Genomic DNA, 45,778 nt, shown 5'->3' with positions numbered 1-45,778 from the left:
CGACGGCGGGCGGGCCGACGGCAGGCGGGCCGACGGCGGGCGGGCCGACGGCAGGCGGGCCGACGGCAGGCGGGCCGACGGCAGGCGGGCCGACGGCAGGCGGGCCGACGGCAGGCGGGCCGACGGCAGGCGGGCCGACGGCAGGCGGGCCGACGGCGGGCCGGGGGGTCGCCGAAGGGGGGATCGCCGAGGGTGGGATCGCCGGGCTCACCGCCGAGCACGGCGCGGTCCACGCGGGCGGGGCGCACCGGCTGCTCGGCCTGATCGCGGAGGAGCGCGGCGACGCGCGGACCGCCGAGGGGCACTACCGCGCGGCGCTGGCCCTGCTGGAGCGGACGGGCGCGGCCGGGGACCTGGCCGACCTGTGCCGGCTGCTGGGCGATCTGCTGCGGCGCGGCGGCCGGGTCGAGGCCGCGATGGACGCGTACCGCCGGGGTCTGGGCCACCGCGCGGCCCCCGGCACGACCACCCTGGGGCCCGCCCCGGCGGAGCCGCCGGGGGTGTGAGACCGGCCGGAGCCGGGCGAGCCGGCCGCAGCAGACGGCAGAAGGCGGCAGCAGGCGGCGAAAAGAAGAGGGCCGCCGCGTGTGGGGGCCGCGGCGGCCTGGGCCGCGGGTGACGCGGCGTGGGACCACTGTGCCCCGGGGCGGGCGGCCGGGAAATCAGCCTCTGGTCTCCCGGTCACCCCCGCCGACCGGCGGGGGTGTTCCCCCCAACGGGCGGAGGTCGCTACTCCACTTTGATCCGCCGATACGGCAGGCTGTCCGGGGAAATGAGCATGACAGCCGACGAGGGGAGCGGCCGGTGATCCGGGTGGCGGTGGTGGACGACGAGGCACTCGTACGGTCGGGGCTGCGGCTGATCCTGGGCACGGCCCCGGACATCGAGGTGGTCGCGGAGTGCTCCGGCGCCGAGGCGGTGGAGTCGGTGCGCGGGAGCGCGGCCGACGTGGTCCTCCTGGACATCCGGATGCCCGACGTGGACGGGCTGACCGTGCTCAGACGGCTGCTGGAGGCGGAGCGCCCGCCCACCGTCGCCATGCTGACCACCTTCGACGCGCAGGAGTACGTCACGGCCGCGCTGCGCGCGGGCGCGGCGGGCTTTCTGCTCAAGGACACCGATCCGGAGCAGCTGGTGGGCGCCGTACGGACGCTCGCGCAGGGCGGCAGCGTCCTGGACCCGGGCGTCACCCGGGCCGTGATCGGCGGCTATCTGGCGGCCGAGGCGGAGGCCACGGCCTCGGCGGCCGTCGAGGCGCTCACCCCGCGCGAGCGGGAGGTGCTGGCGCTGCTCGGGGAGGGGCTGGCCAATCCGCAGATCGCGGAGCGGATGGGGCTGGCGCCCAGCACCGTCAAGGACCATGTGCGGGCGCTGCTCGGGAAGTTGGGCGGGGTCAACCGGGTGCAGGCGGCGATCGTGGCCGACCGCGCGGGGCTGCTGGCGGGCGGCCCCCGGGCGGGTGGGCCGCGATGAGTGTCCGGGCGCCGCGCTGGGCATCGCTGGTCGTCCCCGTGGCGCTCGCGGTGGCCGACGCGCTGCTGGTCAACGGCGTGACACCGGGCCTGGAGCTGAACGTGTCGCTGGTGGCCGCGGCCGCGCTGCTGCTGCGCCGGCGGCTGCCGCTGACCGTGTTCCTGGTCACGCTGCCGGGGATCCTCATCGGCTACGTCTGGTTCTCGCCGATGATCGCCCTCTACACCGTGGCCGTGCGCCGCCCCGACCGCCGGCTGCTGGCGTTCTCGGCCCTGCTGCTGGCGATCGCGCACTTCGTGCCGTGGCCGGTCTCGGACTTCGAGCCGACCGCGTACCGGGAGAACACCCTGACCCTGATCGACGCGAGCGTAACCTCCGTCGGCCCCATCGCGCTCGGCCTGCTGGTGCGCACCCGCGGCGAACTGGCCGCGCGGGTCGAGGAGCTGACGCGCAGCCGCCGCCACGCCGACGAGCTGCTGGCCCAGCAGGTGCTCAGCACCGAACGGGCCCGTCTCGCCCGGGAGATGCACGACGTCGTCGCCCACCAGGTCAGCCTCATCAGCCTCCAGGCCGGGGCGGTGCTGATCAGCGCGGAGGACGGCGGGGCCCGCGAGGGCGCCCGTACGATCCGCGAGCTGTCGGTGCGCACGCTGGACGAACTGCGCCACATGGTGGGCGTGCTGCGCGCGGCGGGCGGGGACCTGGAGGAACTCACCCCGCAGCCCTGCCTGGCCGATCTGCCGCGCCTGATCGAACTGAGCGCGCTGGACGTCGACTACGAGGCCGACTACGGCGAGGGGGTGCTGGAGGGCCTGGGGCAGTCGGAGGCCGTCGAGCGGGCGGTGTTCCGCATCGTGCAGGAAGCGCTGACCAATGTACGCAAGCACGCGCCGGGGGCGCGGGTGCGGGTCCGGGTCAGCGAGGCCGGCGCGGCGGGCGCGGGAAGCCCGGGAGACGCGGGAAGCCCGGCAGACGCGGGAAGCCCGGCAGACGCGGGAAGCCCGGCAGACGCGGGAAGCCCGGCAGACGCGGGAAGCCCGGCAGACGCGGGAAGCCCGGCAGACGCGGGAAGCCCGGCAGACGCGGGAAGCGCGGGAGAGGGCGTACGGGAGTTGCGCGTGGAGGTGCGCAACGGGGCGCCCGACGCCACGGCGGCAGCGCCCGAGCTGCCGGGCGGCGGCCACGGCCTGATCGGCCTGCGCGAGCGCGCCCAACTCCTCGGCGGCACCCTGGAGGCCCGCCCCCTCCCCGACGGCGGCTTCCTCGTCCGCGCGACCCTCCCCGGAGCCACACCCGCGCCCCGGACCGCCGAAGCGTAGGCGCAAGCGCCGGTTCCGGCTAGGCGGTCAGCGGGTCCGCGGCGCTGTCGGTGGCGGCGGCCAGGTCGGGGTAGACCTCGAAGAGGCGGCGGACGCCGAGGGCGGCCAGTACCCGGTGGACGTGGGAGCCGGGCGCGGCGCCCTGTGGGGGGAGGATCAGCCGGAGGCGTCCGGAGCAGGACCGCATGAGGCGGCGGGCCGCGATGAGCACGCCGACGCCGCTGGAGTCGCAGAAGCGGACCTCTTGCAGGTCGAGCACCAGCCGGTGGCGGCCCTCGGCGACCGCGTCGTGCACGTGCTGCCGGACCGCGGGGGAGGTCACCAGGTCCATCTCTCCCGAGACCTGGAGAACGACCCACTCCCCCCGTCGGTCCTCCATCACTTTCAACGTCACGCGCCCGAAGCCCTTCGCTCGCCCGCAAACCGGAATCGATTGTTCCCGGGCGGCTGCCCGCCCGGCGCCCCACCAAACACCCCCCGGCGGAAGCCGGAGATGACGACCTTATGCCGTGCGGAAGCGTTTCGTCGCGGGATTCCTGCGCAAAGTGACCGGCCCAATACCATCCGCAGCCCGGCCGCGCCGCACTTTGCCGCATGGGGGCGTGTGCTGCCGGCCCCCCGCACTACATTCGATAGGACGGTGACACCCGAACAACTCGAGCACGAGGGATGGGGGCCACATGGCGAACGACGCACCGCCCCGCTGGGACCGCAGGATGCAGCAACGCCTGGCGCGCGGAGAGGCCGCCGCGCTGGGCGAGTTGTACGACCGGTTCGCCTCCCTCGTCCACAATCTCGCCCATCGGGTCCTGGAGGACGAGGAGGCCGCCGACCGCGTCACCCGTGAGGTGTTCGGCTACGCCTGGGAGAACCCGGACGCGTACGACCCCCAGCAGGGCTCGCTGCGCTCGTGGATCGCCACGCTGGCCCACCGCCAGGCGGTGCACCGGCTGCGGGAGGCCGAGGCGCGCCGCGGCCGACCCGGCCGGGGACGGCACCGCCGGGGAAGGCGCCGTAGCGGCGCGGGGCGGGCGTACGGCGGAGGACATCGAGGAGCGGATCCGCGAGGCCTCCGTGGCCGCCCGCGCCGACTACATCGTCACGTCCATGCCCGCCCCGCTGCGCGCCGCGCTCGAACTGGCCTACTTCGACCGCCGCGACTACCGGCAGACCGCGGCCGAACTCGGCGTGACGGAGGACGAGGCCAGGCGCCGGCTGCGGCTGGGGCTGCAACTGCTGTCCACGGCCCGCGCGCCGCTCCCCGAGGCCGGTCCGCCTCCCGGGTACGGGCGGGCCCTGTGAGCAGACCCGACGACGGCACCGGCGGCACCGAGCCCGCCGAGGCGCCGCGCATACCCCCGCCGCGGCCGGCCGCCGAGGACAGCGGCCGCTGGCCCGCCCACTGGCACCCCACTCCCCCGGCGGACGGGGTGCCCCCGCCGCGCGGGCCCCAGGAGCCACACGGACCCCAGGAACCGCGCGGACCCCAGGAACCGCGCGAACCCCAGGAACCGCGCGAACCCCAGGAACCACAGGAGCCACACGGACCCCAGGAGCCACAGGAGCAGCAGGAGCCCGCTGCCGAAAGCCGTGGCCGGCTACCCGCCCCGCCTGTCCCGCCTGTCCCGCCTGTCCCGCCACCCGCGCCCCAGCTCTCCCACGCGGTGCTGAAGTCGCTGCTGGGCGCCTGGGCCCTGGCGGCCTGCCCGCCCGAGGAGACCGCCGCCGTGGAGGCGCACCTCAACCACTGCAATCCCTGCGCCGACGAGGCCCTGCGACTGCGTGAGGCGGTCGGCCTGCTCCACACCGAGCAGAGCCTCGACCTCGACCCGCTGCTGCGCTCCCGGGTGCTCGCGGGCTGCCTGGGCCGCCGCCCGGCCCGGATCCCGGTGCCCGACTGGGCGGGGGTGTACGACGCGGAGGCCGCCCGGCTGGACGCGCTGCTGCGCGACATGGGCGAGGCGGAGTGGCGGGCGCCGGTGCGGCTGCGGTGGTTCGACGGACGGCGGCAGGTGGGGCGGGACACCACCGTCGCCGGGGTGATCGGCCACCTGATGGTGGTCGACGGCATCCTCGCCGCCTCGCTCGGGCTGCCCGACCCGCTGGGCGCCGACGCCCCGGGCGACCCGGAGGCCCGTACCGAGGCCTACTGGCACGACGGCCCCGAGCTGAGCCCCGAGGCCGCGGCGGAGCCGGAGGCGGTGCGCGAGCCGTGGCGGGAGCAGGGCCACGCGCTGGTGCGCACGGTGTCCTTCGCCGGGCGCGGCGCCCGGATGCTCCCCGTGCCGTACGGGGGCTTCTCCCTGCCGCTGCGCGACTCGTTCGTCGACCGCGCGTTCGAGTGCTGGGTGCACGCCGGGGACATCGCGGAGGCGATCGACTACCCGTACGAGCCACCCGCCTCGGCCCATCTCAGACGGATGGTCGACCTGTACGCCCGGCTGCTGCCCGACGCGCTCGCGCAGCGCCGCCGGGCCGGGCTCGCGGGGCCGCCCCGGCGGCTGGGCACGGCGGGCGCGCCGGGCCGCACGCTCCATCTGGAGGTCGAGGGCAGCGGCCACTGGTACATCCCGCTGGACTCCCCCGCCGCGCTGCCCTCCGAGGCGGAGACGGTGGCCAGGATCGCCCTCGACCGCGAGGCCTTCTACCAGCTCGCGGCCGGTCATGTGCCGCCAGAGGAGGCGGCCGCGGGACAGATCGGCGACCCGGAGGCGATCCGCGACGTCCTCTTCGCGACGGCGTCCCTGTCGCGCCTGTGAGCGGCCGGGGGCGCCCCCGTCAGAGGGTTCCTCAGGCGAAGACGACCGTGCGGTGGCCGTTGAGGAGCACCCGCCGCTCGCTGTGCCACTTCACCGCCCGCGCCAGCGCCTGGCACTCCACGTCGCGCCCGACCGCGACCAGCTGCTCGGGGGTGAGCGCATGGCCGACCCGCTCGACCTCCTGCTCGATGATCGGCCCCTCGTCCAGGTCGGCCGTCACGTAGTGGGCCGTGGCACCGATCAGCTTCACGCCCCGGGCGTGCGCCTGGTGGTACGGCTTGGCGCCCTTGAAGCTCGGGAGGAAGGAGTGGTGGATGTTGATGATCCGCCCCGCCAGCCGCTTGCACAGGTCGTCCGAGAGCACCTGCATGTAGCGGGCCAGGACCACCAGCTCGACCTTCTCCTCCTCCACCAGCTCCAGCAGCTCCGCCTCCGCCTGGGCCTTGGTGTCCTTCGTCACCGGGATGTGCCGGAACGGCACCCCGTACGAGCCCACCAGCTCCTCGAAGTCGGTGTGGTTGGAGACCACCGCCGCGATCTCCACGGGCAGCGCCCCGATCCGCGAGCGGAAGAGCAGGTCGTTCAGGCAGTGGCCGAACTTGCTGACCATCAGCACGACCCGCATCTTCTCGCCGGCCGGGTGGATCTGCCAGTCCATGTGGAAGGACTCGCCCACCGCCGCGAAGCTCGCCCGCAGGTCCTCCACCCGCACCGGTGAGACCGCGCGGAAGTGCACCCGCATGAAGAAGAGCCCCGTGTCCCGGTCCCCGAACTGCTGGCTGTCCTCGATGTTGCAGCCGGTCATGAAGAGGTAACTGGACACGGCGTGCACGATGCCCTGCTTGTCGGGGCAGGACAGGGTGAGGACGTACTGGTCGGGGGCGGCGGAATGCGACTGGCTCATGACTCCATAGCGTCGCACACCCGGGAGGATCCCTAGACCGAGCGCGTCATGATCGCCAGCACTTCGAGGGTGTGCGGGGGCACGTCCGGGTCCTCGCCGTCGTTGGTCGCGAGCCGCACATGCGCCTCGCGCGCCGCCCGGACGGCCTCCGGCCAGGCGTGGTGCGCCAGATAGGCCGAGACCGGGGCGTCCGCGCCCACCTGGTGCATGATCCGCAGCACCCTCAGGACCGCGACATCGACGAGCGCCGCCTCCTGCGAGTCGCGGAAGATCGTGCCGACGTACTTCTCGGCCGACCAGTTGTCCAGCCAGGTGTCCTCCACCAGCCGGTACACGGCGTCGGTGACGTCCCCGTATCCGTCCCGGCCCGCCAGCCAGCACTCCTGCTGGAAGACGGGGTCGGAAAGCATGTGCAGCGCCGAGCGCACATTGCTGCGCCAGCGCCACCACGGCATGTCATTGACAGGCATGGCGCCCATGGTGGTCGAGCGACGGGCGCGACGGGAAGACTTCTCCGAACCTTGCACAGGAATCGATCGTACGTTCCTCACGGACGGACACGCATCGCCCCCCGTAATTCACCCTCCCGTCACTTTCCTGTCAATTGCGATAGTCGCCCCGTTACATACGGAACACCACGCTCGCATGTCATGACCGGATGGCGACGTTTCTCCCCTCGGCTCTCCCCGCGGCCGTGGCTGACGGCGATGCTCTGCGCGGCCGTCGGGGCGGGGGCGCTGACCGGCTGCGGCACCCTGGGCGGGGCGGGTTCCGAGCCTCCGATCACCGTCATGACCTGGGCGCCCGAGGACACCAAGGCGACCAACATGCCCGGCATGCCCGCCATGGCGCAGGCGTACGCCCGCTGGGTCAACGCCTCCGGCGGCATCCACGGCCGCAAGCTGAAGGTCATCACCTGCAACGAGCGCAACGACCCCTCCGAGGCCGCGCGCTGCGCCCGACGGGCGGCCTCCGAGAAGGTCGTCGCGGTCGTCGGCTCGTACAGCCAGTACGGCCGCTACTTCATCTCCGCCCTGGAGGGCGCGGGCATCCCGTACATCGGCGGATACGGGCTGACCCAGGAGGAGTTCGACAGCCCCTACTCCTACCCGGTCAACGGCGGCCAGGCCGCCCTGCTGGCCGGCAACGGCCGGCAGCTCGCCTCCGTCTGCCACCGCGTCGCCCTCGTCCGCCCCGACACCATCGCGGGCGACGCGTTCCCCGACCTCCTCGACGCGGGCCTGGCGGCCGGCGGGCGTCAGGCGGCCGAGGACGTCCGCGCCCCCGAGGACGCCGGGGACTACACCCGGCAGGCCGGCGCCGCCCTGAACGGCGTGGGCGCCGAGACCTCCCTCGGCGGCGCCGCGCAGGGCGCCGAGCTGTCCGGCTCCTGCGTGACCGCGGCGCTGGGGCAGCGCACCAGCACCTTCTTCGACTCCTTCCGGCGGCTCCAGGAGGACCACCCGAAGGTACGGATCGCCTCCGTGCTCGGCAGCGTCCGCCAGTCCCTCGTGGACAGCACCGGCGGCCGCGAGAGCCCGCTGGAGGGCGCGTACGCCACCGGCTGGTACCCGGCCGCGGACGATCCGCGCTGGGCGCCCATGAAGAAGGTCATCAAGCGGTACGCCTTCGACGACGACAACATCGACGCGGAGGACCCCGGCACCCAGACCACCTGGATCGCCTACACCGTGCTGCGCTCGGTCCTGAACGCCCTCCCCGCCGACGACATCAGCGCCCGCACCGTCCGGCGCGCCCTGGACAACGGCCACGCGGCCGACACGGGCGGCCTGACGCCGACCCTGCGCTGGGGCTTCAAGGACTCGCTGTCCGTCCACGGCTATCCGCGCCTCGTCAACGCGGACGTGACCTACCAGGTGGTGCGGGACGGGCGGCTGGTCGCGGTCCGCAAGGGGTCCGTCAACGTCGCGAAGACCCTCCAGCGGTACGCCCCGGCGGGCTAGCGGCCGAAGCCCGGGTTCGCGGCGAGTTTTGCGGTGAGTTTTGCGGTGAGTATGGGACAGCGACACGCCGTCGCGTCGGCGTGTCGCTGTCCCATACTCACCGCGAAGTCACCCGGCTACAGGTCCGTCGCCTGGTGCGAGGTCAGGCCGTACTTCGTGGCGATCGGGTTCCACAGCTCGGCCGCCCTCTTCTTGGCCGTGGTCGCCTCGCCGCTCGCCCGCTCCGCCGCGCCCACCCGGGGCGTCGTGCGGGCCTTGCCCTTGTGGCAGCCCTTCTTGCCGCCGACCTGGTCGGCCCACGCCGCGTACTGGTTGTCGGCCGTGGCGGAGGACCGCCACGCCTTGGTCAGGGAGGAGGTCAGCTCGGCGTGGTTGGGCAGCTTGTCGACGGAGATCTTGCCCAGCCGGGTGACCAGGTCGGTGCGCTGGCCGGCGGCGGTGCGCAGGTTGGTGGCGGCGGTGGACAGGTTCTTGCAGGACCTGATGTCCCCCACGGCCTTGATCACCGCCGCGCGGCTGTTGTTGCTGTCCGCGAGCAGCGCGTCGAGCGCCTTGGCCTGCGCCTCGACGGGGTCGGCCGCCTTGGTCGGCTCGTCGTCGGTCTTGGTGTCCGGCGTCTCGCTCTCCGAGGCCTTCGTGTCCTTCTTGTCGTCGTCGCCCCCGGCGCTGAGCGCCGCGCCGGCGGCGAGGCCGGCGAGGGCGCAGCCCGCGACGACGATGCCGATGAGGGCCGCGGGCGACATCTTCCGGCCGCCGCGCTTGCCCCGGCCGCCGCCGTCGGCGGGGGCGGGCGGCTGCGGGCCCTGGTCGCTGAACTGCGGCAGTTGCTGCGTCGAGTCCGCCGGTTCGGCGGGCCCGCCGTCGGCGCGGAACAGGCCGTCGAACTCCGACGGCGGCGGACGGTCCCCCGGCATGCCGGGGCGGATCGCGTACGGCGCGGAGCCGGGCTGCGCCGGGCCGCCCGGCTGGGCGGCGTGGGGGCCCTGCGGCTGCGGCGGCTGCCCGGCGGCCGGGATCGGCCCGGGCAGGACCTGCGTCTCCTCAGCGGCGCCGGGGGCGGGCTGACCGGGGGCGGGCTGGGGGGCCGCCTGCGGGGCACCATGGCGGGCGCGGCCGGGGCGGACGGCCCGCAGCATCGTGGTGGACTCGTTGTCCGATTCGGGGCGCGACTGGGGCTGCGGCTGGGAGTGTGACTGCTGGGAGTGCGACTGAGGCTGCGCCTGGGACTGCGCGGGCTGGTTCTCCGGCGGCAGCGGGGTGCCGGCAGGAGCCGCGTGGGCCGGCGGGGCGGTGTGGGCCGCGCCCTCGGGCGGCAGCGGCATCGCGCCGGGCATCTGCCCGGAAACGGGCGGTATGTACTGCGTCGGCTCGGAGTCGGCCGCGGGCGGCCCGGCGTAGCCGGACTGCGGCGGCAGCACCTGGGTCTGATCGGCGGGCCCGGAGGGCGCGCCGGGTCCGGCGGCGCCGGCGAAGGGCTGCGCCTGTCTCTCCGGAGGCTGCGGCTGCCCGTGCGGCGGCGGCTGCATGTGCGGCGGCTGGGCCTGCGCTTGCGGCTGGCCGTGCGCGGGCCAGCCCTGCTGGACGTACGGCTGCTGCCCCTGGGCGGGCGGCGGCGCGCCCTGCGGCCCGCCGTACGACGCGCCGGGGGGTTGCGGCGCGCCGGGGGGCGGGCCCTGCGGCGGCTGCTGCGGCCAGCCCTGCCGGGAGCCCGGCTGGGCGTGGGGCGCGCCTTCCGGCGGCAGCGGCTGGGCCAGCGGCGCGCCGGGCTGCCCGGCACCCTGCGGCCCGCCTTGCGGAGCACCCTGCGGGCCCCACGGCTGCCCCCATGCCTGGCCGCCGGCCGGGGCCGCCTGGTGCTGGTCCTGGGCCCGCTGATCGCCCTGAGCGGGCAGCACGACACCCTCGCGCACGGGCTGCGAAGGCTGCGCGGGCGGGACCGCAGGCAGCTGCGGCTCGTTCCCCTGTCCGCTCTGCGTCACCGGGACTCCTTGGCTATGCGAACTTACGGAATCAACGGCTCACGCTACCGGGTCCCCGGACGCGGCGGTGCCCGGTGGACCCGCGGGACGGAGAGACGCTGGTCACCGCGTCAGGCCGCCTGCACCTCCAGCCGCGCCCCGAATTCCCGCACCACCGGCTCGTCCCGATACGGCTCCAGCCGCTGCTGGAAGTCGTCCAGATACTCCACCCCCCGGTTGGAGCGCAGGGATCCGAGCAGCTCGACCGCCTGGGTGCCGGTATGGCAGGCCTGTTCCACCTCGCGCTGCTGCACCAGCGACGTGGCCAGCAGCAACAGCCCGATCGCCCGCCGCCGCACCCGGCCCTCCGGGTGGCCCGCCAGGGCCTCCTCCGCGCGGCGCCTGGCGGGCTCGGCCTGGCCGAGGTCGCGGTGGCAGTGGGCCAACTCGTCGGCCAGGTAGGCGTGGTCGAAGTGGCGGATCCACACCGGCTCGTCGCCGGACTCCCCGCCGCTGCCCACCGCCCGCTCCATCGCGTCCAGCGCGCGGCCCGCCGCGACCTGGCAGGCGCGCCCGTCGCCCAGCAGGGCGTGGCCGCGGGCCTCGGCGGCCAGGAACAGCGACTCGGCGCGCGGCGGCACCTGCCCGCGCGCGCCTTCCTGCGCGGCCTTCGCCAACTGGGCGATCTCCCGGGGGTTTCCGAGCTGGGCCGCGAGGTGGCTCATGCTCGCGGCCAGCACATACCCGCCGTAACCCCGGTCCCCGGCGGCCTGGGCCAGCCGCAGCGCCTGGATGTAGTAGCGCTGGGCGAGCCCGGACTGGCCCGTGTCGACCGCCATGTAGCCGGCCAGCTCGGTCAGCCTGGCGACCGCGGCGAACAACTCGCGCCCCACCGACTCCCGGTAGGAGCCGGCCAGCAGCCCGGAGACCACGCTGTTCAGATAGTGGACGACGACGGGGCGCACATGCCCGCTCCCGTACCGGTGGTCCAGCTCGATGAGCGCGTCGGTGGTCGCCCGCACCGCCGCCACGTCGGACCTGCCGACCTTCGCCCCGGCCGTCCGCGCGACCTGCGTGTCCGTGCCGGTGATCAGCCAGTCGCGGCTGGGCTCCACCAGCGCCGAGGCGGCGACCGTCGAACCGCTCAGGAAGTCGCGGCGCCCGACGTCGCTCCGCCACAGCTCGCAGACCTGCTCTATCGCGCCGAGGACGGTGGGCGAGAACTGCAGCCCCACCCCCGAGGCGAGGTTCTTGCCGTTGGCCATGCCGATCTCGTCGATCGTGACCGTACGGCCGAGCTTGCGGCCGAGCGCCTCGGCGATGATGCCCGGGGCCCGGCCCCTCGGCTGCTGGCCGCGCAGCCAGCGGGCGACCGAGGTCTTGTCGTAGCGCAGATCGAGACCGTGCTCGGCGCCGCACATGTTGACCCTGCGCGCCAAGCCGGCGTTGGAGCACCCGGCTTCCTGAATAAGCGCCTGCAGCCTCTCGTTCGGCTGCCGCGCCACAAGCGGCCTAGCGGCCATGGTTAACCCCCAGTGACTGCTGTGCGTTTACGGCGGATGCCGTCCCTGTTGATCACTGCCCCGCGAATAGCATGGATACGCCAGACATGCGGAGAATGAAGGACTTGCCCGAATTGACCGCGATCGTACGCGTACGGCGCCGACAGGAGTCCAGGGCCGTGCCCTGGAGCACGGCACGGCCCACCGGACACTCGTACGCCCGTCACGCATGGTGGCTACCCGCTCACACAGCCGCGTCCCCGTGCGCGCCCCCGACCGTGCTCCCATGCGCCCCGCATGCCGATATTTTTAAGGCCCGTATTTTTTACGGCCCGGTGCGCCTCCGGGCCGCCCCTCGGGGGGCGTAACCCCGGAACAGCGCGGAAGTTGTGCTGGTCGTGGACGAGACCATGGACGTGACAGACGACGTGACAGACGTGACAGGAGCACCACAGATCCCCCAGCAGCGCGGGGAGGGACTGCAGGACGCGGCGGTGCGCTACGCGGAGGAGCGGCACTGGGACGTGCTGCCCGGCGCCTGGCTCGAACCCGTGGCCGGCGTCGACCAGTGCAGCTGCGGCGCGGCGGACTGCCCCGCGCCCGGCGCCCATCCGACCGGCGCCGACTGGGCGGACCAGGCGACCGGCAGCCCCGTCGTGGCGCGCCGCATGTGGAGCAGCGCGCCGCGCGCCTCGATCCTGCTGCCGACCGGGCGTACCTTCGACGCGCTCGACGTGCCGGAGACAGCGGGCTGTCTGGCGCTGGCGCGCATGGAGCGCCTGGGGGTCGAGCTGGGCCCGGTCACCTCCACCCCGGGGCGCAGGATGCTCTTCTTCGTCCTGCCCGGCGCCGCCGCCAAGATCCCGCACCTGGTGCGGAACCAGGGCTGGTCGCCCGCCTCGATCGACCTCGTGGCGCACGGCGAGGGCGACTACGTGGTCGCGCCGCCCACCCGCGTGGGGCGGCACGGCGCGGTCCAGTGGGCGCGCCGGCCGACCGCCGCCAACCGCTGGCTCCCGGACGCCGAGGAACTGGTCAGCGTCCTCGCCTACGCCTGCGGCCGCGACGGGCGCTGAGGCGCACTGAAGGTCGCCGAGGCGCGCCGCGGGCGCCCGGGTCCGCGCGGCGCGCGCCGGCCGCGCACGTATCGTGGTTGCCCGACGGGGGCGTTGACCGGCCCCCGCATGCGCGAAAGGCGGGACCGGTGGAGAAGGAGCCAGGGGAGCACGAGACGTCGGCCGGACGCGCGGGCGCGCCGCCCGCCGTGCTCATACGGGGGCTGTGGAAGCGGTACGGGGAGCAGGTGGCGGTCGCCGGGATCGATCTCGAGCTGCCCGCCGGGCGGTTCATCGGACTGGTCGGACCCAACGGGGCGGGCAAGACGACCACCCTGTCGATGGTGACCGGGCTGCTGCGCCCCGACTCCGGCACGGTCGAGGTCGGCGGGCACGACGTATGGGGGGACCCGGTCGCAGTGAAGGCGCGGATCGGGGTGCTGCCCGAGGGGCTGCGGCTGTTCGAGCGACTGTCCGGCCGCGAACTCCTCGACTACACCGGGCGGCTGCGCGGCCTGGCCGCCGACGAGGTCGACAAGCGCGCCACGCAGCTGCTGGACGTGCTCGACCTCGCGGGGTCCCAGCACAAGCTGGTCGTCGACTACTCGACCGGCATGCGGAAGAAGATCGGCCTGGCCGCCGCGCTGCTCCACAACCCGGAAGTCCTCTTCCTGGACGAGCCCTTCGAGGGCGTGGACCCGGTCTCCGCGCAGACCATCCGCGGCGTGCTGGAGCGCTACACCCGCTCCGGCGCCACCGTCGTCTTCTCCAGCCACGTCATGGAGCTGGTGGAGTCGCTGTGCGACTGGGTCGCGGTGCTCGCCGCCGGGCGGATCCGGGCCCAGGGCCCGCTGGCGGAGGTGCGGGGCGCGGCGCCCTCGCTGCAGGACGCCTTCCTGGAGCTGGTCGGCGCGAACGACCGCGCGGCCGGCCACGACCTCGACTGGCTGGGCGGCGGCGCCCGATGACCGCCACCGGCTCCCTGACCACCCTGTTCGTCCGGCTCAAGCTGTCCCTGCTGCGCAACGGGCTGCGGCAGTCGGCGAAGCGGCGCGCCGCGTACATCGGCTCCGTCGTCTTCACCCTCCTCATCGCGGCGCTCCAACTGCTCGGCCTGATCGCGCTGCGCGGCCACGACCATGCCGCCGCGCTGGTCACCCTCCTCGCCGCGGTCTTCGCCCTCGGCTGGGCCGTGATGCCGCTGTTCTTCCCCAGCGGCGACGAGACCCTCGACCCCACCCGGCTGGTGATGCTCCCGCTGCGGCCCCGGCCGCTGGTCCTCGCCCTGCTGGTGTCCTCCCTGATCGGCATCGGCCCGCTGTTCACCCTCACCCTCGCGGTGGGCTCGGTGATCGCCGTGGCGCACGGCGCGGCGGCCGCGGTCGCGGGCGTGCTGGCCGTGGTCCTGACGATGCTGCTGTGCGCGGCGCTGGCGCGCGCCGTCGCCACCGCCAACACGCGGCTGCTCAGCAGCCGCCGGGGCCGCGATCTGGCGCTGCTCAGCGGCCTGTTCGTGGCGGTGGGCGCGCAGCTGCTCAACGTCGGGGTGGGGCAGCTGTCCGGCAAGAACGGGCTGGCATCCCTGGAGCCGGTGGCCGACGTGCTGCGCTGGGTGCCGCCGGCGGCGGCCTTCGACGCCGTCCAGGGCGTCAGCGACGGCTCGTACGGGCCCGCGGCCGCCCAGTTCGCCCTGTCGGCTGCCGCGCTGGCCCTGCTGCTGTGGTGGTGGCAGCGCGGTCTCACCCACCTGATGACCTCGCCTGACTCCTCGACGATCCAGGCCGCCGAGCCCCGCCGCGAGCGCCCCGCGGGCGCCCGCCCGGCCCTCCACCGCCTGCTGCCCGACGACCGCACCGGCACCGTCGTGGTGCGCACGCTGCGCTACGCGTGGCGGGATCCGAAGACCAAGTCGGCGTGGGTGACCTCGCTGGCCGTGGGCCTGCTGGTGCCCTTCGTCACCACCGTCCAGGGCGGCGGGAGCGTCTACACCGCCTGCTGGGCCGCGGGGCTGCTGGGCATGCAGATGTACAACCAGTTCGGGCAGGACTCCTCGGCGTTCTGGATGGTCGCGCAGACCATCTCCTCCCCGCGCGACGCCTACCTGGAGCTGCGCGGCCGCGCGCTGGCCCTCGCGCTGGTCGGCGTCCCGTACGTCACGCTGGCGGTCCTCGGCGCGGCCGCGCTCATGGACGAGTGGACGGCGGCCCCCGAAGCGCTCGGCCTCGCCCTGGCGCTGTTCGGCGCGCTCGTGGCGACCGGCGCCATGACCTCGGTCCTGTACCCGTACTCCATCCCGCAGGACAGCGGCTACAAGAACGTGGTCCCGGCCCAGGCGGGGCTCGCGTGGGCGGGCATCTTCGGCGGCATGCTCACCGGCGCGGCGCTGTGCGCGCCGCTGATCGGCGCGACGATCTGGATGCACACGGCGGGCGCGGACGACCGGCTGTGGCTGCTCCTCCCCCTGGGCGCGGCCTACGGCGCGGCGCTCGCCCTGGCCGGCCTCCGCCTGGCCGCCCCCCGGGTGGCGGCCCGCCTGCCGGAGATCCTGGCGGCGGTCACGAAGGGCTGACGCGCGGGCTGTCGGTCGCCCCGCGTACCGGTTGCCCCGCTTATCGGGTCGTCCCACCTATCCCTTGTCGGTCGACCCGCCTCTCGGTCACCCCGCTTACGCCCCGCCTGTCGCGAGCGAGAACCAGACGCCCTTGCCCGGCGCCCCGCCGATCCCCAGCGGGGCGCCGGGCGTCGTCCCCCACTTGTCCGCCAGCGCCTCGACGATCCGCAGCCCCCGGCCGCCTTCGGCGTCGAGGCTGGGCGGACGGAGGAGGGGTTCGGTCAGGTTGCCGTCGTAGACGGTGACGCAGACCTCGGCGGGCTCGACGGCGAGCCAGAGGACGGAGCCGTTGCCCGGGGCGTGGGCGTAGGCGTTGGCGGCGAGTTCGGCGGTGCACAGTGCCGCGGTGTCGACCGCGTCGTTGAGCTGTAAGCGGCGGAGTACGGAGGTGACGAAGTCGCGGGCGATGCAGGGGGAGGTTTCGAGGGGCGGGCAGTAGAGCGTGTACGAGTGGGGCCGGTGCGGCCTGGAGTTGCCCATGCGGTTGCTTCTCTCGTGCGCGATGCGTGAGAGGTACATCACAGACGGTAGAGGTCATGCATGTACCGGCGCAACTATGTCCGCGAAAGTCATCACACCGGGTGTGGACCGTGGCAGGGTGGAGCGGCACACTCATGAGCGAAGCGGGAGAAGGGCTCGATGCCGCCGAGGAGTAACCCCACAGCGCGCCAGGTGCGGCTGGGAGTTGAGCTACGCAAGATGCGTGAGGCGGTGGGCATGCCCGCCCGTGAAGCGGGCGCCCTACTCGGAGGCGGACAACCTCAGATCAGCCACATCGAGACGGGCCGCTACGGGATCAGCGAGGAGCGCCTGCGCCGCCTCGCGGCCTTCTACAAGTGCGCCGATACCGCGCTCGTCGACGCACTGGCGGCCATGACGTACGAACAGCGCGGCCAAGGATGGTGGGAGAACTACCGGGGCACCCTCCCCGCACCGTTCCTGGACCTCGCGGAATTAGAGCACTACGCCACCTACTTGTGCTCCATCGACATCACGCATATCCCCGGGATCCTGCAGACCGAGGACTACGCACACACCGTCTTCTCCCAGACGATTCCACCGCTCCCGCAGGCCGATCTGGACGCCCGGGTTGCCCATCGCATGGAGCGGAGGAAGATCTTCGAGCGCGAGGCGCCTACGACGCACAAGGCCATCATTCACGAAGCCGCACTGAGAATGCGATTCGGCGGCCGGAAGATCACGCGCGCTCAGCTCAAATACCTCCAAGAGCAGTGCGAGCGGCCGAGCATCACCGTGCGCGTAGTCCCCTTCGCATCAGAAGGATACGTAGGCGCCAGCCGAGCGATGCTCTACGCCGGAGGGCCCGTACCCAAGCTCGATACCGTGCAGGTCGAAACCGCACTCGGCGCCACTTTCTTGGACGCGCAATCGCACCTTGAGAGCTATCGCACTGTCTTCACCGCAGTCGAAGCCGCAGCGCTCAGCGAAACCGACTCCCGAGATCTCATTCACACCATCGCGCAGGAAGTATGAAGGGCAGATCCGTGACCGCACCCATCGCATGGCAGAAGTCGTCCTTCTCCGAGACACATGGTGCATGCGTGGAGCTGGCCGCCGTCGGCGGCGCGATACGGCTCCGTGAGAGCGACGACCCCGACACCGTCATAACCACCGCCCCCCACCCGCTCCGCACCCTCATACGCGGCATAAAGGCAGGCGAGTTCGACCACCTCGGCGCATAGCCGAAGCCCGGTCGGCGGGGCGCCGGCCGGGCGACGGGTGGTTCAGCGGATCACCGGGTTTCGAGCAGGCCTGCCGCGAGGACGCTTTGGTAGTAGAGGCCGGCCGCCCGGCGGCACAGCGCGCGCTCGACGGCGGTGTGGTCGACGGGCCAGTCCCGGCTCTCGCAGATGGTGTTCAGGTCCTGGTGGAAGACACGGTCGATGCGGTCCTTGTCGGAGTCTCCGTTCACGCTGTTGTGGAAGGACTCCTTGCCCAGCAGGGCCTTGGAGTTGCGGTACCCGAAGTCGTGCCGGTAGCAGGCGAATGTGAAGTCGAAGCCGCCGATGGAGTCGGGGGCAGGCGCGTTGCACCCGTTTGTGGACCAGTCGAACTCGTAGGGGTCGGGCGTGCCGCTCTGGTGTTCGTAGAGGGCCGCGTACCAGGCGCGGCGGGCGTCCTCTCCCTCCTGCGTCAGGCTCTTGAGTCGGGCGAGCTTGTCGTCCGAGACCGCGGGGGCGGTCGGCGCGTGGAGGTCGGTCCACTGGTCGTCCGCCCCGGTGCCGCTGTACATCTGGACGGACCGGTGGTCGGAGGCGAGGCGGTAGAGGCGGTCGCCGCTGGTGGTGAAGGCGGCGGCGGGCCCGCCGACGCGGTTCCACTCCTCGGGCCGGCCGTTGTACTTGTAGAGGTCACCGGTGTCGGGGTTGGTGGCGTACAGGGTGTTGCTGCTGAAGATCTCGCCGGCGGGGCCGCCGACCTTGTTCCACTGGTTGTCCTCGGTGTTGTACTCGAAGACGCCGGATCGGTCGGGGTCCAGTTTGTAGACGTTGTTGTCGGTGACGGCGAAGGCGGCGCCTGAGCTGCCGATGCCGGCCCACTGGCCGTCCGCGTACTTGTTGAGTTCGCCGGTGGCCGGGTCGGTCGCGTACAGGGCGGCGGCGGGGCCGGTGTAGAGGTCCTTGGCGGGGCCGCCGACCTTGGTCCACGTGTCGCCCTGGCCGGTGTACTCCCACACACCGGTGCCGTCGGGGCCGATGCCGTACAGGTGCTCGCTGGTGGCGGCGAAGGCGGTGCCGGCGCCGCCGATGCGGGACCACTGGCCGGGCTCGCCGTTGTACTTGTTGAGGTCGCCTGTGGCCGGGTCGGTGGCGTAGACGGCGTCGGCGCTCGCGTAGAGGTCCTTCGCGGGGCCGCCCACCTTTTGCCAGTTGACCGTGTCGGAGGACCACTCGTAGACCGCGGAGTTGTCTTCGGCCAGGGCATAGACGCTGTCCTCGGCCGAGACGATCTGGCCCATGGCGACGGGCTCGCCCGACACGGGCTGCTGCGGGTCGGCATACGCGGGGATGCCGATGACGAGAGAGGCCGCGCCGAGCAGGAACAGAACCTTCTTGGCAGTGGACAGCCGCCGTGCTGTGGAGTGCGTCAGTCCGCGTATACGCATGGGTAGAGTCCTTTCAGCGTTGATGTGATGCCGGGCACCGGTCCGTTCACGGGGATCCGGTGCATGACATCGACGCTGCGGGCCGGACTGTTTTCCATCAAGATCGTTCACCTTCGGTGCAGGTCGGCGGCGGACATCGGGGGATTGTCCGCGGACAAAGGGGGGTTCATGGGCAGGACTGGCCGGCCATTTGAGGGGCTGAGGGGCGAGTCGGAGCACATCAACGAGTTAGCGGGAATGCTGTGCCGGCTGACGGAAGGCCTGACGCTGCGCGAGCTCGCCGAGCGCTATCCGCAAGGCGGCGGAAAGACGTTGTGGGGGCAGTACCGCTCCGGCGAGCGGGCGGTGCCCGCCCACATCCTGCATGAGGTCATCAACCGCCAGGTACGCGACGCCCGCACCCGGCAGCAGCGGCACGAAGAGGCCAAACGCCTCTACGAACTGGTTGGCCGGAAGCAGCCGCGGCAGGCCCCGGTATCGAAGCCACAGCAGGCCGTGGAGAAGGCCGTACAGGCGCGGCGGCAGGCCGAGACGGACCTGGCGGAAGCGGAAGAGCGCATCCGGAGCCTGGTCGAGGTCATCCACCGGCTTGAGCGCGGAAAGACGCAGGACCCGACAGCGGACGGGGATGCCGGGGAGGAACTCCGCCAGGCCAGAGAGAGCCTGACGATCGCCGAAGAGGCCAAGTCCGACGCGTTACAGGCCCGGAATGCCGCCCTGGAGGACCAGGAGAAGCACCTCCACTCGAACGCAGGACCGCGCGCTCCCCAACAGGCGTCGTGCGGGGCGGACGGCCCACCGGCCGGAGGCGGCTCCCCGGCGACCGGCAGGACCGGCGACCGCCGGGACCGCTTCCGGCGCTGGCGCACCCCCGCCCAGTGGGGCGCGCTCGCGGCGCTGCTGGGCGGCATGTGGTTCGTCACCGACAGCCAGAACACCGCGACGTCAGGCGCGGCACCCACCACGTCCGCCACGCCGACGATCACGACGCCCCACAGCCCGACGCCAGGGCCCTCGGCGCGGTCCTCCGATCCGTTCACGCGCCCGTCCGGCGGCACAAGGCGGCCCGCACCCACGGCGACCCCGTCGAAGCCGCAGACACCGTCGGCACCGTCGGCCACCCCATCGCCCGGCAAGAAGCCGCGCGCCCGCGCTGACGCACCGCCGCTGCCGAAGGGCCTGTTCCGCCTGACCAATGTCGACAGCCACTTGTGCCTGTCCGTGCCCCCGGAGAACACCACCCCATCGGCAGGCCTCATCCAGACCGGCTGTGGCGCGAGCACCGAGCAGTTCTGGAAACTTACCGCGGAAGACGCCGGATCAGCCGGGACCACGTACTCGATCCGCAATCAGCACAGCGGTCTGTGCCTTTCGGTCGATGCGGCACGCAAGGAGAACGACGCCATCATCACGCAGTATCTGTGCGGTGACGACGAGCAAGATCTGTTCCCGGATCAGCTCTGGAGCTTCCGCTACGACACTTCCCGCCATGCATGGAAGCTGATCAGCCGTAACAGCGGCAAGTGCGTAGCCCTGCCCACTGCGAGCGGGGACGAGGAACAAGTGCTGCAAGAAGAGTGCGGCGGCGACAGCTGGACACTCTGGCGCACCTGAGAGTTCGGGCCGCCGCTAGTCGAGGTACTTGCTGTAGACCCAGCCCTTCGTACCGGCCGGGATTCCCGAACGGCTCCGCTTCAGGAGCTTGCCGTACGACCAGCTCCTTTTGAAGTCCTTGAGGCCACCAGTCCGGCAGTAGTAGCGGAAGGAATCCCCCCGGTACAGCGTCCCGATCACGTGGTAACGCTTTCCGGGTCCGGTCCGGAACGTCGCGCCGCTGGTGCGCACCTTGAAATTGACGTCAGGTGAATTGAACCGGCACGCCGACGACCCCACTGCGGACGCCATCGGCGCCAGGGCCATCGATCCACCCAGCAGCAGTGAAGCCGTCAACGCGATTGCCGAAGCCCTGTACTTGACCTGCACGCGAGCCCACCCCCGTGATCAGGAACGCTTCCGTTATCGCACGAAAGAGACTAGCACCGGACATTCTTGAATCCTCTCCTCCCTGAAGGGGAGGAGATTCCTGGCTCAGGCTGCCTGCAGGAGCAGCGCTCCCGCGGGTCTTACGCCCTCGGCACCAGCCGGGTCGAGACCTGCCCGGACCAGCATCACGCGGGCGGAGTTCTTGTCCTGGGGGAGACGGCTCCGCATGCGGCGCAGGTGTAGGTGCGCTCGGACAGCGGGAGTGCGTGCTTGGTTCTCGCTTCGCACCGCGCGCAGTCCATCGTGGTGTACGCGGGATGCACGAGGCGGATGTCCCGCCCGTGCTTGCGGCCCATCTCGAGCAGGGCCTTCTTCGTCGCGCCGATCGCCGCGTCCGCCGCCTTCCGCGCCATGCTGGTCCTGGCCAGGAACTTCGGCCGGAAGTCCTCCACCGCGATGGCGTCATGGTCGCGCACGGCCTTCTTTGCCCACTTGCGGCCGGTGTCCTGCCGCTGCCGGGCGATCTTCGCACAGGTCTTCGCCCGCCACTTCCTCGCCCGGCGGTAGCCCCTCGAGGCGGCCTGCCCCTTCTTCGGTCTGCGGCGGGCCATCATCCGGTCATACCGGCTCAGCCTCACCTGGGCCTTGCGGCCGTACTGCGCATGCGGGAGATCATGCGCGCCCGAGGTGGTGGTCGCTATCTGCTTCACGCCCCAGTCCACGCCCAGCACCCGCCCGGTCCTAGGCAGCGGCTCCACCTGGGCGGGGACCACGAACGAGCAGTACCAGTGCCCGGCACTGTCCTGGTACACGCGCACCGAGGAGGGGTCGGCGGGCAGGTCCCGCGACCACACCACCGACAGCACGATCCCGCCCGCCAGATGCAGGCGGCCGTCCTTCAGCCGGAACCCGCGCCGGGTGTAGTTCAGCGTCGGAGCGGCCCCACGCTTCCTCTTCCACCCCGGCATACCGGCCCGCCGCCGCTGAGACACCCGCTCCCGGATGTCCTTCTGAGCCTTGGCCCGCGACCTGCCGAAGTCCCGGATCACCTGCTGCTGCACCACACTGGAGCCCTCACGCAACCACGGCGTACACTCCCGCGCCCGCGTCAGCATCCTGTCCAGCTGCGCCGGGCCACAGGTCCGCTTCTCACCCGTGACCTTGTTGCGCAGGTGGATGGCCCTGGACTTGGCCACGCACTCGTTCCACACCCACCGGCACCGAGCCCATTCCGCCAGCAGCGTCGTACGGGCGGTCGAGGACACGCGAAGCCGGTACGTGTACCGGGCATACCCAGCCCCCTCGGCTCCACCTGGCGTCGTCATGCCGCCAACGTGACGTCACCGTCCATGTACCCGCTGCGTGGCCCGGCAGCACTACTCGAACGGGTGACCGTCCACGCCGCCACGGACCGCCGGTCCCCCAAGCAACTCCGGGAGAACCACCGGCCTTCTTGGCAGTCGCCCTCACCGCTCCCCGGGCTGACGCCGGATCGCCCGGCGCGGAATCCCGGTGACGTGCCGAACCGGAAACCTGTCACAGCAACTCCCCCGGTCCTGCGCAAGGTTGACGGCCCGACCGGAACCGATCCGGCACGCGGACGCGTCATTAGCCGTTTGGGTCGGACAGCCCGCCGCCGCCCGGGAGCAGGCTCTCCAGTTCGGCCACGAAGAGCTGGGCGGGGTCGAATCCCATTCCGTTGAAGTGGCCCGCGAGTTCCAGGGACAGGACGCCGTGCAGCCGGGTCCAGAAGGTCAGGGCGCCGTGGAGGGCCGCCGGCGGGGCGGGGTGGTCGTCGGCCCATTGGCGGCCGAGGCCTTCGAGGTGTTCGGCGAAGGGGGTCGCGGGGTCGGCGGAGGGTCGCGCGGTCCAGGCGTCGAGCAAGGTGGCCATGTTCTCGGACGCGATGGCGGTGATGTCGTCGGGCGCGTGATAGCCGGGGACGGGCGTGCCGTAGACGAGGAAGTACCGCTGGGGGTCGTCCAGGGCCCAGCCGCGCAGGGCATGCGCGAGCGCGGCCACGTCGGCGCCGGACTTCTCGGATGCCGCGTGGAGGGTGTCGGCGAGGCTTCGGTACGCGTCCCGGATGAGCTCGGTGATCAGCTCGTCGCGGCTGGCGAAGTACCGGTAGAGGGCGGGTCCGCTCATGCCCATCCGCTTGGCGATCGCGTTGAGGGAGAGGGCCGAAGCCCCCGCCGTGGCGATCTGCTCCCACGCGCGCTTCTTGACCTCCGCACGCACCTGGGCGCGGTAGCGCTCGCGCGGGGTTGCGCTGCTCGATTCCGCCATGGTCCGCCTGCCACCCCTCTTCACCTGCGTGTCTACAACATCAAGATTTAGTTAGAACCTATCACGAACGCTGTTGACGTCCGCCCCGTCGTCCAGTTATAACTTCTAACGAACGCGAGAACTTATAGACAGCGCTGAGCGCAGTGGAGGTCGTCATGAACGTCGAAGGACTCGTCGAGGTTGTCCTGCCGGGCACGGTGGAGCCGGAAGGGCTGCAGGTCCGGTCGGGCGGGGCGGTCCCCTCCCCGGGGCCGGGACAGGTCGTGATCGAGATGGAGGCGACCGGCGTCTCGTTCGCCGAGCAGCAGATGCGGCGCGGCCGCTACTACGACCAGCCGCCGTTCCCGTTCGTGCCGGGCTACGACCTGGTCGGCACGGTGGCCGCGACCGGGGAGGGCGTCGCGCCGGCGACGGCCGGGACCCGGGTGGCCGCGCTGGTGAAGGTCGGCGGCTGGGCCAGCCATGTGGTCGTCGACGCGGCGGACGTGGTGGAGGTCCCCGATGGCATCGGCGCCGCGGAGGCGGAGACCCTGGTCATCAACGGGATCACCGCCTGGCAGATGCTCCACCGCAAGGCACGCGTCCGCGCGGGGCAGACCGTCGTGGTGTACGGCGCCAACGGCGGCGTCGGCTCGGTCCTGGTCCAACTCGCCCACGCCGCCGGGGCGAAGGTGATCGGCACGGCGTCCGTCCGCCACCACGCCGCCCTGCGGGAGCAGGGGGTCACCCCGGTCGACTACCGCGCCGGAGACGTCGCCGCGCGGATCCGCGAACTCGCCCCCGGCGGAGTGGACGCCGTCTTCGACCACGTCGGCGGCCGGGGCATCGCCGACTCCTGGCGCCTCCTCGCGCCCGGCGGCACCCTCGTCTCGTACGGCAGCGCCTCCACCCGGGACGACCAGGGCTCCAAGCAGTGGCCCGTGCTCAAACTCCTCGGCCGCGTCTGGCTGTGGAACGCCCTTCCCAACCGCCGCCGCGCCTACTTCTACAACGCCTGGGCCGGGCGGGCCCTGGCCAAGAACCGCTTCCGGGCCCGGCTGCGCGCCGACCTCACCCAGGTCTTCGCCGCCTTCCAGCGCGGCGACATCACCGCCCGGATCGCCGCCCAACTGCCGCTCGCCCGCGTCGCCGAGGCCGTGCGGCTGGCCGAATCCGGCACCGTCGCCGGCAAGGTCGTGCTGACCCCGTAGCGCCCGGCGCCGCCCCTGCCCGCGCCACCGTCCCGAGCCGCACCACGACGGCCTCGGCCGCGACCTCACCCACCACGCCCTCACCCAGGACGAGAGGAACCACCATGTTCGGCAGCCGCCGTTCGCACTCCCCCGCCCCGCAGCCCCGCCCCCGGGCCGGCGTACGCACCGCCGCCCTCACCGTCTCACTCGCCGTGGCCGGCGTCCTCGGGGCCGCCGCCCCGCCCGCCCAGGCCGCCCACCACAGCCCTCCCGCCCAGTGCCGAGGAGAAGGCGTGGACCCCACCGCCCGGATCCGCTACCAGTCCGACACCGTGATCAACGCACCGCTGAGCACCGTCTTCTCGCTGCAGACCGACGTGGAGCGCTGGCCGTCCTGGCAGCCGCCCGTCCTCACCGCGGAGCGCCTCGACCCCGGCCCGCTGCGGAAGGGTTCGCGGTTCCGGTGGACCACCCCCGCGCCCGCCACCCCCTCGACCCCCGCCACCACCCTGGAGATCACCTCCACCGTCCGGCAACTCCAGCGCGGCCACTGCGTGCTGTGGCGAGGGCCCGCGATCGGCGAGGGGCTGCGCATCGACGAAGGGGTCCACCTGTGGACCTTCACCAAGGTCAAGGGCGGCGTCCGGGTGCACACCGAGGAGACCTGGACCGGCGCCCAGGTCGAGGCCGACATCCCCACCGCGACCGCGGCACTCGGCGCGGGGCTGGAAGCCTGGCTGCGCGATCTGAAGACCACCGCCGAGGCCCGCGCCCCCCGGCGGTGAGCCGGCTATGCGGGCAGCACCGAGGCCAGGAAGGGCTCCACGGCCCGGCGCCAGCCGTCCGGCTGGTCGTAGTGGACGAGATGGCCCGCGTCCGTCACCTCCGCGTACTCACCGCGGGGGAGGACGCGGACCATCTCCTGCGCCTCCGCCCGGCCCAGCTCGCCGTCCAGGCCGCGCACCACGAGGGTGGGGCACTCGACGAGCGCGAGCTCTTCCCAATGGGCGTCATGCACCCAGGCCGCGCGGGCCTTGAGCATCTGGCGGCGGGAGAACACCGGGCGCCAGCCGTCCGAGCGCTCGGTCATGACCTCGGCGAAGAACTCGCCCCTGGCCGGATTCGGCCGCTCCAGCCGCGGGTCGTCCTCGCCGAACCACTTGCGCACATCGGCGAGGGTGGCGAACGGCAGCGGCCAGGAGGCGAACCACTCGGCCCACTCCGCCTGCGAGGCGGAGCCCAGGGCGGAGGCCCGCATATCGCAGATGACCAGGGCCCGGACCAGGTCGGGGCGGCGGGCGGCCAGCTGCCAGGCGGTGAGGGCGCCCATGGAGTGGCCGATGAGGGTGACGGGGGCCAGGCCCAGCTGCTCGACCGCGGCCTCGGCGTCGGCCACATAGGTGGCGCGGTCGAACGGGCCGTCGGCGGGCTTCTCGCTGCGGCCGTGGCCCCGCTGGTCGAGGGCGACGGCCCGATGGCGGGTGGCCAGCCAGCGCGCGGTCCGCGCCCAGTGGGCCGCCCGGCCCATCAGGCCATGGAGCAGCAGCACTCCCGGCCCGGGTGGTGTCGGCTCGCCGCCGTCCGCCTTGGGCGGATCGGCGAACTCCCAGGCGGCGAGCCGCACCCCGCCGGCTCCCGTCACGTCGATGCGCCGCGCCATCTGTTCTGGCACCTCCGTTCCTCCCTCGACCAACCGCAGGGTATCGAACCTTTATTCGAACACGCCGTCACGACCGGGCAACACCCCTCGTTCGAGTGACCGCGCCAGGGGGTTGATCGTCCGCACCGAGGGGAGACAGCTAGCGGGAGGCGGACTGCTCGGGGAAGGAAGTCCGCGGGGAGCGACCCTGAGAGCTCGGGGCTCCGGGTCGCCAGGGCCTCCGGGCGCACGGGCCGCGTCACAGCGGACCGTGCGGCCGGGGGCCCAGCGGGGGGACATGGGGAAGCGGGGCCCCGGCGACTCAAGGCGCCGGGGCCCTCGCTGTCGTACGCCCGCTGGGCGACACCGCCCGTCAGGCCCATGAGAGCCCCCTCCCCCCGGCCCGGGAAGGGCAGTCGAGCGGACCTCGAATGCCCCGGCCCCAGGCCCCTGCACACCTCGGCGCAGCACACCTCGGCGCACGCACGCGCTCATGCCTCGTGCATATATGCCTACGCCTACGCGACAGAGTCGCACGGCGGCGGCCCGGCCGCTCGCTTTCCACCAACTCCGGCACCGGGAAAACCCGCCGGTAGCCGGTCGCCGCAGGTCACGGCCGCCCCGCCGGCCGCACCGGCCGATTCGGTCAGCGTGTCGCCCGGATCACGCGGGCGCGGGGGGCAGGAGGACGCTGGGGGAAGCGGGGCTTGAAGGGGGCGGGGGGGTCAGCGCTTGGCCACGAACACGTGGGAGGCGATGTCCGGGTCCAGCTCGGCGGCCTCGCCGCTGCTGCCCACCAGCACGCCGCCGGGCGACTCGGTCACGCTCACCACCGAGCCCGGCTGCACGCCCGCCCGGCGCAGCGTGTACATCAGCTGGGCGTCCGTCTGGATGGGCTCGCCGATCCGGCGCACGACCACCGTCTTGCCCTCCGTGCCCGGCTCCAGCTCGCGCAGGCTCACCATGCTGTCGTCCAGGAACGGGTCGGCCTCCGCCTTCTCGCCCAGCTCCTCCAGGCCCGGGATCGGGTTCCCGTACGGCGACTCGGTGGGGTGGCGCAGCAGCTCCAGCACCCGCCGCTCCACCGCCTCGCTCATCACGTGCTCCCAGCGGCATGCCTCGGCGTGGACCTGCTCCCATTCCAGGCCGATCACATCGACCAGCAGACACTCGGCGAGCCGGTGCTTGCGCATCACGCGCGTCGCCAGGCGGCGGCCCTCTTCGGTGAGCTCCAGATGGCGGTCGCCCGCGACCTGCACCAGGCCGTCGCGCTCCATGCGCGCCACGGTCTGGCTGACCGTCGGGCCGCTCTGATCGAGCCGCTCCGCGATACGGGCGCGCATCGGGACGACACCCTCCTCCTCAAGCTCGAGGATGGTGCGGAGATACATCTCCGTCGTGTCGATGAGTCCGGACATGCGTGCCCCTCGAATGTGTCGTGCGGTGGCCCTGACCACAATTCTGACGCATCCCACCGACAATGGGGCCGAGTCAGGCGCCGCCGCCCCCATCGGTGCGATCCCGGGCCGATCCGGTGTTGACAGCCTCCCGGCCGACGGCCCAACGTGATCCGCGCCACGCGGCGACCGACCGCCGACCGGCGACCGCCGAGGACCGGCGACGACCGACCGACGACGACCGACGACGACCGACACCTACGGAAGGACCACTCGGGGATGAGCGAGAGCAAGCTGGCCGGGCAGTACTTCGACGCCGCCATCGGCCTGCTGCGGCGGGTACGCGACGAGGAGGCCGAGGCCATCGCCGCGGCGGGGGCCCTGGTCGCCGAGACCGTCGTCGCGGGCGGCCGCCTCTTCGCCTTCGGCGCCGGCCATTCCTCGCTTCCCGCCCAGGACGTCGTCTACCGCGCGGGCGGCCTGGCCCTGATGAACCTCCTCCCGGTGCCGGGGGTGGTCGGGGTCGACGTGGTGCCCGCCACGCTCGGAAGCGCCCTGGAGCGCGTGGACGGGCTCGCCGGAGCCGTCCTGGACAACAGCCCCGCGCGGGCGGGCGACGTGCTGTTCGTCATCTCGCTGTCCGGGCGCAACGCGCTGCCCGTGGAGATGGCCATGCACGCGCGGGCCGTCGGCCTCAAGGTGATCGGCGTGACCTCCGTCGCGTACACCACCGCGACCACCTCGCGGCACCACTCCGGGGACTTCCTGAAGGACCACTGCGACCTGGTCCTCGACAGCAAGATCGCGGTCGGCGACGCCGAGCTGACCGCCGACGGGGTCGGCGCGCCCTTCGGCCCCGCCTCGACGGTCGTGACCTCCGCGCTGATGCAGGCCGTGATGGCCACGGCGGCGGGCGAGCTGGCCGCGCGCGGCATCGACCCGCCCATGCTGCGCTCGGGCAATGTGGACGGCGGCCACGACTGGAACGGGCGGGTCATGGCCGCGTACGGCGACCGGATCTTCTACCGGCGCTGACGCCCGTGATGCTGCGGTGAGTGTTTGCGGTGAGTATCGGACAGCGACAGGCCGACACCACGGCGTGTCGCTGTCTCATACTCACCGCACATCGGACGCGCCGCTAGCCGAGCTGCTGGGCGAGGTCGAGGGCGGCCGCGACGCGGCCGGCGACGTCCTCGGCGTACGCGGCGTCCGCCCGGTCGAAGGGGCGGCGGCCGGAGCCGCGCAGGAAGGTGGCCACGCCCAGGGTGCGACCTCGGCTGCGCAGCGGGGCGCACAGGGCGTGGAGCGTGCCGGCGGGCCACTTGCGGGCCGCGGCCCACGGGGTGGGGCCCGTCTCCTCCGCGCGGGTCGCGCTGACCCGCACCGGTCCGCAGCGCTCGGCCGCCTGGAGCGCCGGGTGGCCCTCCCCGTAGGCCACCGGAATGCCTCCCGCGACGATCGCCGGGCACGGGCCGGGGGCCCCGCCCGGCGTCGCGGCCGCCCGCACCAGCCGGATCCGCTCCGCGCCGTCACCGGCACCGGCGGCCTGCGGAGCGGCCCCTGGGGCGGCGCTCGGGGCTGCCTCCAGGACCAGGTCGATCAGGGCGTGGTCGGCGAAGCCCGCGAGCGCGAAGTCCAGATGGACGGTGGCCGCCTCGGCCGGGTCCTCGCACTCCGCCGCCGCCCGCGCCGCCCGCTGGAGCTGATTGCCGCGGAAGCGCAGCCGCGAGCTGTCCAGCTCGTGCCGCTTCAGCTCCGTCACGTCCTGGAAGATCCACGCCACCCCGAGCGGCACCGGCTCCTCCGCCAGCGGCGACGCCAGCCTCAGGAAGCCGCTGCGCCAGCAGCGGCGCGCGGCGGTGCCCCCGTCGGGCCGGGCGCCGCCCTCGAGCCGGCCGTCGTCCTCGGCGCCGGCCCCGCCTCTGCCGCCCCGCAACCCCCGCAGGCCCTCGCCGGCCTCCCGCAGGCTCACCCACAGCTCCGTGGGCGCCGGCGGCGCGCCTTCCGCCAGGACGTGCTGGAGCGCGCTCTCCAGCTCCTCCACGCCCTGGTCGAGCAGGTCCCCCAGCGGGCGGCCCAGCGCCGCCGTACGGCTGGTGCGCAGCGCGCGGGCCGCGTTCTTGTTGACGGCCGCGGGGCGCAGATCGGCGTCGACCAAGACCACGCTCCACGAGGCGTCGGCCAGCAGCGCCTCGCTGAGCGCGATGGCACGCTCCAGGTCGATCTGCGTGTGCACCTCGCTGAAGGCGCAGTACACCCCGCCGGGCCGCCCGTCCGCCCGCGGCACCGCCGAGGACTGGGTGCGCACCAGGACCCTCCCGCCGTCCTTGGTGAGCAGCGCGAACTCGTGCACATGGCGCCCCGGGGCGTCCATCGCCGCCATCAGCCGCGCCTCCACCTCGTGGGCGTCCGCCGCGCGCACCGCCCACCCGGCGAGGCCCTTGCGGCCGACGGCCTCGCGCGCCGACCAGCCGAGGATGCGCTCGGCCTCGCGGTTCCAGTGGGTGACGGTGCCGTCGGCGTCGAAGGCGCACAGGGCCGCGTCCATGCCGTCCAGCAGCGCGGCGAGCAGCCCCGAGTCGTCCCCCCGGTCGGACGCGGGCCGCGGCGGCCGGACCTCCGAAGCGCTCACGGGAACACCCCCCTGGTGGGACCTGCTGGGCCTGTCCGACATTCAACTCGAACGTGACACGCGCCACACCGGATTCCGCGAAATCGTTGCGCCCCGGAAATTCACTTGTGGCCCGGCGAACCGCTTCTTAGGGTGTGGAGCACACGAGAAGGGAGGTGGTTCGGCAGATGTATCAAATCCGGACGCGTGAGGTGGCTGCGGGCTAGCAGTCCGTCGTCGCGCTCAGCGCATTCGCCGGACACGCGCATCGCAGGATGTGCGGCCGGCCAATCCCAAGCAGTCACCCGACCCGCGGGTCGCCGGTACGTCCGACCGGCCCCCTCGCGCCACGGCGCAGGGGTACAGACCCGCGGGTCGCCTGCGTTTCCGCCCCCTCCACTCCGGCGTTCACCTGTTCGTCAGGGGCTCAGGCGCTCGATCCGCCAGCCCTCCCCGCCCGGACCCGGCACATACCGCAGCCGGTCGTGCAGCCGGTTCTCCCGGCCCTGCCAGAACTCCACCGCCTCCGGCACCACGCGGAAGCCGCCCCACTCCGGCGGCACCGGCACCTGCTCCCCCGGCGGATAGCGGTCCACCAGCTCCCCGTACGCCCGGTCCAGCTCCTCCCGCGAGCCGACCACCGAGGACTGCGCGCTCGCCCACGCCCCCAGCTGCGACCCGTGCGGCCGGGTCCTGAAGTACGCGGCCGTCTCGTCCCGGCCGGTGCGCCGCGCCGTGCCCGTGATCACGACCTGGCGGGCGATCGGGTGCCAGGGGAAGAGCAGCGAGACGTACGGGTTCTCGGTCAGCTCGCGGCCCTTGCGCGAGGTGTAGTTGGTGTAGAAGACGAAGCCGCGCGTGTCGAAGCTCTTCATCAGCACCGTGCGGGCGCTGGGGCGCCCGGCGGCGTCCGCCGTGGCGACCACCATCGCGTTGGGCTCGAACAGACCGCTCGCCACGGCCTGCTCGAACCACCGCGTGAACTGCTCGTACGGGTCCGCCGCGAGGTCGCGCTCGGTGATGCCCTCCGCGCGGTAGTGCTCGCGCATGGCGGCCGGGTCGTAGGTGCGCGCGGCCGGACGCGCCGAGAATTGCGGGTCAACGTGAGGCACGCGCATATCTTGCAACATCAACACCGTGCCGCAGGTACTGCCCCGAACGAGCGATTCCTCCTCCCCCTTCCGGCCACGGCGTAACCCTTTCCGGGGTGGTGGGGGGTGTGCCGCTTCTCACGCTTCCCCGGGGGTACCTCAGAGACCAGACTGTGGCTGACCATATGCGCCCGTCGGGCCGGACGCGCCCGGCGCGGCCGGATGACACCCGCCCGTACGGGGCATCACCGGGGTGACCGGTACGGACCGCGAGCCGCGCACGCGACCGTGGAGCCGTCCCGGCGCCGCCGTCCCCGACGACATCCCGGGGCACCCTGTACCGGGAGCCGTACGCACGCACCACCCGTTCCGCAGCACGGGCGCCCGCCCACCGTCGACCACATCACGAGGAGCCGCCTGATGTCCGACTTCGTACCCGGACTCGAAGGAGTCGTCGCGTTCGAGACGGAGATCGCCGAACCCGACAAGGCGGGCGGCGCGCTGCGCTACCGAGGCGTCGACATCGAGGACCTGGTGGGCCACGTCTCCTTCGGGAACGTGTGGGGCCTGCTGGTCGACGGCGCGTTCAACCCCGGCCTGCCCGCCGCCGAGCCGTTCCCCATCCCGGTCCACTCCGGCGACATCCGCGTCGACGTGCAGTCCGCGCTGGCCATGCTGGCGCCCGTCTGGGGCCTCAAACCGCTCCTGGACATCGACGAGGCCCAGGCCCGCGAGGACCTGGCCCGCGCCGCCGTGATGGCGCTGTCGTACGTCGCCCAGTCGGCCCGCGGCCAGGGCCTGCCGATGGTCCCCCAGCGGGAGATCGACAAGGCGGAGACCATCGTGGAGCGCTTCATGCGGCGCTGGCGCGGTGAGCCCGACCCCAAGCACGTCGCCGCCGTCGACGCCTACTGGACCTCGGCCGCCGAGCACGGCATGAACGCCTCCACCTTCACCGCCCGCGTCATCGCCTCCACCGGCGCCGACGTCGCCGCGGCCCTCTCCGGCGCGGTCGGTGCCATGTCGGGCCCGCTGCACGGCGGCGCGCCCTCCCGGGTGCTCCACATGATCGAGGAGATCGAGCGCACCGGAGACGCCGCCTCCTACGTCAGGCAGGCCCTGGACCGCGGCGAGCGGCTGATGGGCTTCGGCCACCGCGTCTACCGGGCCGAGGACCCGCGCGCCCGCGTGCTGCGGCGCACCGCCAAGGAGCTGGGCGCGCCGCGCTTCGAGGTCGCCGAGGCGCTGGAGCGGGCCGCCCTGGACGAGCTGCACAACCGGCGGCCGGACCGGGTGCTGGCCACCAACGTCGAGTTCTGGGCGGCCATCGTCCTGGACTTCGCGGAGGTCCCGGCGCACATGTTCACGTCCATGTTCACCTGTGCCCGCACCGCCGGGTGGAGCGCGCACATCCTGGAGCAGAAGCGCACCGGCCGCCTGGTGCGCCCCTCCGCCCGCTACACCGGCCCCGGCCCGCGCAGCCCGCACGACATCGAGGGCTTCGGGGACATCTCCCGCTAGCCCGGCGCGCGCAGCACGTCAGCCCGGCGCGCGCAGCACGTCAGCCCGGCACGCACAGCACGTCAGCCCGGCGCGCGCAGCACGTCGTCGAGGATCCGCGCCCACTGCGCCACCACCCGGTCGCGGCGGGCGCGGTCGTCGGTGAGCAGATTGGCGAGGCCGAGGCCGCGCGCCATGTCCAGGAAGCCCTGGACGGACTCCCGCACCCCCGGGACGCTCTCGTCGGCGCCCAGGGCCTCCACGGCCATCCGGTGCGTCTCCCGGCCGATGCGGGCCTCCAGGGCGGCCACGCGCGCGCCGAGCTGCTCCTCGTACGAGGCCACCACCCACAGCTGGAGCGCGGCCCGGAACAGCGGGCCGGTGTACAGCTCCACCAGGGCCCCGACCACCTCCGCGACCCGGCCCGGGCCCCCGGGCTCGCGCTGCTCCCGCCCCTCCCGCCGCTCGTGCGAGAGCAGCGCGCGCAGGGCGGCCGAGCGCTCCTCGGCGACGTGCTGCACGGCGGCCGTGAACAGGTCCTCGCGGGTCGGGAAGTGGTGCTGGGCCGCGCCCCGCGACACCCCGGCCCGCTCGGCCACCACCGCCACCGTGGACCGGGCCCAGCCGTGCTCGGCCAGGCAGGCCACGGCGGCCTCCAGCAGCCGCTGCCGTGTCGCCCGGCTGCGGTCCTGCTTGGGGTCGCGCAGCGCGGCACGCGGGGTCATCGCGCCGCCCCGCCGGGCGCCGTGCCGTCGGTCGGCGGCTCCGCCACCCACGCCGGATCCCGCCGTTCCAGGAACGCCGCCATGCCCTCCCGGGCCTCGGCCGAGGCGAACAGCTCGGCCGACCGCTGTGCCAGCCGGTCCGTCTCCCGCTCGAAGGCCGCCAGCACCCCGGCCGTGACCAGCCGCTTGGACTCCGCGAGCCCCTGCGGCGACCCGCGCCGCAGCCCCTCCAGCACCGGCGCCAGCAGCGCGTCCACATCCGCCCCCGGCTCGCCCAGGGTCACCAGGCCGATCCGCGCCGCCTCCGCCGCGTCGAACCGCTCCCCCGTCAGGTAGTAGCGGGCCGCCGCGCGCGGATCCAGGCGCGGCAGCAGCGGTATCGATATCACCGCCGGGGCGAGACCCAGCCGGGCCTCGGTGAACGCGAAGCTCGCGCCGCCGCCCGCCGCCGAGATGTCGCACGCGCCCAGCAGCCCGAGGCCGCCCGCCCGCACATGCCCGGTCACCCGGGCCACCACCGGCTTCGGCAGCTCCACCACCGCTCGCAACAGCGCGGCCAGGTCCAGCGCCGCCGAGGCCGTCGGCGGCTCGCTCAGGTCCGCGCCCGCGCAGAACGTGGTGCCGGTGTGCGTCAGCAGCACCGCCCGCGTGGCCGGGTCCCGCCCGGCCGCCGCCAGCCCCTCGCGCACCTCGGCGACCAGCCGGGCCGAGAGGGCGTTGCGGTTGTGCGGCGAGTCCAGGGTGAGCGTGGTGACGCCGTGGGCGTAGCCGCGCCGTACGAGAGCGTCTGTCCCGAGAGCGTCTGTCATGAGGCGCCGATCCCTCCGTCGGTGTTCGTCCCGTCGATCTTCGCCCCGTCAGTACGACTTGGGCAGCCCGAGCGTCTGGTGCGAGACGAAGTTGAGGATCATCTCCCGGCTGACCGGCGCGATCCGCGCCACCCGCGCGGCCGTGATCAGCTTCGCCAGCCCGTACTCCGCCGTCAGGCCGTTCCCGCCCAGCGTGTGCACCGCCTGGTCGACCGCCTTCACCGCCGCCTCCGCCGCCGCGTACTTCGCCATGTTCGCCGCCTCCCCCGCGCCCGCGTCGTCCCCCGCGTCGTAGAGGTGGGCCGCCTTGGCCATCATCAAGCGCGCCAGCTCCAGTTCGATATGGGCCTGCGCGAGCGGATGCGCCACCGCCTGGTGCGCGCCGATCGGCTCCTTCCACACCTGCCGCGCCCGCGCGTACTCCACGGCCTTCGCGAGGGCGTGCCGCCCCATCCCCAGCGCGAACGCCGCCGTCATGATCCGCTCCGGGTTGAGCCCCGCGAACAGCTGCAGCAGCCCCGCGTCCTCGTCCCCCACCAGCGCCTCCGCCGGCAGCGCCACGTCGTCCAGCACCACCTCGAACTGCTTCTCCGCCGCCGCCAGCTCCATCGGGATGTGGCGGTACGAGAAGCCGGGCGTCCCGCGCTCCACGATGAACAGGCACGGCTTGAGCCGGCCCGTCCGCGCGTCCTCCGTGCGGCCCACGATCAGCGTGGCGTCCGCTATGTCCACGCCCGAGATGAACACCTTCCGGCCGGTCAGCAGCCAGCCACCGCCGGGGGCGCGGCGGGCCGTGGTGGTGATGCGGTGGGAGTTGGAGCCGGCGTCCGGCTCCGTGATGCCGAACGCCATCTTCCTGCTGCCGTCCGCGAGCCCCGGCAGCCAGGCGCGCTTCTGCTCGTCGGTGCCGAAGCGGGCGATCACCGTGCCGCAGATCGCGGGCGAGACCACCAGCATCAGCAGCGGGCAGCCGGCCGCGCCCAGCTCCTCCAGCACGATGGACAGCTCGGCGATGCCGCCGCCCCCGCCGCCGTACTCCTCGGGCAGGTTCACGCCGAGGTAGCCGAGCTTGCCGGCCTCGGCCCACAGGGCGTCGGTGGTTCCCCCGTCGCTGCCGTGGCGCTTGGCGAGGGCGGCCACGGCGGAGCGGAGGGCGGAGCGTTCGGGGCCGTCGATCAGGGGGCTGCTCGGGCTGGGCGGGCTGGTGTCGGGCTTCATGTGCGGCTCCTCCCGGGTGCGGTCTGCTGGTCGCTGTGCGCTGTACGGGGCGGCGGGGGCGGGGCGGGGGCCTCCTCCGCCACCACCGCCAGGACCGCCCCGACCTCGACCTGCCGGCCCGGGGTGGCGTGCAGTGCGGAGAGCACACCGGCGGCGGGGGCCGTGACCCGGTGCTCCATCTTCATGGCCTCCAGCCACAGGATCGGCTGGCCCGCCTCGACCCGGTCGCCGACCGCCACCTCGGCGACGCGGACCACCGTCCCCGGCATGGGGGCCAGCAGCGAGCCCGGTTCCGTACGGGCGGTGGGGTCGGGGAAGCGGGGCAGGGCGGTGAAGGCGTGGGCGCCGAGCGGTGAGTCGACGTGGACATCGTCTCCGTAGACGGCGATGTCGAACGGGCGGCGTACGCCGTTCACTTCAAGCACCACGTGGTGGGGGCTCGCTTCGATCAGCCGGGTGTCCGGGTGGTCGTCGGCTGTGAGGCCGTCGCGGGTGAGGCGGTAGCGGACCTCGTACTCGATGCCGTCCGGCTCCGAGCGGTACGTCTTGAGCTGCGGCTGCGACGGTACGTTGCGCCATCCGCCGAGCCGCCCGGCCACGGTCCCGGTACCGCTCCCGGTCCCGGCCGTGGGCCGCCGCGCCGCGTCGGCCAGGGCGGCGGCGAGGGCGGCCAGGGGGGCGGTGTGGTCGTCGGTGGCGGTGAGCTGCTCGAGGTGGCGTTCGAGGAAGCCGGTGTCCATGCGGGCGTCCTCGAACTCGGGGTGGCGCAGGGCCCGCACCAGCAGGTCCCGGTTGGTGACGGGCCCGTGCAGCCGCGCCCGCTCCAGGGCGTGCGCGAGGCGGCGTACGGCCTCGGCGCGGGTGGGGGCCCAGGCGATGACCTTGGCGAGCATCGGGTCGTAGTGGACGGTGATCTCGTCGCCGTCGGCGAGGCCCGAGTCGACGCGCAGGCCCGCCGGGCCCCCCGGACCCACCGGCCCGGCCCGATCCACCGGGCCCGTCGGCCCCTCCGGCCCCGATGGGAAGGCCAGCCGGTGCATCACCCCCGTCCCCGGCCGCCACCCCCGCACCGGGTCCTCCGCGTACAGCCGGGCCTCCACCGCGTGGCCGCGTGCCTCAGGCGGCCCGGCGGGCAGGGGTTCGCCCTCCGCGACCCGCATTTGCAGCGCGACCAGGTCCACCCCGTACACGTGCTCCGTCACCGGGTGCTCCACCTGGAGCCGCGTGTTCATCTCCAGGAAGTAGGGCCGCCCGTCCCGCCCCACCAGGAACTCCACCGTCCCCGCCCCCCGGTAGCCGATCGCGCGGGCCGCGCCGGCCGCCGCCTCGTGGAGGGCGTCGCGCAGCCCGTCGGAGAGCCCGGGGGCCGGGGCCTCCTCGATGACCTTCTGGTGGCGGCGCTGGAGGGAGCAGTCGCGGGTGCCGAGCGCCCACACCGTGCCGTGCGTGTCGGCGAGGATCTGCACCTCGACGTGGCGGGCGCCCTCGACGTACGGCTCCAGGAAGACCTCCGCGTCACCGAAGGCGGACAGCGCCTCCGCGCGGGCGGAGGTCAGCTCGGCGGGGAGGGCCGCGAGGTCGCGGACCACGCGCATGCCGCGCCCGCCGCCGCCGGCCGCCGCCTTGACGAGGAGGGGGAGGTCGCCGAGCGTGGCGCGCCCGGGGTCGAGCGGGGCGAGGAGGGGCACGCCGGCGGCGCGCATCAGGTCCTTGGCGCGGGTCTTGGAGGCCATGGCCTCGATCGCCTCGGGCGGCGGCCCGATCCAGGTGAGACCCGCGCCGATGACCGCGCGGGCGAAGTCGGCGTTCTCGGAGAGGAAGCCGTAGCCGGGGTGGACGGCGTCGGCGCCGGCCGCGAGGGCGGCTTGGACGAGGAGGTCGGCGCGCAGATAGGTGTCGGCGGGGGCGCTGCCGGGCAGCCGTACGGCCGCGTCGGCCTCGCGCACGTGGGGGGCGCCCGCGTCGGGGTCGGAGTGCACGGCGACGGTGGCGATGCCCAGTTCGCGGCAGGTGCGGAAGATCCGGCGGGCGATCTCGGCCCGGTTGGCGACGAGGAGGGATCGGATCACGGGTTTCCTCACATCTCACATCCGGAAGACGCCGAACCCGCCGCGCGCGCCCTCGACGGGCGCGGTGTGGAGGGCGGAGAGGCACAGGCCGAGGACGGTGCGGGTGTCGCGGGGGTCGATGACGCCGTCGTCGTACAGCCGCCCGGAGAGGAACAGCGGGAGCGACTCGGACTCGATCTGCTGCTCCACCATGGCGCGCAGGGCGGCGTCGGCGTCCTCGTCGTACGGCTGTCCCTTGGCGGCCGCCGACTGGCGGGCGACGATCGACAGGACACCGGCGAGCTGCCCCGGCCCCATGACGGCGGACTTGGCGCTGGGCCAGGCGAAGAGGAAGCGGGGGTCGTAGGCGCGGCCGCACATGCCGTAGTGGCCGGCACCGTAGGAGGCGCCGACGAGCACGGAGAGGTGGGGGACGCGGGAGTTGGAGACCGCGTTGATCATCATGGCGCCGTGTTTGATGATCCCGCCCTGCTCGTACTCGCGGCCGACCATGTAGCCGGTGGTGTTGTGGAGGAACAGCAGCGGGATGTCGCGCTGGTTGGCGAGCTGGATGAACTGGGCGGCCTTCTGGGACTCGGCGGAGAAGAGGACCCCCTGCGCGTTGGCGAGGACGCCGATCGGATAGCCGTGGAGGGTGGCCCAGCCGGTGGCGAGGCTGGGCCCGTAGAGCGGCTTGAACTCGTCGAAGTCGGAGGCGTCGACGATGCGGGCGATGACCTCGCGGGGGTCGAAGGGGACCTTGAGGTCGCCGGGCACGATGCCGAGGAGTTCCTCGGGGTCGTGGGCGGGGGGTTCGGCGGGGCCCGGGTCGGGGTGGGCCTTGCGCCAGTTGAGGCGGGCCACGACGCGGCGGGCCCGGCGGATGGCGTCGCGCTCGTCGAGGGCGAGGTGGTCGGCGAGGCCGGAGGCGCGGGCGTGCATCTCGGCGCCGCCCAGGGATTCGTCGTCGCTCTCCTCGCCGGTGGCCATCTTGACCAGGGGCGGCCCGCCGAGGAACACCTTCGACCGCTCCTTGACCATGATCACGTGGTCGGACATCCCGGGGATGTACGCGCCTCCGGCCGTGGAGTTGCCGAAGACGACGGCGATGGTGGGAATGGAGGCGGCGGACAGGCGGGTCAGGTCGCGGAACATCGCGCCGCCGGGGATGAAGATCTCCTTCTGGCTGGGGAGGTCGGCGCCGCCGGACTCGACGAGGCTGATGACGGGGAGGCGGTTGGCGCGGGCGATCTCGTGGGCGCGCAGGCACTTCTTCAGCGTCCAGGGGTTGCTGGCCCCGCCGCGTACGGTCGGGTCGTTGGCGCTGATCAGGCACTCGACGCCTTCGACGACGCCGATACCGGTGACCACGGAGGCGCCGACCGGGTAGTCGCTGCCCCAGGCGGCGAGCGGGGACAGCTCGAGGAACGGCGTGTCGGGGTCGAGGAGCAGCTCGACGCGCTCGCGGGCGAGGAGCTTGCCGCGCGCGCGGTGGCGGGCGACGTACTTCTCGCCGCCCCCGGCGAGCGCCTTGGCGTGCTCGGTGTCGAGTTCGGCGAGCTTGGCGAGCATCGCCTCGCGGTTCGCGGCGTACTCGGCGCCGTGGGGGTCGAGGGCGGAGGCGAGCCGGGTCACAGGAGTTCCTCCGGGATGTCGAGGTGGCGCGAGCGCAGCCACTCGCCGACGGCCTTGGCCTGCGGGTCGAAGCGGGCCTGGGCGGCGACGCCCTCGCCGAGGAGTCCGTCGACGACGAAGTTGAGGGCGCGCAGGGCGGGGAGCGGGTGGCGGGTGACGGGGAGGTCTCTGGTCTCGGGGAGCAGCGCGCGGAAGCGGTCGGGGGTGAGGGTGTGGGCCAGCCAGCGCCAGGCGTCGTCGGTGCGGGCCCAGACGCCGACGTTCGCGGCCCCGCCCTTGTCGCCGCTGCGGGCCCCGGCGACCAGGCCGAGCGGGGCCCGCCGGGTGCGGCCGGGCGGGAGCGGGGGCGGCAGGGGTGGTTCGGGGACGGGGGCGAGGGGGGCGGTGGTGGCGGGCGGGGGGACAGGGGTGCTGGTGCCGTCGTGCAGCACGGCGGTGTGCGGGACATCGGCGGCGGGGACGTACGCGGCCTCGAAGACCCCGTACGGGGACCCCTTGCCGGGCGGGGCGGTGACATGGAAGCCGGGGTATCCGGCCAGCGCCAGCTCCACGGCGGCGCCGCTGACGGCCCGGCCGACCTTGTCCGGGTCCGGGTCGCGGACGGTGAGGCGGAGCAGGGCGCTCGCGGCCTCCTGGGTGTCGGCGTCCGGGTGGTCGGTGCGGGCCAGCGTCCACCGCACCTCGGCGGGGCGGCGGTTGGTGAAGGCCGCCTCCATCTGCTCGCGGACGAGCGCGGCCTTGGGGCGGATGTCGAGGCCGGTGAGCACGAAGACGACCTCGTTGCGCCAGCCGCCGAGCCGGGTCAGACCGACCTTCAGCGACGGCGGGGGCGGCTCGCCCTTCACCCCGTGGACCCGGACCCGGTCGGGGCCGTCCTGGGTGAGCCGTACGGTGTCGAGCCGGGCGGTGACATCGGGCCCGGCGTAGCGGGCGCCGGCCGTCTCGTAGAGGAGTTGCGCGGTGACGGTTCCGACGGTCACCGCGCCGCCGGTGCCCGGGTGTTTGGTGATCACGCAGGACCCGTCGGCGTGGATCTCGGCGAGCGGGAAGCCGGGGCGGCGCGTGTCGTGCTCGGTGAAGAACGCGTAGTTGCCGCCGGTCGCCTGCGCCCCGCACTCCAGGATGTGCCCGGCCACCACCGCCCCCGCGAGCGCGTCCCAGTCGTCCGCCCGCCACCCGAAGTGCGCGGCGGCGGGCCCGGTCACGAGCGCGGCGTCGGTGACCCGCCCGGTGACGACGACGTCGGCGCCGGCCCGGAGGCACTCGGCGATCCCGGCGCCGCCGAGGTAGGCGTTGGCGGTGAGGGTGTGGCCCGGCCAGTCGCGGGAGGAGCGGAGGTCGTCCCCGGTGACATGGGCGACGCGGGGCGCGAGGCCGTGCTCACCGGCGGCCGTACGTATCGCCTCGGCGAGCCCGCCCGGGTTGAGCCCGCCCGCGTTGCTGACGATCCGCACGCCGCGCTCCAGGGCGAGGGCGAGGGTCTCGTCGAGCTGGCGCGCGAAGGTGGCGGCGTATCCGCGCGCGGGGTCCTTCTGCCGCTCCCGTCCGAGGATGAGCATGGTCAGCTCGGCCAGGTAGTCCCCGGTCACCACGTCGAGCGGGCCGCCGGTGAGCATCTCGCGCATGGCGTCGAAGCGGTCGCCGTAGAAGCCTGAGCAGTTGCCGACGCGGAGGGGCGGCGGGGGCAGCGGGGAGGGCGGGGACGGCGGGGGCGTCATGCGGGCCCCCCGGCGGGGCGGCCCGGGCCCTCGCCGGGCCGGCCCGGGCTGCCCCCGGCGGCGCCGGGCAGGTCGGGGCGGGTGGGCCGCCCGCCGCCCGGGGCGCGGCCCTTGCCGGGTGGGCCCGCGAAGGCCTGGGCGATGTCCAGCCAGCGGTCCGCGTCCGGGCCTTCGGCCCGCACCGCCAGATCTGCACGATGCGCCCGCTGGGTGACCAGCAGGCAGAAGTCCAGCGCGGGCCCGGTCACCCGCTGGGGCGCGTCCTCGGGGCCGTACGTCCACAGGTCGCCGTCCGGGGCGCGGAGTTCGACCCGGAACTCCTCGGCGGGCGGCCCGAGTCCCCGCACCGCGTACGCGAAGCCCCGCGCCCGCACGCCGATCCGCGCCACGTGGCGCAGCCGGGCGGTGGGGGCCCGGCGCACGCCGAGGGCGTCGGCGATGTCCTGGCCGTGGGCCCAGGTCTCCATCAGCCGGGCGGTGGCCATGGAGGCCACGCTCATCGACGGCCCGTACCACGGCAGCCGTGTCCCGGCCGGCTGCGCGGCCAGCACCCGCCGCAGCCGCCGGCGCCCCTCGCGCCAGCGCCGCAGCAGCTCGTCCGGCGGCCGGGCCGCGCCGAGTTGGGCGGCCTCGTCCACGAACGTGTCGGGGTCGGCGGCGGCCTTGCGCACCTCGGCCGCGAACCCCGCCGGGTCCGTGGCCGCCTGCGCCGCCCGCTCGTCGGTCCACGCGAGATGGGCGATCTGATGCGCGACGGTCCAGCCCTCGGCGGGTGTCGGGGTGGCCCAATCCTCCTCCGCGAGCCCGGCCACCAGGCCGTCCAACTCCTCGCCCTCGGCGAGCAGATCGCCGAGCACGGCGTCGGTATCGGACACGCTGCGCTCCCGTCGTATGGGGTCCCTGACGTGCGTCCTGGGAAGGGAGGGTGGCAGCGCGGCAAGAAACAATCAAGCGCGCTTGCATGATTTGGCCGTAACCGGCCGGGCCATCTCCGGCCGGGGACGTCTCCGGCAAGGGGCGTCTCCGGCCAGGGGCGTCTCCGGCCAGGGACGCCCCCGGCAAGGGGCGTCTCCGGCAAGGGACGCCCCCGGCAAGGGACATCTCCGGCCAGGGGCGTCCCCGGCCAGGGGCGTCTGCCGGCGGCCGGTCGTCGCTCAGTCGGAGCCGCTGCCGGTCAGGGAGGGTTCGTCGGTCCGGGCGGCGGCCACCACCCTGCCGCCCGTGCCGCGCGCCCGAACGGCCAGCAGGGCGATCAGCAGGGTCGGGGCCAGCAGCAGCCCGAAGGCGGCGCCGTAACCGGCCGTCGCGGACGCGCCGCCCGCCACGCAGGTGTTGAGCACGGCGAAGGAGAGGGCCAGCACCACGACCTGGCCGAGGTTCTGGCTTGTCTGCATCGCTCCGCTGGTGTGGCCCAGGCGGCCGGAGGGACTGTGGGAGAGCGACAGCACGGTCAGGGACGGGGCGAGCAGCCCCATGCCGACGGCCGCGACGGGCATGGCGGACGCGGCGACGAGATACGGGCCCCGGGCGAGCGTCCCGGCCACGGCGAGCCCGACCGCCACCGCCATCACCAGCGCGCCGACGGCGACCAGCAGGTGGCGGGGCACGTTCTCCAGCCGCCCCTGAACCCAGGAGGCGCCCGCCCACACCACGGCGGCGGCGGTGAACGCCAGGCCGATCACCACGGCGGGCGCGCGCCGCTCCGCGATCAGCATGAGGGGCACCAGCGCCTCGATCGTGAAGTACGTGCCCGACGACAGGGCGCGCAGCAGCACGGTCGCCGGCAGACCCCGGGCGGCACGCCAGGTGCCCACGGGCAGCAGACGCGGCGCGAAGACCGCGAGGAGGCCGAGCCCGGCGGCGGCGAACAGCAGATGGCGGACGTCCCAGCCCGACACCCCGTACTGCCCCAGCGCCGCCCCCAGGCTCACCACCGCCGCGACCAGCAGCGGCGGGCGCGACGGGTGGTCGTCCGTCGGCGCGGCCTCCGGTCCCGCCAGGGCGGGGCCGCGCAGTACGACCACCAGCGCCAGCGCGGGCAACAGCGTCAGCGCGGCCAGGCCGAAGAACACCGCCCGCCACGACCACCACTCGGACACCAGCCCGGCCAGCGGCGGGCCCGCCAGCGACGGGATGATCCAGCAGGAACTCATCAGCGCGAGCGCGCGCGGCCGCAGCCGTTCCGGATACGCCTGCCCGATCGCGGCGTTGACCGACACCGCGACCATCCCGGCCGCCAGCCCGTCCAGGAGGCGCCCGGCCGCGAGCTGCCAGACGGAGACGCTGCCGCCCGAGACCACCAGGGTGACCACCGTGAGCACCACCCCCGCCGCCAGCGGCCTGCGCGCCCCCGCCCGGTCCGCCCAGTGCCCTCCCAGCACGCCGCCCAGCAGACTCGCCGTCACAAAACACCCCGCCACCACGGGGAACAGCCCCACCCCATCCAGGTCCCGAGCCGCCGTCGGCAGCGTCGGCACCACGGCGAGCGCGGCGAATCCGGTCAGGAACATCACCGCTGCGAAGCTCGCGGTGGCGGCGGCGTGCGTACGGGAGAACAGCCCTGGCGCCTTGGAGACTTCGGTCACGAGCGCGCAAGGTAATTGGTCCGCACCAAGGTCGGCCACTGGTTTTCGCGTCCTGCCCGGCCGCCGATGTCGGGCCGTCAGTCCGCTTTCGGCCGGGCGCGCCTGGCGTACGCGCGGGCGGCGCGGGCGCGGTCGCCGCAGCGGGTGGAGCACCACTGGCGGCGGCCGTGGCGCAGCAGGTAGCGGTTGCAGGGGGTGGAGCCGCAGGCGGTGAGGCGGTCCGCGTCGGGGCCGGTGAGGAGGTCGGCCGCGTCGGCCGCGAGGGTGGCGAGGGCGCGGTCGAGGATCTCGTCGGTGGGGCACGGCGTCGCGCGGTAGGGGCCGGTCTTCTCGTCCCAGTGCAGCAGGGCGGTCGTGGGGGCCTTGCTCAGCGCGTCGTTGACGGCGGACAGCGCCGTCGGCAGGACATGCGTCCCGGCGACGCGGGCGGCGAACAGCACTCTGATGTGCTCGCGCAGCGAGCGCAGCTGCGCCGCGCACATCTCCTGGACCCCGGCGTCGGCCGGCGCGAGCCCGTGGTCGGTGAGCCACCGGTTCGCGGCCCCGGGGGTGCCGAGGAGGTCGATGAAGTGCCCCGCGGGGAGCGCGATGGCGCTGTTGACGAAGTCGAGGGCCGGGTATTCCTCCGCCCCCGGCGCGGGCGGTGGCAGGGGTTCGGCGGTCGGCGTCCCACTCATGGTTGTCATGGTACGGCTTGCGCTCATCCGTGAGAAACTCCTATCGTCCTTCACGGATAACCCGCTTCCCATCCGTGAGGTTTTGGTGTCTGATACCAGCACGCGCCCTGAGCAGCTCCCCGTCCGCGTCCTCGGCGGCCCGACCGCCTTCTTCGAGTACGGGGGCCTGCGTTTCCTGACCGACCCGACCTTCGACGCGCCCCGCCACTACGTCGTCCCGGGCGGCGGGCTGACCAAGACGGCGCCCTCCTCCGCCACGCCGGCCGACCTCGGCCCCATCGACGTGGTCCTGCTCTCCCACGACGAGCACCCCGACAACCTCGACGAGTCCGGCCGGGCCCTGCTCGCCGAGGTCCCGCTGACCCTGACCACCCCCGGGGGCGGGCAGCGCCTGGGGGCGGGGGCCAGGGGGCTGGCCGACTGGGAGGCGGTCGAACTGGACCGCCCCGGCGGGGGCACGGTCACCGTCACGGGCGTGCCCGCCGTCCACGGGCCCGGCCCGCGCGAGGAGGTCGAGCCGGTCACCGGCCAGGTCGTCGGCTTCGTCCTGACCGGGGACGGCCTGCCCACGGTCTATGTCAGCGGCGACAACGCCTCGCTGGACGCGGTCAGGGAGATCGCCGAACGGTTCGGCCCGGTGGACACCGCCGTCCTCTTCGCGGGAGCCCCCCGCTTCTCCGTCCTCTTCGACGGCGCGCTGATCGTCCTCGACAGCGCGCAGACCGCCGAGGCCGCCCGGATCCTCGGCGCCCGCCGGGTGGTCCCCGTCCACTACGACAGCTGGGCGCACTTCACCGAGGGCCGGGACGAACTGGTCGCCGCCTTCACGGATGCCGGGCTGCTCGACCGCCTGGACCTGGGCGACCGGGGCTGACCGGCGACCGGGGCTGACCGCCCCGGTCTCCTCAGGCCGCCCCGACCGCCATGGGCCGCCATGGCCGCCATGGGCCGTCGCGGACCGTGACGGGCCGTCGCGGGCCCCGGCCGCCCCGAGCCCCGGCCGCCACGGGCTCCCGGGCCCCCGGCCGCCCCGGCCCAGCTCACGGCAGCCGCTCGGCCAGCACCTCCGCGAGATGGCGGGCCCGGCGGCCCGCGAGCTGGTCCAGCTGCGTGCGGCAGGAGAAGCCGTCCGCGAGGACCTCGGCGGCGGGGTCGGCGCTCCGTACGGACGGCAGCAGCTGCTCCTCCGCGCAGGCCACGGACACGTCGTAATGGCCGCGCTCAAAGCCGAAGTTGCCCGCGAGCCCGCAGCAGCCCCCGCTCAGCTCACCGGTCAGCCCGGCGCGGGCGCGCAGCCGGCGCTCGGCCGCGTCGCCGAGGACGGCGTGCTGGTGGCAGTGGGTCTGGCCGACGACCGGGCGGTCGACGGTCGGGGGCTGCCAGTCGGGGGCCAGGTCCTCCAGGGCGCCGGCGAAGGTGGTGACGGCGTCGGCGAGGCGGGCGGCGCGGGGGTCGGCGGGGCCGAGGAGTTCGGGCAGGTCGGTGCGGAGGGCGGCGGTGCAGCTCGGTTCCAGGCCGACCACGGGCAGCCCGGCGTCCAGGGCCGGGGCCATCACGTCCAGCGTGCGCCGCATGACCGCGCGGGCCCGGTCGAGCTGCCCGGTCGACACCCAGGTCAGCCCGCAGCACACCGGCTTGGGCGGGACGACGACCCGCAGCCCCGCGTCCTCCAGCACCCGCACGGCGGCCTGCCCGACGGACGGGGACAGGTAGTTGGTGAAGGTGTCGGGCCACAGCACGACGGTGCGACCGTGCGCGCGCCCGCCGCCCCGCACCGCGCCGCCATCGCCAACCCTCGCGCCGGCGCCCGACCCCCCGACGCCCGACCCGCCATCGCCAACCCTCGCGCCGCCGCCCGACCCGCCGACGCCCGACCCGCCATCGCCAACCCTCGCGCCGCCGCCCGACCCGCCGACGCCCGACCCGCCGACGCCCGACCCGCCATCGCCAACCCTCGCGCCGCCGCCCGACCCGCCGACGCCCGACCCGCCGACCGCCGGGCCGCCGCC

General features: G+C 73.9%; 38 protein-coding genes and 3 pseudogenes. 17 read left to right on the top strand and 24 right to left on the bottom strand.

Going from position 1 to position 45,778, the window contains the following annotated elements:
• The 3 genes and pseudogenes from ABFY07_RS38365 to ABFY07_RS38355 form a co-directional block, all read left to right on the top strand.
• Positions 1–506: pseudogene (locus tag ABFY07_RS38365) on the top strand (hypothetical protein); the annotation flags it as partial.
• Between the two features lie 298 nt (positions 507–804).
• A complete protein-coding gene (locus tag ABFY07_RS38360; RefSeq protein ID WP_065960848.1) occupies positions 805–1,473 on the top strand; it encodes a response regulator in 669 nt (222 codons plus the stop codon).
• Positions 1,470–2,792 (top strand): sensor histidine kinase, encoded by a 1,323-nt coding sequence (locus ABFY07_RS38355; protein ID WP_346178906.1) that lies wholly within the window; start codon positions 1,470–1,472, stop codon positions 2,790–2,792. The genes ABFY07_RS38360 and ABFY07_RS38355 overlap by 4 nt, the downstream gene beginning before the upstream one ends.
• Positions 2,793–2,811: 19 nt before the next feature.
• Here the strand turns inward: ABFY07_RS38355 and ABFY07_RS38350 are convergent, their stop codons facing one another.
• Positions 2,812–3,171, bottom strand: coding sequence for an STAS domain-containing protein (locus tag ABFY07_RS38350; protein ID WP_065960855.1), 360 nt, complete (start codon positions 3,169–3,171; stop codon positions 2,812–2,814).
• Between the two features lie 301 nt (positions 3,172–3,472).
• Here ABFY07_RS38350 and ABFY07_RS38345 point away from each other — a divergent pair.
• Both ABFY07_RS38345 and ABFY07_RS38340 read left to right on the top strand, forming a co-directional pair.
• Positions 3,473–4,094 (top strand): annotated as a pseudogene (locus ABFY07_RS38345) (sigma-70 family RNA polymerase sigma factor).
• On the top strand, positions 4,091–5,551 hold the full coding sequence (locus ABFY07_RS38340) for a maleylpyruvate isomerase N-terminal domain-containing protein (RefSeq protein WP_346178905.1): 1,461 nt from the start codon (positions 4,091–4,093) through the stop codon (positions 5,549–5,551). The pseudogene ABFY07_RS38345 and the gene ABFY07_RS38340 overlap by 4 nt, the downstream one beginning before the upstream one ends.
• A gap of 31 nt (positions 5,552–5,582) precedes the next feature.
• Here ABFY07_RS38340 and purU read toward each other — a convergent pair whose 3' ends face one another.
• Together purU and ABFY07_RS38330 are read right to left on the bottom strand one after the other, a co-directional pair.
• Positions 5,583–6,455, bottom strand: a complete 873-nt coding sequence (purU, locus tag ABFY07_RS38335; RefSeq protein ID WP_346178904.1) for a formyltetrahydrofolate deformylase — start codon at positions 6,453–6,455, stop codon at positions 5,583–5,585.
• 32 nt (positions 6,456–6,487) lie between these two features.
• Positions 6,488–6,934, bottom strand: a complete 447-nt coding sequence (locus ABFY07_RS38330) for an SCO4402 family protein (RefSeq protein WP_346178903.1) — start codon at positions 6,932–6,934, stop codon at positions 6,488–6,490.
• Positions 6,935–7,105: 171 nt separating this feature from the next.
• On the opposite strand from ABFY07_RS38330, the gene ABFY07_RS38325 reads away from it, so the two are divergent.
• Positions 7,106–8,419, top strand: coding sequence for an ABC transporter substrate-binding protein (locus tag ABFY07_RS38325; RefSeq protein ID WP_346178902.1), 1,314 nt, complete (start codon positions 7,106–7,108; stop codon positions 8,417–8,419).
• A gap of 116 nt (positions 8,420–8,535) precedes the next feature.
• Here ABFY07_RS38325 and ABFY07_RS38320 read toward each other — a convergent pair whose 3' ends face one another.
• Positions 8,536–10,398, bottom strand: a complete 1,863-nt coding sequence (locus ABFY07_RS38320; protein WP_346178901.1) for a hypothetical protein — start codon at positions 10,396–10,398, stop codon at positions 8,536–8,538.
• Between the two features lie 110 nt (positions 10,399–10,508).
• A complete protein-coding gene (locus ABFY07_RS38315; protein ID WP_065960867.1) occupies positions 10,509–11,900 on the bottom strand; it encodes an NsdA family TPR-like regulatory protein in 1,392 nt (463 codons plus the stop codon).
• Positions 11,901–12,289: 389 nt separating this feature from the next.
• On the opposite strand from ABFY07_RS38315, the gene ABFY07_RS38310 reads away from it, so the two are divergent.
• The 3 genes from ABFY07_RS38310 (at position 12,290) to ABFY07_RS38300 (ending at position 15,503) form a co-directional block, all read left to right on the top strand.
• Positions 12,290–12,955 (top strand): bifunctional DNA primase/polymerase, encoded by a 666-nt coding sequence (locus tag ABFY07_RS38310; protein WP_346178900.1) that lies wholly within the window; start codon positions 12,290–12,292, stop codon positions 12,953–12,955.
• A gap of 128 nt (positions 12,956–13,083) precedes the next feature.
• Positions 13,084–13,902 (top strand): ABC transporter ATP-binding protein, encoded by an 819-nt coding sequence (locus ABFY07_RS38305; RefSeq protein WP_346178899.1) that lies wholly within the window; start codon positions 13,084–13,086, stop codon positions 13,900–13,902.
• On the top strand, positions 13,899–15,503 hold the full coding sequence (locus tag ABFY07_RS38300) for a transporter (RefSeq protein ID WP_346178898.1): 1,605 nt from the start codon (positions 13,899–13,901) through the stop codon (positions 15,501–15,503). Before ABFY07_RS38305 ends, ABFY07_RS38300 begins: the two co-directional genes overlap by 4 nt.
• Positions 15,504–15,599: 96 nt before the next feature.
• Here the strand turns inward: ABFY07_RS38300 and ABFY07_RS38295 are convergent, their stop codons facing one another.
• Positions 15,600–16,025, bottom strand: coding sequence for an ATP-binding protein (locus tag ABFY07_RS38295; protein WP_346178897.1), 426 nt, complete (start codon positions 16,023–16,025; stop codon positions 15,600–15,602).
• Between the two features lie 159 nt (positions 16,026–16,184).
• Between ABFY07_RS38295 and ABFY07_RS38290 the strand changes: the two genes are divergently transcribed.
• Positions 16,185–17,039 carry a helix-turn-helix domain-containing protein gene (locus tag ABFY07_RS38290; protein WP_346178896.1) on the top strand — a complete coding sequence of 285 codons (855 nt, stop codon included), beginning with the start codon at positions 16,185–16,187 and terminating at the stop codon, positions 17,037–17,039.
• Complete coding sequence (locus ABFY07_RS38285; RefSeq protein WP_346178895.1) at positions 17,036–17,248, top strand: DUF397 domain-containing protein; 213 nt, start codon at positions 17,036–17,038, stop codon at positions 17,246–17,248. The genes ABFY07_RS38290 and ABFY07_RS38285 overlap by 4 nt, the downstream gene beginning before the upstream one ends.
• Before the next feature lie 50 nt (positions 17,249–17,298).
• On the opposite strand, the gene ABFY07_RS38280 is transcribed toward ABFY07_RS38285, so the two are convergent.
• On the bottom strand, positions 17,299–18,672 hold the full coding sequence (locus ABFY07_RS38280) for a phospholipase A2 (protein WP_346178894.1): 1,374 nt from the start codon (positions 18,670–18,672) through the stop codon (positions 17,299–17,301).
• A 63-nt stretch (positions 18,673–18,735) separates the two neighbouring features.
• Here ABFY07_RS38280 and ABFY07_RS38275 point away from each other — a divergent pair, with 63 nt between their 5' ends.
• Complete coding sequence (locus ABFY07_RS38275) at positions 18,736–20,286, top strand: RICIN domain-containing protein (protein WP_346178893.1); 1,551 nt, start codon at positions 18,736–18,738, stop codon at positions 20,284–20,286.
• 15 nt (positions 20,287–20,301) lie between these two features.
• Here the strand turns inward: ABFY07_RS38275 and ABFY07_RS38270 are convergent, their stop codons facing one another.
• The 3 genes and pseudogenes from ABFY07_RS38270 to ABFY07_RS38260 form a co-directional block, all read right to left on the bottom strand.
• Complete coding sequence (locus ABFY07_RS38270; protein WP_346178892.1) at positions 20,302–20,655, bottom strand: SH3 domain-containing protein; 354 nt, start codon at positions 20,653–20,655, stop codon at positions 20,302–20,304.
• Between the two features lie 105 nt (positions 20,656–20,760).
• Positions 20,761–21,980, bottom strand: a pseudogene (locus tag ABFY07_RS38265) (RNA-guided endonuclease InsQ/TnpB family protein).
• Positions 21,981–22,263: 283 nt separating this feature from the next.
• Positions 22,264–22,944 carry a TetR/AcrR family transcriptional regulator gene (locus ABFY07_RS38260; protein ID WP_346178891.1) on the bottom strand — a complete coding sequence of 227 codons (681 nt, stop codon included), beginning with the start codon at positions 22,942–22,944 and terminating at the stop codon, positions 22,264–22,266.
• Positions 22,945–23,099: 155 nt separating this feature from the next.
• Here ABFY07_RS38260 and ABFY07_RS38255 point away from each other — a divergent pair, with 155 nt between their 5' ends.
• Both ABFY07_RS38255 and ABFY07_RS38250 read left to right on the top strand, forming a co-directional pair.
• The gene (locus ABFY07_RS38255; protein WP_346178890.1) at positions 23,100–24,134 is read left to right on the top strand and encodes a medium chain dehydrogenase/reductase family protein; all 1,035 of its coding nucleotides are present in this window, start codon (positions 23,100–23,102) and stop codon (positions 24,132–24,134) included.
• A gap of 104 nt (positions 24,135–24,238) precedes the next feature.
• Positions 24,239–24,901, top strand: coding sequence for an SRPBCC family protein (locus ABFY07_RS38250; protein WP_346178889.1), 663 nt, complete (start codon positions 24,239–24,241; stop codon positions 24,899–24,901).
• Between the two features lie 5 nt (positions 24,902–24,906).
• Here the strand turns inward: ABFY07_RS38250 and ABFY07_RS38245 are convergent, their stop codons facing one another.
• Positions 24,907–25,776: an alpha/beta fold hydrolase gene (locus ABFY07_RS38245; RefSeq protein WP_065960886.1), complete on the bottom strand. Its 870-nt coding sequence runs from the start codon at positions 25,774–25,776 to the stop codon at positions 24,907–24,909.
• Between the two features lie 704 nt (positions 25,777–26,480).
• Positions 26,481–27,173: an iron-dependent transcriptional repressor DtxR gene (locus tag ABFY07_RS38240; RefSeq protein WP_065960887.1), complete on the bottom strand. Its 693-nt coding sequence runs from the start codon at positions 27,171–27,173 to the stop codon at positions 26,481–26,483.
• Between the two features lie 258 nt (positions 27,174–27,431).
• On the opposite strand from ABFY07_RS38240, the gene ABFY07_RS38235 reads away from it, so the two are divergent.
• On the top strand, positions 27,432–28,187 hold the full coding sequence (locus ABFY07_RS38235) for an SIS domain-containing protein (RefSeq protein ID WP_346178888.1): 756 nt from the start codon (positions 27,432–27,434) through the stop codon (positions 28,185–28,187).
• Positions 28,188–28,290: 103 nt separating this feature from the next.
• Here the strand turns inward: ABFY07_RS38235 and ABFY07_RS38230 are convergent, their stop codons facing one another.
• Both ABFY07_RS38230 and pdxH read right to left on the bottom strand, forming a co-directional pair.
• Positions 28,291–29,826, bottom strand: coding sequence for a PAS domain-containing protein (locus ABFY07_RS38230; RefSeq protein ID WP_428837081.1), 1,536 nt, complete (start codon positions 29,824–29,826; stop codon positions 28,291–28,293).
• Between the two features lie 356 nt (positions 29,827–30,182).
• Entirely contained in the window at positions 30,183–30,881 is a 699-nt protein-coding gene (gene pdxH, locus ABFY07_RS38225; RefSeq protein WP_346178886.1) for a pyridoxamine 5'-phosphate oxidase, read from the bottom strand.
• A gap of 393 nt (positions 30,882–31,274) precedes the next feature.
• Between pdxH and ABFY07_RS38220 the strand changes: the two genes are divergently transcribed.
• The gene (locus ABFY07_RS38220; RefSeq protein WP_346178885.1) at positions 31,275–32,375 is read left to right on the top strand and encodes a citrate synthase 2; all 1,101 of its coding nucleotides are present in this window, start codon (positions 31,275–31,277) and stop codon (positions 32,373–32,375) included.
• Positions 32,376–32,437: 62 nt separating this feature from the next.
• Here ABFY07_RS38220 and ABFY07_RS38215 read toward each other — a convergent pair whose 3' ends face one another.
• The 9 genes from ABFY07_RS38215 to ABFY07_RS38175 all read right to left on the bottom strand — a co-directional run bounded on the left by ABFY07_RS38215 (position 32,438) and on the right by ABFY07_RS38175 (position 43,769).
• Positions 32,438–33,079 (bottom strand): TetR/AcrR family transcriptional regulator, encoded by a 642-nt coding sequence (locus ABFY07_RS38215; protein ID WP_346178884.1) that lies wholly within the window; start codon positions 33,077–33,079, stop codon positions 32,438–32,440.
• On the bottom strand, positions 33,076–33,888 hold the full coding sequence (locus ABFY07_RS38210) for an enoyl-CoA hydratase family protein (protein ID WP_346178883.1): 813 nt from the start codon (positions 33,886–33,888) through the stop codon (positions 33,076–33,078). The genes ABFY07_RS38215 and ABFY07_RS38210 overlap by 4 nt, the downstream gene beginning before the upstream one ends.
• A gap of 48 nt (positions 33,889–33,936) precedes the next feature.
• Entirely contained in the window at positions 33,937–35,106 is a 1,170-nt protein-coding gene (locus tag ABFY07_RS38205; RefSeq protein WP_346178882.1) for an acyl-CoA dehydrogenase family protein, read from the bottom strand.
• Entirely contained in the window at positions 35,103–37,175 is a 2,073-nt protein-coding gene (locus ABFY07_RS38200) for an ATP-binding protein (protein WP_346178881.1), read from the bottom strand. The genes ABFY07_RS38205 and ABFY07_RS38200 overlap by 4 nt, the downstream gene beginning before the upstream one ends.
• A gap of 15 nt (positions 37,176–37,190) precedes the next feature.
• A complete protein-coding gene (locus ABFY07_RS38195; protein WP_346178880.1) occupies positions 37,191–38,789 on the bottom strand; it encodes an acyl-CoA carboxylase subunit beta in 1,599 nt (532 codons plus the stop codon).
• Positions 38,786–40,507, bottom strand: a complete 1,722-nt coding sequence (locus tag ABFY07_RS38190) for an acyclic terpene utilization AtuA family protein (protein ID WP_346178879.1) — start codon at positions 40,505–40,507, stop codon at positions 38,786–38,788. Before ABFY07_RS38190 ends, ABFY07_RS38195 begins: the two co-directional genes overlap by 4 nt.
• Positions 40,504–41,382, bottom strand: coding sequence for a TIGR03084 family metal-binding protein (locus ABFY07_RS38185; RefSeq protein WP_346178878.1), 879 nt, complete (start codon positions 41,380–41,382; stop codon positions 40,504–40,506). Before ABFY07_RS38185 ends, ABFY07_RS38190 begins: the two co-directional genes overlap by 4 nt.
• Positions 41,383–41,661: 279 nt before the next feature.
• Positions 41,662–43,092: an MFS transporter gene (locus tag ABFY07_RS38180; RefSeq protein ID WP_346178877.1), complete on the bottom strand. Its 1,431-nt coding sequence runs from the start codon at positions 43,090–43,092 to the stop codon at positions 41,662–41,664.
• Positions 43,093–43,169: 77 nt separating this feature from the next.
• Positions 43,170–43,769, bottom strand: coding sequence for a CGNR zinc finger domain-containing protein (locus ABFY07_RS38175; protein ID WP_346178876.1), 600 nt, complete (start codon positions 43,767–43,769; stop codon positions 43,170–43,172).
• Between the two features lie 85 nt (positions 43,770–43,854).
• Here ABFY07_RS38175 and ABFY07_RS38170 point away from each other — a divergent pair, with 85 nt between their 5' ends.
• Positions 43,855–44,643, top strand: coding sequence for an MBL fold metallo-hydrolase (locus ABFY07_RS38170; RefSeq protein WP_346178875.1), 789 nt, complete (start codon positions 43,855–43,857; stop codon positions 44,641–44,643).
• A gap of 166 nt (positions 44,644–44,809) precedes the next feature.
• Here ABFY07_RS38170 and ABFY07_RS38165 read toward each other — a convergent pair.
• On the bottom strand, positions 44,810–45,778 hold a 969-nt coding region (locus ABFY07_RS38165), incomplete at its 5' end, for a (Fe-S)-binding protein (RefSeq protein WP_428837080.1).

Origin of the sequence: Streptomyces sparsogenes subsp. cuspidosporus (genome assembly GCF_039532705.1) — a bacterium.
GTDB lineage: Bacteria > Actinomycetota > Actinomycetes > Streptomycetales > Streptomycetaceae > Streptomyces > Streptomyces sparsogenes.
This window is presented reverse-complemented; position numbering and strand designations above follow the sequence as displayed.

What these genes read in the sequence shown, in the direction of transcription:
- ABFY07_RS38355 (WP_346178906.1), top strand. Translation starts at nt 1,470, where the DNA reads ATGAGTGTCCGGGCGCCGCGCTGGGCATCGCTGGTCGTCCCCGTGGCG.
- ABFY07_RS38350 (WP_065960855.1), bottom strand. Translation starts at nt 3,171, where the DNA reads ATGGAGGACCGACGGGGGGAGTGGGTCGTTCTCCAGGTCTCGGGAGAG.
- purU (WP_346178904.1), bottom strand. Translation starts at nt 6,455, where the DNA reads ATGAGCCAGTCGCATTCCGCCGCCCCCGACCAGTACGTCCTCACCCTG.
- ABFY07_RS38330 (WP_346178903.1), bottom strand. Translation starts at nt 6,934, where the DNA reads ATGGGCGCCATGCCTGTCAATGACATGCCGTGGTGGCGCTGGCGCAGC.
- ABFY07_RS38325 (WP_346178902.1), top strand. Translation starts at nt 7,106, where the DNA reads ATGACCGGATGGCGACGTTTCTCCCCTCGGCTCTCCCCGCGGCCGTGG.
- ABFY07_RS38315 (WP_065960867.1), bottom strand. Translation starts at nt 11,900, where the DNA reads ATGGCCGCTAGGCCGCTTGTGGCGCGGCAGCCGAACGAGAGGCTGCAG.
- ABFY07_RS38310 (WP_346178900.1), top strand. Translation starts at nt 12,290, where the DNA reads ATGGACGTGACAGACGACGTGACAGACGTGACAGGAGCACCACAGATC.
- ABFY07_RS38300 (WP_346178898.1), top strand. Translation starts at nt 13,899, where the DNA reads ATGACCGCCACCGGCTCCCTGACCACCCTGTTCGTCCGGCTCAAGCTG.
- ABFY07_RS38295 (WP_346178897.1), bottom strand. Translation starts at nt 16,025, where the DNA reads ATGGGCAACTCCAGGCCGCACCGGCCCCACTCGTACACGCTCTACTGC.
- ABFY07_RS38290 (WP_346178896.1), top strand. Translation starts at nt 16,185, where the DNA reads ATGCCGCCGAGGAGTAACCCCACAGCGCGCCAGGTGCGGCTGGGAGTT.
- ABFY07_RS38285 (WP_346178895.1), top strand. Translation starts at nt 17,036, where the DNA reads ATGAAGGGCAGATCCGTGACCGCACCCATCGCATGGCAGAAGTCGTCC.
- ABFY07_RS38280 (WP_346178894.1), bottom strand. Translation starts at nt 18,672, where the DNA reads ATGCGTATACGCGGACTGACGCACTCCACAGCACGGCGGCTGTCCACT.
- ABFY07_RS38275 (WP_346178893.1), top strand. Translation starts at nt 18,736, where the DNA reads ATGACATCGACGCTGCGGGCCGGACTGTTTTCCATCAAGATCGTTCAC.
- ABFY07_RS38260 (WP_346178891.1), bottom strand. Translation starts at nt 22,944, where the DNA reads ATGGCGGAATCGAGCAGCGCAACCCCGCGCGAGCGCTACCGCGCCCAG.
- ABFY07_RS38255 (WP_346178890.1), top strand. Translation starts at nt 23,100, where the DNA reads ATGAACGTCGAAGGACTCGTCGAGGTTGTCCTGCCGGGCACGGTGGAG.
- ABFY07_RS38250 (WP_346178889.1), top strand. Translation starts at nt 24,239, where the DNA reads ATGTTCGGCAGCCGCCGTTCGCACTCCCCCGCCCCGCAGCCCCGCCCC.
- ABFY07_RS38245 (WP_065960886.1), bottom strand. Translation starts at nt 25,776, where the DNA reads ATGGCGCGGCGCATCGACGTGACGGGAGCCGGCGGGGTGCGGCTCGCC.
- ABFY07_RS38240 (WP_065960887.1), bottom strand. Translation starts at nt 27,173, where the DNA reads ATGTCCGGACTCATCGACACGACGGAGATGTATCTCCGCACCATCCTC.
- ABFY07_RS38235 (WP_346178888.1), top strand. Translation starts at nt 27,432, where the DNA reads ATGAGCGAGAGCAAGCTGGCCGGGCAGTACTTCGACGCCGCCATCGGC.
- ABFY07_RS38230 (WP_428837081.1), bottom strand. Translation starts at nt 29,826, where the DNA reads ATGTCGGACAGGCCCAGCAGGTCCCACCAGGGGGGTGTTCCCGTGAGC.
- pdxH (WP_346178886.1), bottom strand. Translation starts at nt 30,881, where the DNA reads ATGCGCGTGCCTCACGTTGACCCGCAATTCTCGGCGCGTCCGGCCGCG.
- ABFY07_RS38220 (WP_346178885.1), top strand. Translation starts at nt 31,275, where the DNA reads ATGTCCGACTTCGTACCCGGACTCGAAGGAGTCGTCGCGTTCGAGACG.
- ABFY07_RS38215 (WP_346178884.1), bottom strand. Translation starts at nt 33,079, where the DNA reads ATGACCCCGCGTGCCGCGCTGCGCGACCCCAAGCAGGACCGCAGCCGG.
- ABFY07_RS38210 (WP_346178883.1), bottom strand. Translation starts at nt 33,888, where the DNA reads ATGACAGACGCTCTCGGGACAGACGCTCTCGTACGGCGCGGCTACGCC.
- ABFY07_RS38205 (WP_346178882.1), bottom strand. Translation starts at nt 35,106, where the DNA reads ATGAAGCCCGACACCAGCCCGCCCAGCCCGAGCAGCCCCCTGATCGAC.
- ABFY07_RS38190 (WP_346178879.1), bottom strand. Translation starts at nt 40,507, where the DNA reads ATGACGCCCCCGCCGTCCCCGCCCTCCCCGCTGCCCCCGCCGCCCCTC.
- ABFY07_RS38175 (WP_346178876.1), bottom strand. Translation starts at nt 43,769, where the DNA reads ATGAGTGGGACGCCGACCGCCGAACCCCTGCCACCGCCCGCGCCGGGG.